Genomic DNA, 57671 nt, shown 5'->3' on the forward strand with positions numbered 1-57671 from the left:
GCTGCAAATTCATCATGGTCCTGCACCACCTTGTCAAAATAACCGCAATATGTATCATAGCCATTTCTCTTGGCAAGGTTCATAATACGGCGCTGCATCTGGGGTGCCTTGTATAAATCCAAGTCTATCTCAGTCTTTGCCTTCAACTTTCTTTTAAAATCGGTCCAATCCTGTTCTGCTGTCATATACTATCCCTCCAAACGATACCACGTATTCATTACTTATATATTCCACCTAAAAATCAAAAATCCTTTATTTTTTAAAATAAAGTTAATTAATCTTCCACATAGTGGCTAAAGCTGCCAATAACCAGCTGAGGGAATTCCTTTTTCAGCTCATTAAGGAACTTTCTTGTGCCCACAAATGGAGTTTTCTGCTCCGGCATTATGTCAAGGAAGGCATCCGGATCTATATTGAGATTCCGCACCTGTATCATCTGCACAGGCAGCTCACGGAAAAAGTCTTTCCATGCTGCCAGCTCATCCTCCCGATCATTGAAGCCTGGGAAGTACAACATATTTAGGGAAACGTAAATGCCATGGTCCAGGGCGTAGCGAATGGACTCCTTCACATTGTCCAGCTTGTAGTTGCTGCGGTAATAAGCATCATAGCTTTCAGGGACGGCACTTATGATGCTGACCCGCATGGTATCAAGGCCCGCATCTACAATCTGCTTTATGCCCTCAGTGTAGCCCGCGTTGGTGTTGATATTAATCTGGCCCTTGCGGGTCTTTTCACGAATCAGTTTAATGCCCGCGGAAATATTCACCGCCGCCAGTGAAGGCTCCCCCTCACAGCCCTGTCCAAAACTGATAATACCCTCAGGGGCATTTTCCAGATGATAAATACCAAGCTGGGCAATCTGTTCAGGGGTTGGCCGGAATTTTATGCGGCTTTGTGGTGACGGACAGCACTCCGCCGGCTGCAGGGAAATACAGCCGAAGCAGTTGGCGTTGCATACAGGAGATGTGGGAATACCGCACTCCCAACGGCGATAGAAAATATTCTCCGCAGTACAGCAATGCCACTCCAGAGAGCAATTGGCCAGATGGTCAATGAGAGGATTATCCGGCAAATCTTTTTTCACCTGTTTTACCAGCCGCTTCAAATTCTTGGTATTATAATGCTCCGGATCCCATTTATGATTCTCATCAGTATAAATAGCCGCCCCGTAAAGCTGGTCCTTATAGACACACACCGCCGTGTAGCCATAAAGAGGCAGCTGGCTGGCATTCTCCTCCAGTTGGAAGGCCGGCATCATGGTACGGGTGTAGCCAGCGGGCAAAATAGCAGATACAGCGTTGCCCGTCAGTGTCAAAACCTCCCCGTCCTGGCCCATGCCCACCGCCTGACGGTCCGGGAGAAACATTAAATCTGCACTTTCAGGCAGGGGAATCAGATCATCAGGAGTAAGAAGGCGCAGCTCATCTCCCTCACGGCCCATGGCCATAATTCCCGGAGCATCGAAGATTTCACCATTTTCGTCTGCATAGAGAGCAATAATGGGCTCCTTTTTATTCTTTGCCATCTTCTGCCGCCTCCCTCACTTCACCAGATACAGCTTCTGTACTTACTGCTTCTACACTTTCAGCTTCTTTATTGTCATTTTCCCCATCAGCCGTTTTTTCCTTCCAGTTCTTCTTTGGCTTCTTCTGCTTTTTGGGGTTATATTTGTTCATGGCATTATCAATTCCCTCTGTTACCATGCACTCTATGGCAGGAACAAGATATTTGATGGCCTCCTGAATTTTTGGCACATCCTCCTCCGGGAAATTTGCCAGCACATGATTCACCACAGTCCACCCTGGCAGAGGACGGCCCACGCCTATACGCACCCTGCCAAAATTTTCATCTCCCACAAGGGCAATGGTGGATTTAATGCCATTATGGCCCCCTGCACTGCCTTTTTTCCGAATGCGGATAGTGCCCGCTGGAATGTCCATATCGTCGTGGCAAACGATTAAGTCCTCCGGCTCAAGCTTATACCAGCGCATTAAGGGGCCGATGCACTCACCACTGTTGTTCATATATGTCTGGGGCTTTACCAAAAGCACCTTTTCGGTGCCGATTCTGGTCTCGGCCACAAGGCCCCTTTCCCTTTCCTTCCAAGGCTCTGCCCCCAAGGCCTCAGCCAGGGCATCCACCATCATCCACCCCACATTGTGGCGGTTTTTGGCATATTCAACACCTGGATTCCCTAATCCGGCGATTATCTTCATAATAAAATATTTCTCCTTATCAAATATTTAAATATCCATTTAAAATAAACACATGTAGATTATACATTATAACGCATATTTTGGCTATTTTCCTTGACGGATAGCGTATAATTATAGATGTGATTAAAATAGAACAATAAATGAAACATTCCAGATACTTTTATGGAGGTTTATATGCATCAATATTTATTTTATATAGGGGATTTTCCCGTAAGAGCCTATGGACTGGTACTTAGCCTTAGCATTATTCTGGCCACCGGCGTAGGTTATTTTTTGGCAAAACAGGACGGCCGCTACCACAATCATGTTGTGGACCTGGGCATTTATTGCGGTTTAAGTGGCCTTTTAGGGGCCCGGCTCTGGGACGTGTTCTTCTTTGACTGGGAATATTACAGCCAACACCTCTCAGAAATAATGAATGTTTGGCAGGGGGGCATGGCTATCCAGGGTGGCGTTATTCTGGGAGTAGCTGTGGGAATTCTGTACTGCCGCCGCCATAATATAGACATTTTGGCCATGATGGACATAAGTGCCCCCGCCATTATTTTCGGCCAGGGACTGGGCCGCTGTGCCAATCTCCTTAATGGCGATGCCTTTGGTGCCCCTACAGGAGGGAACTTCGGCATAATTTATCCCTCCACCACCCTTGCCCATCACACTTATGGCAATCAGCCACTGTGGCCTGCTGAAATCTGGGAGGGACAGCTGGATTTCGTTATTTTCGCCATTCTCCTCCTGTTTCGCGCCTATCCCCATATAAAGGGGCAGGCCTTTTCCCTTTATGTAATGCTCTACTGCATAGCAAGGTTTTTCCTGGAATATCTCCGTGGAGATTATGCCGATCCTGTACTGGGACTCTTTACATCTGCTCAGATGACCAGCATTGCCGGTTTTACTGTAGCCCTTATCTGCTTCATAGCCCTACAGCTCAAAGGAGACAAGGCCCCAAAAACTGACAGTACCACAAAAACTGGGTCAGAACTATAACGCTTATTTACATTTTCTTTACTATAAAAACCATTTATTGTATAATTATATAGGTAAAAATATGTTATGAAAGGGGTATCTTACTTGAGTATTATCGCCCGTCACCTTACAGTTGATATGTATAAGTGCAAAAATTCCTGCTTTGACGATGTGCAGGCTTTACAGGCTACATTAAAAACTCTGCTTATGGAAAGCAACCTTGATATTCTCTCTTCCACCGGCCAGATTATGTCAGATGACCATATTGCTATTATTTTGCTCTTTGACGAAGGCCATATTACCGTCCATGCCTTCCCAGAGCTTCAGTACGTTTCCGCAGATGCCTTCATCTGCGAGGAAAATGCCGCCCCGGAGGAGGTCTTCAGCTCCATCCGCAAGCTCTTTAAGCCGGAGAAAACCAAAACCACCATCCTGAAGCGTGGAGATTTTGGCACCAATACCGACATGAAACCAAAGACAAAAACCAAGGTGGCTCCCCTTCGCCGTATCCACAACACCGGCAGCAAGGTAATCAATATGCTGAAAAACAAGGACGACAACAAAAAAAGTTAATTATAATAATATATATTTCCACATAATCGGGCTGGTCCTGCCAGTCCGTTTTATTTTGCCTATTTTATGTATACATTAAAACATAAGACAAATTACTAAACAAAATTGTCTTTTAAAGGTATAATAGTTTCTGTTATGTACTTTTTCTCATTAGGAGGTTTTTATGGAGAAGCCACGTCTGGGACATATCCATTTTCTCAATGTACTGCCCATCACCTACAGCCTCACCCGGTGCGGTTACGGGGAAGGTATTGACATTAAGGGCGGTGTCCCCTCTGTTATGAATAATGATCTGATAAACAACCGTCTGGATGCCAGTGAGGTTTCCTCCATTGTTTATGCCAGAAATTTTGATAATCTGCTTATACTGCCTGATTTATGTGTGCGGGCCGACGGGCCTGTTCGGAGCATTATTTTGGTATCAAAAAAGCCCATTACGGAAATAAATCAGGACAGGATTGTGCTCACGGCCCAGTCTGCCACTTCCCATGTGCTGTTGAAGATTATCTTAAACAAAGCCTATGATGCCACCCCGGATTACTGTGTTCGCCACCTTACACCGGACAATCCTGTTCCCGATGACTGCACGGCAGCCCTTTTTATCGGCGATGATGCCCTTAATGTATATCACCACAAGGACAAGGAAAAGTTCTACTATTACGACATGGGGGTGGAGTGGAAGAAGCTCACCGGCCGCTGCATGGTTTACGCAGTGTGGGCTGTTCACAAGGACTTCGCCCTAAATAATCCGGAGGCCTGCAAGCTGCTCCACGAAAGGCTGTACAAGGGCCTGCGTCACGGCTATGCCCACAAGGCCGATGCCATAAATTCCATTTTGGACGATAAGCCATTTTCCTTCCAACAGCTTGACGAGTATCTGGAAGTTATCAAGTGGAACCTTACCGAGGAATATCTGGACAATCTCATGGTATTCTACAAATACGCCCATGAAATGGGCCTTATCCCCCGCATGCCAAAGCTGAAGCTGGCTCAGGTGGACCTGTAAAATGCTTATGAAGCGGACATGGAATTATTTATATTCATGCATAGAAATACCTAGTGAAAAGACATTTTTTCTTTACACTGGGTATTTTTTGTGTCTATACTTTTATAGTAGAAGTTTGATTTTATGGAGGGAAAAACATGCCCGATGAAAATAAAAAGCCTCAAAAAAACTATGTCCGCTTTGACCCCGGCCCCGTCACTTTGGACAGCGGTCTTAAGGGAGTGAAGCTGGATTTTAACTACGGTGCCAGAGTGGTTCTCCCCGATGATGGGGATTATCATATCCGCCTTACGGATCTGGACACCAGCTCCATTGTTTACGATGCCGATGCCAGAAATGCCCTTGTCACCAGCACCAAGAAATATTACATAAATTTCCGTGTGGAAATCTGGAAAAATGGCAAGCTGGCCCTTACACACGACCTGAATCTGAAGGGCAAAAATGTTCATATAAAATTTCCCGTAGGCACTTTGGGGGACATTTTGGCCTGGTTCCCATACGCCGAGGAATTCAGAAAGAAGCATAACTGCAATGTATACTGCTCCATGAGTGAGGAAATAGGCCAGCTCTTTGCCCCGGCCTATCCGAAAATTCACTTCATGAAGCCAGGGGACACACCTCCTAATTGCTATGCTACCTACTATATGGGGATTTTCTTTCCGGCAGATGACCGCTTTCATCAGCCTACGGATTTTCGTGTAATCGGTCTTGCCCTGAACATTCCCTATATACTGGGCCTTGATGTGGTGGAATGTCGTCCCCTGCTGACTCCTTCCAAGGAACGCCCTATAAAGGAGCCCTATGTGTGCATTGCCGCCCAGGCCACCAGTCATGCCAAATACTGGAACAATCCAAGTGGCTGGATAGAGACCATTGATTTTTTGAAATCCCTTGGCTATCGGGTGCTGTGCATCGACAAGGAAAAATGCCATGGTGGTGGCCGTCATTGGCACACCATCCCATACGGCTGTGAGGATTTCACCGGCAGTCTGCCGCTACAGCAACGGGTAGATTTACTGGGCCACGCCGATTTCTTTATCGGCCTTTCCAGCGGACTGGCCTGGCTGGCCTGGGGAAGCGGCACCCCTGTTATTATGGTTTCCGGCTTTACCCTGCCCTACAACGAATTTTACACCCCTTATCGGGTGATAAATTTCCACGTTTGCAACGGCTGCTGGACTGACAGCAGCGAGGAATTTAAGCACGCAGATTTCAGCTGGTGCCCCCGTCATGCAGGCACTGAGCGTGAATTTGAATGTACCCGTTTCATCAGCTCCGGCCAGGTGTGCCAAAACATAATGCGCTTAATGAAGGATTACAGTCTGGATCCAAAAAAGGGAATCACCAGAATCAAATAGGAGGCTATTTCATGGACAATAAAGCAAACACACAGGAACCATATATGGTATTTACTCCACCTGCTGTTCCCACCCAGAAAACGGATATGGATGGCCTCACCTATGATTTTAATCTTGGACTCAGAGTAAATGTTCCCAAGGGGAACTACAGGGTAGTATTCATCGACCGTGATACCCACCTCACCGTCTACAACGCCCCCATCTCCGGGGCCATGGCCACCAGCAGCAAGCGTTATTTTGTTAACTTCCGCCTGGAGGTCTGGGAAAATCCCACGGAAGAAGAAAAGAAGCAGCAAACCGGCAAAATTGAACCAAAACTTATCTTTGCCCATGATTATAATGCCAAGGGCAAAAAGGTGCTAATGAAATTCGCCGGCCGGGCCCTTGGTGATATGCTGGCCTGGTTTCCCTACGCTGAGGTCTTTCGCCAGAAGCACCAATGTGAGCTCTATGTGCAGGTGGATGAAAAATACACTGCCATTCTGAAGCCTGCCTACCCCGATATTCATTTCATCAAGGGGGACAAGCTGCCGGAGAATTTATACGCCTCATATCACATTGGTCTCTTTGCCCCATGGGATGACCGAAACCTTCAGCCAATGGACTGGCGGGTGGTAGGGTTACAGGCCCATGCCGCCTATATGTTGGGGCTTCCTCCAAAGGAAGAAAGGGTAAAGCTTCTGCCTTCCAAAAAAGCCAAAAAATTTCAGTCAAAAGAGCCATACGTGTGCATAGCCACCCAGGCCACTGCCCAGTCAAAATACTGGAACAATGCCAATGGCTGGATTTACATCATTGATTATCTGAAAAAGCAGGGCTACCGTGTGCTTTGTGTGGACAGGGACAAGATTACAGTAAATGGCATTTACGGCAATGCCATCCCCTACGGGGCCGAGGACTTCACTGGAAACCGTTCATTGCAGGAGCGCATTGATTTAATATCCGGGGCCAAATTCTTTATAGGACTCCCCAGCGGCCTATCCTGGCTGGCCTGGGGCTGCAATGTGCCCGTGGTAATGATTGTGGGCTTCACTGCCCCTGGCACTGAGTTTTATACTCCATATAGGGTTCAGCAGTTCCACACCTGCCACAGCTGTGGCAATGACCAACGTAATGAGCACAATTATGACGACTTCGGAGCATGCCCACACCATCGTGGCACAGAAAGGGAATATGAATGTACCCGCTGCATCTCCCCTGAATATGTGCAAAGCGTAATTGACCGATTAAGAAAGGATTTAAACATATAACGAGCTTTAAGATGTCCCCCACCTCTTTAGGTGGGGGAAAACAAACTACAACAGCTGGCGAGCATATCTCCCAGCTCGTTGCGACACGAACGAAGTGAGTTAGTCCTTTAGGGAAACGCTAATTGGAAGATTTTTCTTCTAAAGAAGAAAAATTTGAACAATGGCGTTATAATTTAATAAAAGACAAAACCACCGTCAATACATTGATAAGCTATCATGCAGTGACAGTGGTTTTATTTTATTGCCATTATTCTTTTAAAAAATTATCCTTTTGCTCTGGTGCCGTAGAAAACGTATTTATTGTTAAACAGCTTGAAATACTTTTTATAAGGCAGCTTCACTTCCAGGGTTCCCATGGCATAAGGACCAATGGCGTAGTTGCCAAAATAAACGATAAAATCGTCCTCAGTCATACCGTACTGGAGAGAACCATCCTTTATCATCTGCTTTATGTCCTTCAATGCCTCTGCTTTGTCAGGCATACTGGATTTTGGCTCAATCTGGCTTTCCGTCTCCTCCACGATGATTTCTGCCAGACCGTCAGTGGTCTTGAAAATATCATTGAGCTTCAGTTCCTTGCCGGTATTGGAATCAAATACATGGGCCTTATAGTAGAACACTGGATGGGCACCACCCAAGTATATAAATTCCCCGCCTACACAGCTGAATACGGCGGAATCTGCCCTCAGTCCGCTGTAGCTAAGCTCATAGCTGTAGAGAGGCCCGCTGTTTTCCTTGTACCAGTCATGGTTTTTACTCTGTTCATACTGTTCAACAAGGTCAGGCTCCCACTGGTACATCATGCGGCGCATATAGCTCCAGTTATCTGCCGACAGTTTTTCCAGAGACTCCTGCAGTTTAGGGAAATCATTGGCAAATGCCGGGTCAAGGTTAACCTCATAAGTAGAAGCCTCCATCAAAACCCTGCCATCATGGTTAATCTGGGACCGCTGGATACTGGAACCGTAAGCAAGAGGATGGCTGAACGGAATCCCCCCCGGTGTACTCAAATCCCCCGGCTCCTCACAAGCCATAGCCATACCAGTATAGCTGTAATCGCTGGTGATTGGTGCCACCAACCCCAGAGCCAGCACAGCAGTGCCTGCCGCCAGCACCTTTTTCCACATAAAAATCCCTCCATTTCGAAAAATTATAATGCCCGTTGACTACCCCATCAGATAGTCTTCTCTGCCACCATAATATACGAAGTAAAGGGATTTTGCTACTTAAAATTATATTAAAATATCCTTTAAATTATCTTAGTGGTCCAGCCCTCAATATTCCACACCGAATCCACCCAGTCCTCATAGAATTCCGGCTCATGGGAAACCAGCAAAATAGTTCCCTTGTACTCCTTAAGGGCCCTCTTCAGCTCTGCCTTGGCGTCCACATCCAGATGGTTGGTTGGCTCGTCCAGCACCAGCAGATTTACCGGCTTTTGCATAATCTTGCACAGGCGCACCTTGGCTGCCTCGCCGCCGGAGAGAACCATCATTTTGGAGGTAATATGCTCATTGGTGAGACCGCAGGCTGCCAGAGCCGCTCTCACCTCAAACTCCGTCATACCAGGATATTCCTGCCAGATTTCCTCAATGGCGGTATTGTCATTGCCCTTGGTGGATTCCTGCTCGAAATAACCCGGAGTAACGAATTCCCCCAGCTCAATATTGCCGGAAATTGGCTTAATCATGCCAAGAAGGGTCTTTAGCAGAGTAGTTTTTCCAAGGCCGTTTACACCCCGAAGGGCCACCTTCTTACCACGCTCCAGCTGCAAGTCCACAGGATTTGTAAGGGGAGTATCATAACCCAAAATCAGACGCTTGGCCTCAATTACAAAACGGCTTGGAGTTCTGTCCATCTGAAATTTAAAATGAGGCTTTGGCTTTTCCGTGCGCTTTTCCAATACCTCCATCTTGTCCAGCTTCTTCTGGCGGGAATTGGCCATACCACGGGTGGCAACTCTGGCCTTGTTTCTTTGAATAAAATCCTTTTCACGGGCGATTTCAGCCTGCTGCCGCTCGTAGGCCGCATCCTCCTGACGACGCTTGATGGCATACATCTCCTGGAATTTCTCATAACTGCCGGTGTAACGGGTAAGACTGGCATTTTCCACGTGATAAATAACATTGGTCACCGCGTTTAGGAAAGGCACATCATGTGAAACCAGAATAAAGGCATTTTCATAGCCCTGAAGATAGGTCTTCAGCCATTCAATATGCTCCACATCCAAATAGTTGGTAGGCTCGTCCAATATGAGAATATCCGGGCTCTGCAAGAGCAGCTTGGTAAGAAGTACCTTGGTGCGCTGACCGCCGGAAAGCTCATCCACCATACGGTCGAGACCAATGTCACGAAGACCCAGTCCCCCGGCCACTTCCTCAATCTTGCTGTCCAAGGTGTAGAAGCTGTGGGCATCAAGGATTTCCTGAATCTCTCCCGCATCACTTAACAGCTTTTCCATATCCTCCGGTGAAGCCTCACCCATTTTGTCATAGCAGGACTGCATTTCTGCCTCCAGCTTGTACATTTCATCAAAGGCGGTTTTCAGCACATCACGGATAGTCATCCCCGCCTTCAAAACAGCATGCTGATCAAGATAGCCGGAGGTAACACGCTTGGCCCATTCCACTTTTCCCTCATCAGGAGTCATCTGTCCTGTAATAATAGACAAAAAGGTGGACTTGCCCTCGCCGTTGGCCCCCACCAAAGCAACGTGCTCCCCCTTCAGCAGGCGGAAGCTCACATCCTCAAATATAGTTCTTGCCCCAAAGCCGTGGGACATTCTTTCCACATTAACAATACTCAAATTCTTGTCTCCTTAATAATCGCAACTTAACCAATCTGTCATTTTTCGAACTGTCTATTATAACGAGCTTTCAGATGTCCCCCACCTCTTTAGGTGGGGGAAAACAAACTACAACAGCTGGCGAGCATATCTCCCAGCTCGTTGAAACGCTAATTGGAAGATTTTTCTTCTAAAGAAGAAAAATTTGAACAATGGCGTTATAAAAAACTCAGGCTCTATCATACCAAAAAATCATTGATTTGGCCACCGAAAGATTAGCTGCTTTGTTCCTCTTTTCCACCCCATGGACTTCTTCTGCAAATCCCCTCAAACCACGTACTGGCAGGATGATTTTCAAAGAACATAAAGATTATCGGAATAATCAGCAGTGTGAAAATGGTGGAAGACAGCAGACCGCCAATAATAACCCATGCCATACTTACCCTGGTCTCCGCCCCTTCGGACATAGCAAGAGCCGTTGGCATCATGCCCACTACCATAGTAATGGTGGTCATCATTATTGGCTTAAGACGGACCTTTCCCGCCTCCACAATGGCCTCATAGGCGCTGTAGCCCCGGCTTTGTAAGGTCATGGTATAGTCCAGCAAAAGAGTACCATTCTTGGCAACCACACCGTCCATAACCAGTATACCGATCATGGAATAAAGATTAAGCGTATTGTTGGTAAACAGCAAAAAGAGTACGGCACCAATAATGCCCAGTGGCAGGGAAAACATTCTGATAAATGGCGTAATTAACGACTCGTAAAGCACTGCCAACAACATATAAATCAGCACCATGGCCATAATAAGGGCCATAAAAAGCTGCTGGAAGGAATCGTCCATTTTATCGGACTGACCGGTGAATCTATAGGTCACGCCCTCCCCCAAGTCCACGTTTTTCAAGGCCTTTCTTACATCCTGAAGCACTTCATTTAACGGTCTGTCCCCCGCATTGGCAAAAATGGTAATGGACCGCTGCTTGTCGACCCGTCGGATTCTAACTGGGCCTGTGGCGTATTTCATATTAGTAACATCACCAATAAACATGGTTTTTCCGTTCACGTCAATGGGAATGGAGGCCACATCCGAGGCCTTGAATCCATCGGCCCCCTTAAAACGCACGTTAATATCCGTGTCCTGATTATTGTTCAGTGGGTCATTGCTGATATTTCCCGCCTTTTTTCCTGAAATTGCTGAGGAAATGGCATCATCCACATCTCCCACGGAAACCCCCATGGCCCGAATTTTATCCCGGTCCATGGTAAGCCGTAGCTCCGGTGATCCCTCCACGTAGGAGGAGGCCACATCTGTAATGCCCTGAACCTTGGTGTTCAGCACATCCTTTACCTTGTTTGCAGCTGCCACCAGCTTTTCATTGTCCATACTGCGAAGCTCAATGCGCACCGCACCGCCGCCCCGCATTCCACCGCCGGACACACCGGCCACAGAGGTCTGGGTTTCTGCTACGCGAATAGTGGCATCATCAATCCCCATGCTGAAGGCCCGCATTTCGTCCGCCACTTCCCATACACTGCGGCTGCGATCCCCCCAGTCCTTCAGCTCTACTCTGATACGCCCCTCGTTGGAGCTGCTGCCTCCGGCGTTGGCCAGATAATGCTTCACCTCGGGGATAGTGTCCAGCTTTTTCTCTATCCTGGTAATAACCTTATGGGTTTCATCTGCAGTATAGCTAACCGGCATTTCCACAAACATCTGGAAGCTGCCCTCATCGGTGCGGGGCATAAATTCTGCCCCCACAGCCCCCAATGGTATCAGGGCCACGGAACCAATAAACAGGGCCAAAGCCCCCAAAAGCAGCTTTTTCTGATTGGCAAAGCTCTTTTTCAAAAGCTCCTCATACTTAGCAACGGCCCTTTCCTCCAGCCTGTCCATAAATTCCCACAGTTTTTTCCTGGAAGGGTGATAGCCCTTACGATAGAACTTTGAGGCCAGCATTGGTGTAAGGGTAAAGGATACAAAAAGGGAAAACATCCCTGCAAATACAATAGTAAGGCCGAACTGGCGGAAGAACTGCCCCGTCATGCCGGACATAAAAGCGATTGGCAAAAAGGTCACCGCATCGCACAGGGTAATGGCCACTGCCGCCATACCGATTTCCATTCGGCCATTTTCCGCCGCCTCATCAGGAGCCTCCCCCATTTTAAGATGGCGTATAATATTTTCCAAAACAACAACGGAATCATCCACCAATATACCAATACAAAGGGTCATACCCATCAGTGACATCATGTTAAAGGTAAATCCTGCAGAATACATCACGAAAAATGTAGCTATCAAGGAAGTTGGAATAGCCACCATAACCGCCGCCATGGAACGCCAGCCCCGCAAAAACAGGAACAGCACCAGGCCGGTGGTAATAAGTCCCTCAATGAGAGTGCCCAAGGTATTATTTAAGGAACTTCGCACATAATCCGCATCATTGCTGGTAACAGTAAACTGGTAATCGGGATTTTCCCGGCGGATTTTTTCCAGTTTTCTTTCGATATTGTCCGCAGTTTCCACCACATTGGCGTCACTATTTTTGAAGATAAGCATCATCACCGAGGATTTGCCGTTAAATTCCCCATAACGGTTCACCCGGGCATTCTGATGTCGCACAGAGGCCACTGAAGTAAGTGGAATCAATGCCTTGTTGGAATTCTGAACAAATATTTTTTCAATATCCGAGGCCTTTTCATACTGGGCCACCGCCCTTACATCGGACTTGTATTTATCCGTATATATGGTGCCCGATGGCAGCAGCTTGTTTTCCTTTTTGATGGCCGTCACAATATCATTGAGGTTCAGCTTGTAGGCCGCCATCTTGTCCTTGTCCACCTCAACGGCCACTTCCTTGTCCAGACCGCCGAAGACCTCTATTTCAGACACGCCCCCCGCCTGCTGCAGCTCGTCAGCAAATACTTTGTCCACCTTGGAATACATATCCGACATGGAATGCTCCGAGGTTACTGCCACTTCCACAATAGGCTCGTCATTATCGTCACGCTTTATAACCACCGGCTCATCCGCTTCATCTGGCAGATTGTACCTTATGGCCTCCACCTTCTTGGTGGCATCAATGGCGGCGCTATCCGCATCTGCATCAAACTCCAGCTCCACAGTAACTCTGGCCCGCTCATACTGGGCAGTGGATTGAATATTTTTAACATTGGAAAGGGAGGACAGGGCCTCCTCCACAGGCTTTACCACCTGCTGCTCCACAGACTCCGCACTGGCACCGGGATATTTCACCATTACCGTAATATAGGGGGTATTTACCGCCGGCAAAAGCTCCACCCCGATACGGATAAAGCTGAACAAACCCAGCACAACAAAGAGGCATACAATCATGGATATGCCCACTGGACGTTTAATGGAAAATCTTGTAATATTCATCAATTTCCATCACCTGCTTCATCCGGGGATTCCAATATTACCTTGCCGCCATTCTTCAGACGGTCAATGGAGGAAACAGCCACTATTTCCCCTTCGTTTATACCAGTTAGGATTTCCACCTCATCATCGTTAATAAGTCCAATGGTGATTTCCCGTTCCTCCACCGTCTCCGTATAAGGATTATAAATAAATACAGTGGTTTTACCATTTTTTGATAAAAGGGCATCCTTCGGGGCAAATATGGTATCCCGGCGCTGCAAAATATCCAAGGATGTTCTGGCAAATAATCCCGCCTTAATATCCCCCTTGGCCACATCAAGGGAAATGCGGACAGAATATGACTTGGAATCATCGCTCATGGCTGGGCTTACATATACCACCTTGCCATTATATGTGGCACCCATGGCATCAATGGTGACATCCACAGGCATCCCCGTGGCCAGAAGAGCTGCATCATTTTCCGACAAAGAGCAGTCCACGTATAGATGGCTGTTATCCACCAAGGTCAGGACCTTGGTGCCCGCAGTAAGATAGCTGCCCACCTCCACATTGCGATAACCAATAATACCGCCTCTGGGAGCCCTTATAAACATATCCTCCCGCTGTTTTCTCAGAGCATCCACGCTGTAGGCATTCTTTCTGGCATTATACAGCTTGGAGCGGACGCTGGCAGGAGAGCTGCCGTTATACTGGTCCATAAGGGCATCGTATTCCGCCTTGGAGGTAACATAGGTATTCTGGGCGGTTTCCAGCCGTTCCAGGGAAATAGCACCAATATTATAAAGATACTGCTGTCTTTCGTAACGACTTTTTTCAATCTCATAGGCAGCACCTGCCTTGGCCAGCTTGGCGTTATAGGATGCCTCCTCCGTTTCCGTATCGGCCAGGGCGGCCTCTGTAGCCGCCTCCCCCTGCATAATGGCAATATCCAGATCCCCCGTGTCCTGCTCGAGAAGAATATCACCCTCTGATACCTGGTCACCCAGCTGAACATTTACTGACTTCACATGGCCATTGTATTTAGGAGCCAGTACAATGGTGGCATCGGCCGTGGTATGGCCTGACAGCACAATATGACGCTTCATGTCAGCCCTTCGCACCTGATAGGTGGCAATCTTCGGCAGGGCCAGCTCCGGCTTTTTGTCATTATTCCTGCCCTTTACAAAGAGAAAATATCCCAATACTAAAACCAGCAGCAGGCATATTGCTCCTGCCACCCGAAACTTTTTATCCTTCTTTATATTTGACCAATCGTGGCGCATTGCTTACCTCCACACCCACAATATATTTAAATTTTTCTTTTTTTCAGGGAATTTTTAGTATATCTGCGATATAATATATTCATACATTATATTTTAGTCTACAAATGTTTTTTTGACTATTATTTTATTTTTGAAAGGTGGTTTTTATTAATGTTTTCAGTTGAATTTAAGCCCGGTATTTATTGGGTGGGCTCCATGGACTATTCCATGCGCAGTTTCCACGGCTACAGCACTGACCGTGGTTCTACCTACAACGCCTATCTTATTATTGACGACAAAATAACCCTTATCGATACTGTAAAGGCACCATTCTGTATGGAAATGTTTGGCCGCCTCAGAACTGTTATTGACCCGGCCAAGATTGATTATATCGTGTCCAATCACGTTGAACCTGACCATTCCGGTGGTATTCCTTTTATGATGCAGCATTGTCCTAATGCCAAAATCGTTACCAGCGACCCTAATGGTCTGAAGGGGCTCACTGGCCGCTATGGAGAGCGGGATTATATAGCCGTAAAGGCAGGCGATACCCTGTCTCTCGGCAAGCGCACCCTCACCTTCGTACCTACACCTATGCTTCACTGGCCAGACAGCATGGTAACCTACTGCCCTGAGGAGGAGCTGCTCTTCGCCAATGACGCCTTTGGCCAGCATCTGGCCACCACTGCCCGCTTCGAGGACGAAACTGACCTGCATGAGGTTATGCATCAGGCCAAAAAATATTATGCAAATATTCTCATGCCATTCGGTGCACAGGCCACCAAGGCCATTGAAGCCCTCAGCGGTCTCAAAATCAGCATGATTGCCACCGGCCACGGTGTTTCCTGGAGAAAGCATATACCTGAAATCATTGATGCCTATAAGGACTGGAGCTCCTTCAAGAAAACCGACAAAGCTGTTGTGGTTTTTGATACCATGTGGCACACCACTGAGATTATGGCCAAAAATGTGGCTGACGCCTTTAACAAGGCCGGCATTGAGCCAAAGCTCTTTGACCTTAGATGCGACCATATATCCGATGTTATGACAGAGCTTCTTGATGCCAAGTACATCGCCGTGGGCTCCCCTACCATCAACAACCAGATGATGCCATCCGTGGCCGCTTTCCTGTGCTACATGAAGGGTCTGGCTCCAAAGGGCCTTAAGGGCTTCGCCTTCGGCTCCTACGGCTGGGGCGGCCAGAGCATTCCACAGGTGGAAGAAGCACTGAAGGACTGCAAGGTAGAAATTGTCCTTGACCAGCAGAAGATACAAAACACCCCAACCCCACCACTTCTTAAGGCATTACAGCAGAGTGTTGTGGACTTAGTGAAAAAAGATAAGTAATTTAATAGCCTGCCCCGCCGGGACTGTTCAATTATACAATCCCGGCGGGGTATTTTTTGATTATTTGCAAATACAAAAAAAGAGCTGTGAGTCAACCCCCAAAGGGTTATTACTCACAGCTCCTTATTTTATTACTTTACAATACTTTATTCTGCTTACTCAGCAGCTGCTTCTGCCTCAGCTTCAGCCTCCGGCTCCACAGTCTGGGTAGGTTCATCTTCATAAACTACCTTGATGTTACGATAGCAGCCCATGCCGGTACCAGCCGGAATCAGCTTACCAATAATAACATTTTCCTTCAGGCCAAGGAGTGGATCAACCTTACCCTTGATGGCAGCATCAGTCAGGACACGAGTGGTCTCCTGGAAGGATGCGGCAGACAGGAAGGAATCAGTTGCCAATGCAGCCTTGGTGATACCAAGGAGAATTGGCTTGGCAACAGCCGGCTCCTTGCCCTCGGCAATAGCCTTGGTGTTTGCAGCCTCAAAGCTGTTGATGTCCACATATTCACCTGGCAGGAAGTCGGTGCCACCATAGGCCTCAATGCGAACCTTATGGAGCATCTGACGAACCATAACCTCAATATGCTTATCGTTGATACCAACACCCTGCTGCTTGTAAACCTTCTGTACCTCGTATACGAGATAGTTCTGGGTTTCCTTCAGGCCGCAGACACGAAGAATATCATGTGGGTTGATGGAACCCTCGGTGAGCTTGTCACCAGGCATGATATGGTCGCCATCCTTGGTAGCAAGGCGGGAGTTGAATGGCAGAACGTATTCCTTTGCCTTCTCCTTGCCTTCCTTAGGAGTGATGGTAACAGTGAAGATTTTATCCTTCTCGGAAACGGTAACGTCACCCTCGATTTCAGCGATGATGGCGTTGTGCTTAGGCTTACGTGCCTCGAACAATTCCTCTACACGTGGAAGACCCTGGGTAATATCGTCGCCGCCTGCGACACCACCGGAGTGGAATGTACGCATTGTCAGCTGGGTACCAGGCTCACCAATGGACTGGGCTGCGATGATACCAACAGCCTCACCCACGTTAACCTTGGTTGCATTGGCAAGGTCACGACCATAGCACTTGATGCAGACGCCGTACTGAGACTTACAGGTCAGTACACTGCGGATGGAAACCTTGTCGCGAACCTTAACGATTTCTTCAGCAAGCTTTTCATCAATATCATCATTAAGGGAAGCAATCTTCTCACCAGTCTCAGGATTTATAATATCCTCAGCCAGTACACGGCCTACGATACGATCCTTGAGAGGCTCGATAACGCCGCTGCCCTCGACAATAGCTTCAACCTCAATACCGCGGATGTTATTGTTACGAACCTTAACTTCCTTGGCATCGCTGGAAAGAACAGCCTCAATGTACTCCTCAGTGAGAGGCACACCGGCAGGAACGATTTCCACGCCCTGGCTGTCAACAACAGCTGCAGTAGTGTCCTTGCCCATCATCTCTGCTACCATTGCAGACTTGATGGACTTTCTGATGTTCTCATCAGGAGCACCAAGCTTAACGGTATCAGTAGCTGCGGCATTGGTAATAGCAGCATCGCTGTTGGAAGAAGAGCCACGGAGAGTAATCTCAGCCACACCGACCTCGCCGATGGTCTTGAGAATTTCCTCATCAAGGGTTACACCCTTTTCAAAGATAACCTCACCAGTCTCCGGACTGATAACATCGTTGGCCAGAATACGGCCAGAAAGAGTATCCTTTAACTGCTCCACTGCAGCTGCAGCAGATTCAGCCAGCTTGGCACGCTCGCGAATGAGGTTAATGCCTACAACGTCACAGTCTTCCTCACGAACGATAACGTCCTGTGCAACGTCAACCAGACGACGGGTAAGGTAACCGGAGTCAGCAGTTCTAAGTGCTGTATCTGCCAGACCCTTACGGGCACCATGGGAGGAAATGAAGTAATCGGATACGGACAGACCCTCACGGAAGTTTGCAGTAATTGGAATTTCGATGGTCTTACCAGATGGATCAGCCATGAGACCACGCATACCAGCAAGCTGACGCATCTGGGACTTGTTACCGCGGGCACCGGAGTCGGCCATCATGTAGATTGGGTTAAATGGCTCGTTGTCTGCGTAGTTGTCATACATTGCATCGGCAACCAGATTGGTGGCATCGTCCCAAACCTTGCAGACCTTCTTGTAACGCTCCTCATCACTGATGAGACCGCGCTCAAACTGGCGCTGGGTCTTCTTAACCTTAGCCTCTGCCTCATCCAGCAGGGCCTGCTTCTTCTCAGGAACCTTGATATCAGAGATAGCAACGGTCATACCTGCGATACAAGCATAGTGGTAACCCAAATTCTTAACATTATCGATAACAACGGCAGTCTCGCTGGCACCAAGAGTCTTGAAGCAAATGTCAACCAGCTTGCCCAGCTGTTTCTTGTTCATGAGCATACCGAGGGACCACTCGCCAGTCTTCTTGTCCTGGCTGAACTGACGTACAGCCTTTGGCAGGGTCTCATTGAAAATCATACGGCCCAGGGAAGTACGAACAAGACCGTAATCCTTTATTACATTGCCATCCTCATCAACATCCTTCATGCGGACCTTGATTTCAGCCTGTATATCAAGCTCCTGATGCTGATAAGCAAGGAGTGCCTCGTTGATACCAGTGAAGATTTTGCCCTCACCTACTATAGGTCTGCCCTGGCTGGAATTTCTTACAGCGGTCAGATAGTAGGAACCCAGAACCATATCCTGGGAAGGAACGATGATAGGACCGCCATCCTTAGGAGCAAGGATGTGGTTTGCTGCCAGCATCAATACACGGGCCTCAGCCTGTGCCTCAGCAGACAGTGGGAGATGGATAGCCATCTGGTCACCATCGAAGTCGGCGTTGTACGCAGTACATGCCAATGGATGGAGCTTCAATGCACGACCCTCAGTAAGAACTGGCTCGAAGGCCTGAATACCGAGACGATGCAATGTAGGTGCACGGTTCAGAAGAACTGGATGCTCCTTGATTACGCCTTCCAGTACATCCCAAACCTCGTCCTTGGCACGCTCTACCATGCGCTTTGCAGACTTGATGTTGTGGGCGATACCATCGGAAACCAGACGCTTCATTACGAATGGCTTAAAGAGCTCCAGCGCCATCTCCTTAGGGAGACCACACTGATGAAGCTTCAGCTCAGGACCTACTACGATAACGGAACGACCAGAATAGTCTACGCGCTTACCAAGGAGGTTCTGACGGAAACGGCCCTGCTTACCCTTGAGCATATCGGACAAGGACTTCAGCGGACGGTTGCCAGGACCGGTAACTGGGCGGCCACGACGACCATTATCAATAAGGGCGTCAACAGCCTCCTGAAGCATACGCTTCTCGTTACGGACAATAATATCAGGCGCATGAAGCTCCAAAAGGCGCTTCAAACGGTTATTTCTGTTAATTACACGACGATACAGGTCATTGAGGTCAGAGGTTGCAAAACGACCGCCATCCAGCTGTACCATTGGACGCAGCTCTGGTGGAATAACTGGGACTACATCCATAATCATCCAGGAAGGCTTGTTGCCGGACTTACGGAATGCCTCAACAACCTCCAGGCGACGAATTGCCTTGAGACGACGCTGCTGGCTGGTTACAGTCTTCAGCTCATTGGTCAGCTCCTGATGCAAAAGATCAAGACGGCTGATAATGCCCTCCTCCGGCTTCTGCTGATCCTCAGGGAGATCTTCTTCCATTTCAACAAGCAGTTCCTTGATGGCCTCAGCACCCATGCCTACCTTGAAAGCAGCGGAAGAATACTTGCTGCGATACTCGCTGTACTCCTTCTCGCTGAGGAGCTGCTTCTTGCTGAGCTCGGTAGTACCAGGGTCAATTACTATATAAGAAGCAAAATATAAAACTTTCTCCAGGGCTCTTGGAGCAATGTCCAGCACGAGACCCAGACGGCTTGGAATTCCCTTAAAGTACCAGATGTGAGATACAGGAGCAGCCAGCTCAATGTGCCCCATTCTCTCACGACGAACCTTGGCACGGGTAACCTCAACACCGCAGCGCTCGCAGATAGTACCCTTATGACGAATTCTCTTATATTTACCGCAATGGCATTCCCAATCGCGGGTTGGTCCAAAGATACGCTCGCAGAAAAGGCCTGCAGTTTCTGGCTTTAAAGTACGATAGTTAATAGTTTCCGGCTTGGTAACCTCACCATAAGACCACTCTCTGATCTTATCAGGAGAAGCCAGACCTATACGCATTGAATCAAAGTTATTTACATCCAACAAGGGCGTGTCACTCCCTTCCATTATTCATTGTCATCATTATCGGCATCAAACTCAACAATCAGGTCATTGTCAGAATAGTCATCTTCTGCCTCAGTATCATCTTCCATGTACTCATCAACAGCTGCAGGGGCATTTCCGGAGTCATCTACACCGTTTACGTCCACATCCAGCTCATTGGCGGCATCTCTGATATCTTCCTCATCGTCCTGAACCATAATCTCGTTGGCATTCTCATCCTGAACCTTAATATCCAGACCAATACTCTGGAGCTCCTTGATGAGAACCTTGAAGGACTCTGGTACACCTGGTTCTGGGATATTCTCACCCTTAACGATGGACTCATAGGTCTTAACACGGCCCACAACATCATCGGACTTAACAGTCAGAATCTCCTGCAGGGTGTAAGCAGCGCCATAAGCCTCCAGTGCCCAAACCTCCATCTCACCGAAACGCTGACCACCAAACTGTGCCTTACCACCCAGAGGCTGCTGGGTAACTAAGGAGTAAGGACCAACGGAACGGGCATGAATCTTATCATCAACCAGATGATGCAGTTTCAGCATATACACGCAGCCAACGGTAACCTTGTTCTTGAAAGGCTCACCAGTACGGCCATCGTAGAGAACAGTCTTGGCATCCTCATCCATGCCGGAAGCACGAATTGTATCGAATACATCCTTCTCACGGGCACCGTCAAATACTGGGGTTGCAATATGAACGCCAGCCTTGTCGGACTTAGGCATACCATACTTGTCAAAGTCATAACCAATAGCACGGAGACGCTTCTCAACAGTAGGGTCACCGTTCTTAATCTGAGTACCGATATTTCTGACAGCCATACCCAGATGAGTCTCCAGGATCTGACCAATGTTCATACGGGAAGGTACGCCCAAAGGGTTCAGAACTACATCTACTGGAGTACCGTCTGGGAGGAATGGCATATCCTCTTCGCGCATGATACGGGAAACAACACCCTTGTTACCATGACGACCGGACATCTTATCACCTACAGAAATCTTACGCTTCTGGGCAATGTAAACGCGAACCATGTTGTTTACGCCAGGATTCAGCTCGTCGTTGTTCTCACGGCTGTATACCTTGACATCAACAATCTTGCCTGCTTCACCATGAGGAACTCGCAGGGAAGTATCGCGAACCTCGCGGGCCTTCTCACCAAAGATGGCACGGAGGAGACGCTCCTCTGCGGACAGCTCGGTTTCACCCTTTGGAGTTACCTTACCAACCAGAATATCGCCGGTTCTTACCTCAGCACCGATACGGATAATACCATTTTCATCCAAATCCTTCAGATTTTCCTCGGAAACATTTGGAATATCCCGGGTAATTTCCTCTGGTCCCAGCTTGGTATCGCGGGCCTCGCAGTCATACTCCTCAATATGAATGGAGGTGTAAATATCTCTCTTAACAAGGTTTTCACTAAGAAGAATAGCATCCTCGTAGTTGTAACCTTCCCAAGGCATGTATGCAACGATAATGTTGTAGCCCAATGCCAGCTCGCCGTGGTCAGTGGCAGGACCGTCAGCGATAGGCTGCTTGGCCTCCACCACATCCCCCTTAAATACTATAGGGAGCTGGTTTATGCAGGTGCCCTGGTTGGAGCGCATAAACTTCTGGAGCTTGTACTCGTCAAGATCACCGTCTTCAGTACGAATAACGATCTTGTCGGCACTTACGGAATCAACAACACCTGCACGCTTAGCCAAAATCATAACGCCAGAGTCACATGCTGCCTTGTACTCCATACCAGTACCAACCAGTGGAGCCTGGGTACGAAGAAGCGGAACTGCCTGACGCTGCATGTTGGCACCCATCAGTGCGCGGTTGGCATCGTCGTTTTCCAGGAATGGAATCATGGCAGTTGCAATGGAAACCACCTGCTTAGGTGATACGTCCATGTAGTCAACCTTTTCACGACGAACCTCAGTGGTCTCCTCGTGAACACGGGCTACTACTCGCTCATTTACAAACCAGTCATTTTCATCCAATGGCTCGTTGGCCTGAGCGATAACCAAAGTATCCTCAGCGTCAGCAGTGATGTACTTAACATCATTGGTAACGCGCTTGTTTTCCTTATCGATACGGCGATATGGGGTCTCCATAAAGCCATACTTATTAATACGGGCATAGTTAGACAGAGAACCAATCAGACCGATGTTAGGACCTTCTGGGGTCTCAATAGGACACATACGACCATAATGGGAGTTGTGTACATCTCGAACCTCGAAGCCCGCACGCTCTCTGGACAAACCACCAGGACCAAGGGCAGACAGACGACGCTTATGAGTAAGCTCTGCCAGTGGATTGTGCTGATCCATGAACTGGGACAGCTGGGAGGAACCGAAGAATTCCTTTATTGCTGCCACTACAGGGCGAATGTTGATGAGGTTCTGTACTGCAGAAATGTCCTCCTGAGTGGACATGCGCTCACGAACTACGCGCTCCATACGGGTAAGACCAATACGGAACTGGTTCTGCAAAAGCTCACCTACGGAACGTACACGACGGTTGCCCAGATGGTCAATATCATCAGTGCGGCCTACGCCATGCATAAGGTTCAGCAGATAGCTGATGGAGGCAATAATATCGTTAACAGCGATGGTACGCTTCTTGTCAATAAGAGTTGGGGAGCAAATCATGTCCAGCATGTCCCCCTCATCATTCAGCTTCACCTGAACGATAATAGCCTTGCCCTCGCCGAAAATACCCTTCTCCTGGTCATCGGTGATTTCATCAACCAAATCCTGGGTAATCAGCTCATTGGCTGGTACAACTACCTCGCCGGTCTCCTGATTTACCAATGGCTCAGCCAGAACCTGGCCTACCAGGCGATGCTTCCAGCCCAGCTTCTTGGTAATCTTGTGACGTCCAACAGTAGCCAGATCATAACGCTTCTTGTCGAAGAAAAGGCTGCGGAGCATGGAACGGGCATTATCTACGTTAAAAGGCTCGCCCTGACGAAGTCTCTTGTAAATCTCATCCAAAGCAACTTCTTCAATGGTTCTGCCCTCTACGCCCTCAGTAGCATCACGCTCAAGGGTAGCAACGATTGCAGGATCATTGTTGAAGAGTGCCAGAATTTCATCCTTGGTACCGAAGGACAAATCAGAGGTCAGCACCTCGATGTGGTCCTCGTTACGGCCGGTTTCAGCGGCACTTGCAGTGCCATCGGCAATCTGCTGGTTTCTTGCAATTTCTGCCTTGTTGATGAAATCAAGAGCACGCAGGAAAACAGTTACAGGCAGCTTACGGGTTCTATCAATACGAACAGAAATAACATCGTTGGTATCAGTTTCAAGCTCAATCCAGGCACCACGGTTAGGAATAACAGTAGCGTTAAACAGGGACTTACCGGAAGAATCCACAGTAACACCGTAGTATGCACCTGGGGAACGTACCAACTGGCTTACGATAACGCGCTCTGCACCATTGATAACAAAGGTACCGGAGTCCGTCATAAGAGGGAAGTCGCCCATGAAGATTTCACTGTCATGGAACTCACCATTTTCCTTGTTAATACGACGAACTTTTACGCGAAGAGGTGCAGAATATGTGGCATCTCTCTCCTTGCTCTCCTCCAGGCTATACTTAGGCTCGCCCAGAGAGTAATCCAACAGTCTTAATTCAATCTTGTTCTGGAAATCAGTGATTGGGGAAATATCCTCAAAGATTTCCATAAGGCCAGCGCCCTTGGTACCCTTTTCTACATCGCCAATAAACCATTCATAGGATTTCCTCTGAATGTCAAGAAGATGTGGCATCTCCATAACTTCTTTGATCTTGGCATAGCTATACCTGGTTCGTTTGCCTACCGGCACAGGATGAAACATTAAGAACTTCACTCCTTAGCTAAAAAATAACAAAAATGACAAAAAATTCGCACACGAAAAATAAACAGATTCACAACACCTCTTCATGGGCTAAAACCACACGACGCATTGCCAAATGTCCGAAAACACCTGATGAATCCATTTAATACCCCTTGCACGAACTTATTCACTATTTTCATGATGGCACAGGCCACCACTACAGTTTTTAACCTGTAGCAATTTATTCTATCAATATATATTATTTATGTCAAGGAAAAACTATCATATAATAACAAAAAAGCTGTGAAAAATGATTGCTCATTTTCCACAGCTTTATGTTTTAGTTAGAAGCTAGATATAAAGCAGAAATTACTTCAGCTCTACAGTTGCGCCAGCAGCCTCGAGGGTACCCTTGAGAGCCTCAGCGTCAGCCTTGGACAGGCCTTCCTTAACAGCAGCAGGAGCGCCATCAACGAGAGCCTTTGCTTCCTTCAGGCCGAGACCAGTAGCCTCACGAACAGCCTTGATTACGTTGATCTTGCCAGCGCCAGCGTCCTTCAGGATTACATCGAACTCGGACTTCTCACCAGCAGCGCCACCCTCTGCAGGAGCAGCAGCAGCTACAGCTACAGGAGCAGCAGCGGATACGCCGAACTTCTCCTCAGCAGCCTTTACGAGTTCGGAAAGCTCAAGAACAGTCAAATTACCAATTGCCTCTAAAATCTCTTCGTTAGTCATTTTTATTTCCTCCAATTTTAAACAATAATTTCTTTTTTAATATAATTAAGCAGCGGTCAGATTAAGCGGATGCCTGCTCTTCCTTCTGCTTGCGAACTGCGTCAAGCACATTGACGATGCTGCGGAGCATAGCGCCCATAACACCAACAGTGTTGGATACTGGAGCCTGCATGCTGCCGAGCAGCTTGCCGATGAGGACCTCTCTGGAAGGCAGAGAAGCGATAGCCTTAACCTCGTCAGGGCTTACTACCTTACCCTCAACAATACCACCCTTGACTACGAGCTTTTCCTCTTCAGCCAGGTTGTTCTTCTTGATGAACTCGCTGATAACCTTTGCAGGAGCAACTGCATCCTCAGCAGAATATGCCAAAGCAGTAGTACCCTCGAGGAATGGAATCATATCATCGAGACCTGCCTCCTTGGCAGCAATACGAGTCATTGTGTTTTTGATTACATGGTAGGTAACACCAGCCTTACGGAGTTCTACACGAAGTGCAGTATCCTGAGCAACGGTCAGTCCCTTGTAAGAAGTGATGACAGCACCCTTGGAGCTAGTGAGAATTTCTTTTAAGTTAGCAACAATTGCCTTCTTCTGTTCTGTAACAGCCATGAATACACCTCCTTTTTATAAAATATATAAAGAGCAAAAACGGCCTCCGGCTGATTTACCGGAAGCCGCATATTCATGCGTAAGCATCCGGCCTCGGCAGGCGTCTCCTTTAAATGAAGCCTAAACTTCATACCTGCTGTCTACAGCCATAGACTATTTTATTATACAGCCCACAAAAAATCAAGCATGTACTACTGGAACACCAGGGCCCATAGTAGAGCTGATGGTGACAGAGCGGATATACTGACCCTTTGCAGCAGCCGGTTTTACTCTAATTAATGTATCCATCAAAGCATTGAGGTTCTCTACGAGCTTCTGAGCATCGAAGGAAGCCTTGCCGATAGGACAATGAACATTACCAGCCTTATCAGTGCGGTATTCAACCTTACCAGCCTTGATTTCGCTGATTGCCTTGCCAAGATCCATGGTTACAGTACCGAGTTTAGGGTTTGGCATCAAGCCTCTAGGACCGAGGATTTTACCAAGACGACCAACAGTACCCATCATATCTGGAGTAGCTACAGCGACATCAAAGTCAGTCCAGCCACCCTGGATCTTAGTAACGATTTCGTCGGAGCCAACAAAGTCTGCACCTGCAGCCTCTGCCTCTTCAACTTTTGCGCCCTTAGCAAATACTAATACGCGCTTGGACTTACCAGTACCATGTGGCAGCACCATTGCGCCACGAACCTGCTGATCTGCATACTTAGGATCAACGCCTAAGCGCACATGAAGCTCAATAGTCTCGTCGAACTTTGCAGTTGCAGTCTTCTTTACGAGCTCAACAGCTTCCTCAACAGTGTAAACTTTACCAGTCTCAAGAAGCTTTGCAGCATCCTGATACTTCTTACCTGCTTTTGCCATTTTAAAAATTTCTCCCTTCGTGGTAATAACGGATTTTCCTCCCACGAGCACGAAATCAGTTATTAGTCAACGATTTCGATACCCATGCTGCGAGCAGTACCCTCGATCATACGAGTAGCAGCTTCAATACTTGCAGCGTTCAAATCTGCCATCTTGGACTCAGCAATCTCCTGAGCCTTTGCGCGAGGCAGCTTTGCAACCTTGTTCTTGTTTGGTTCACCAGAAGCCTTTGCCAGACCTGCAGCCTTCTTCAGAAGTACAGCAGCTGGAGGAGTCTTGGTGATAAAGGTAAAGGATCTATCCTCAAATACAGTAATCTCTACTGGAATGATGAGACCAGCCTGCTTAGCAGTTCTCTCGTTAAATTCCTTAACGAACGCCATGATGTTAACACCAGCCTGACCAAGAGCAGGACCTACTGGAGGAGCTGGGGTAGCCTTAGCAGCCTCAACCTGCAACTTTACCATCTTTGCAACTTTCTTTGCCATTTTATATACACCTCCTTAAAAGGAAATCAGCTTTTTTCTACCTGATCAAAGTCAAGTTCAACAGGAGTTTCACGACCGAACATATCAATAAGAGCCTTAACCTTGCCCTTTTCGTTGTCCACGGAAACAACCTTTGCTGCGTAGTTTTCAAATGAACCGGATTTAATTTTAATGACTTCGCCAACTTCAACATCAATGTTGACAACAACCTTGGCTTCGCCCATTCCCATCTTGCTGAGAATGTTTTCCATCTCAGCCTCACCGATAGGTGTAGGATCTGTACCGGAACCGACAAATCCAGTAACGCCGTCAGTATTTCTTACGTCGAACCATGTCTTTTCGTTGACAATCATCTCGACGAATACATAACCAGGGAAAAGCTTTCTCTTAATTACTTTTTCGACGCCGTTCTTCTTTTCGATCTCATCCTTTACAGGAACAAGCACATTGAAGATTTTGTCTTCCAATCCCAGGGAACTGACTTTTCTCTCAAGATTGGACTTAACCTTATTTTCGTATCCAGAATAGGTATGCACAGCATACCAATGTCTTTCAAGCTTCTTTTCAGATTCCATACGCTTGGATGCCCAGCATCCCTACCCTCCAGTCTTAACGTAAAATTAGATTAAACAACCTTGTAAAGAACGTATCGCATATCCAAATCAGAGAGCATACAATGAATACTGTTATGGATACCACAACAGTATATCTGCCCAGCTCTTCTTTAGTGGACCAGGATACCTTTTTCATTTCAGCCGAAACTTCACGCAAAAACTGCATAGGGTTAAAACCTGAAGACTTCGTCTGAATTGCTGACGCTTTCTCGTTCGTCAATGCATTCACATCCTGTCTGATATTGCAACCCTTACACTCTACTGCTAATTACTTGGTTTCCTTGTGCAGTGTGTGCTTCTTGCAGAACTTGCAATACTTGTTGAATTCGATTCTATCTGGATCGTTCTTCTTGTTCTTGTTGGTCTGATAGTTGCGACTCTTGCACTCAGTGCAGGCCAACGTAACCGCATTGCGCATCGTATGCACTCCTTACTATTGAAAATTATGTACACTTAACAAAATGTCACTAACATAATTTATCATAATATATACTGAGTGTCAACAGACATCAGTATTAAAATGCAAATAAAGGACATCTCGTTTTATGGCATAAATAAAACCCCTTTATTAAGGGGCTAAATTTAGTAATTGGTGGCTGCGAAGAGACTTGAACTCCTGACACTCCGGGTATGAACCGAATGCTCTAGCCAGCTGAGCTACGCAGCCATATATATGGAGCTGATAACCAGATTTGAACTGGTGACCTCATCCTTACCAAGGATGCGCTCTACCGACTGAGCTATATCAGCATACCAAGCTTTTGGTTGCGGGAAGAGGACTTGAACCTCTGACCTTCGGGTTATGAGCCCGACGAGCTACCGACTGCTCCATCCCGCGATATTAAGAAGATATAAAATGGTGGGCAGGGATGGATTCGAACCATCGTAGCCTACGGCGACGGATTTACAGTCCGTTCCCTTTAACCACTCGGGCACCTACCCAGTATCTTCACTTGGCGGCGGTTTTCACTGTGATGCACTCATATCAGTGCGTCTTTTGTGTTTCCCGCTGACAGGTATATATACTACCATCTTATTTTGGGTTTGTAAAGCACTTTTTTTATTTTTTTCTTATTTTTTTCTTTTTGCTCTGTCACGAAGTCTGCGTGACCTGTCATTACGGCCTTTATGGGCACTTCCCTTTCTGTTGGCATACTTACTTTTAGCCATTTTTGCCTGCTTTTTTTCAGCCTGCTGTTTTTTCAGTGCCAGCTCCTTTTCCCGCTTTTCTCTTTTTATTCTTGAGGCCAGACTTCTTCCGGAAATATCCTTTGTAATATGATTTTTTATCCCGGCCTCGATTTTTCTCAGCATATTGTACTGGCGGGCATTTACAAAGGTAATGGCCACACCCTGCTGTCCTGCACGTCCAGTACGGCCGATGCGGTGAATATAGCTCTCAGTATCCTGAGGAATATCGTAGTTAAATACGTGGGTTACGCCCTCTATATCCAGACCACGGGCTGCAATATCCGTGGTAACCAGAATCTGGAGCTTGGCCTCACGGAACTTTTTCAGCACATTGGTACGCTGCAGCTGGCTCAGCTCACCGTGGAGTTCATCTGCCAGATACCCCCGCTTGGCAAGGTTCATGGCCACCTGGGACACCCGGGTACGGGTCGAACAGAATACCATGGCAAGATATGGCTGCTCCTCATTTATAAGCTCACAAAGCTTGTCCAGCTTGGAGGTTTCCATGGTATCCACCACACGCTGTTTAATGGTATCCAAAGTAATGTGCTCGGCCTTTATCTCAATGTGCTGAACCTGGAACATGTAGCGATGGGCAAGAGACTTTATGCGGTCAGGCATAGTGGCAGAAAAGAGCATAATCTGTCTGTCCTTGGCCATGGTGGAGAGTATAGTCTCCACATCCTCAATAAAACCTCGGCGAAGCATTTCATCTGCCTCATCAAGAACAATCTTGTTGGTGGTGGAAAAATTCAGGGTACGACGGCGTAGATGATCCAGTATTCTCCCCGGGGTACCAATAATAACATGGGGATCCCGACCCAGCTTATGCTTTTGGCGCTCAATATCCTGACCGCCATAAATTGCCAATGAACGTACCCCTGTGGCCTTATCCAGATGAGCCGCCACCTTGGAAATCTGAATGGTCAGCTCTCGGGTAGGGGTAATAATCAGGGTCTGAACATTATCCGCCTGGGTCTTTATCTTGTCATACAATGGCAGCAAAAAGGCCAGGGTCTTTCCCGTACCGGTCTGGGCCTGAACAATGGTGTCACGGCCGTTTCTAAGAGCCGGAATGGCTTGCTCCTGAACGGGAGTAGCCTCTCTTATACCAATTTTCTTCAAGGCATCACAGAGGGGCTGTGAAACACTTAATTCTTTAAATAACTTCATAATAATCCCTCATATACATATATACAGATAGCTCCCCCATTTGGGGGAGCCAATTTTATAAGACTTATTTATTCTCGTACTGTGCTGCCAATCGCTTCTGAAGCTCCTCATCAGCAAGGAAATCATCGTAAGTAGTAAACTTATCGAATACGCCACCCGGAGTAAGCTCAATAATGCGGTCAGCAATGGTCTGTACAAACTCATGGTCATGGGAGGTAAAGAGCAACGTTCCCTTGAAGGCAATAAGGCCATCATTGAGGGCAGTAATAGATTCCAGATCAAGATGGTTAGTAGGCTCATCCATCAAAAGTACATTGGCACCACTGAGCATCATCTTGGAAAGCATACAGCGAACCTTCTCACCACCGGAAATAACAGAAGCCTTCTTCAAGCTCTCCTCACCACTGAAGAGCATACGGCCCAGGAAGCCGCGAACGAAGGACTCATCAGGGTCCTTGGAATACTGACGGAGCCAGTCAGTAAGGCTCAGCTCACAGCCCTCGAAATACTGACTGTTATCATTCGGCAAATATGCCTGAGTGGTAGTAACACCCCACTTAAAGGTACCCTCATCAGGCTCCATTTCCCCCATGAGAATCTGGAACAATGCAGTTTTTCCGGCACTATTAGGACCAGTAAAGGCCACCTTGTCTCCCTTCTTCAGGGTAAAGCTTACATTATCAAGCACCTTCTCCCCCTCAATAGTCTTGGAAATACCCTCAACTATCAGCAGCTGATCTCCTGCCTCACGGTCTGGAGTAAAGGCTACATAAGGATAGCGACGGGAAGACGGCTTGATGTCATCAAGGGTAATCTTCTCCAGCAGCTTCTTACGGGAAGTAGCCTGCTTGGACTTGGAAGCGTTGGCGGCAAAGCGGGCAATAAATGTCTGCAATTCCTTAATCTTTTCTTCTTTCTTCTTGTTGGCGTCCTTGGCCATCTGCAATGCCAGCTGGCTGGAATGATACCAGAAATCATAGTTGCCCACATAAAGCTGGATTTTACCAAAGTCAACATCCGCAATGTGGGTACATACCTGGTTAAGGAAGTGACGGTCATGGGATACTACAATAACGGTGTTTTCGAAATCTGCCAGGAAATCCTCCAGCCACTTAATGGACTCCAAATCCAAATGGTTGGTAGGCTCGTCCAACAGAAGAATATCCGGATTGCCGAAAAGGGCCTGAGCCAACAGAACGCGCACCTTTAAGTCAGGATCCATCTCAGACATCATCTTGTTGTGATGCTCCTCGTGAATACCAAGACCATTTAACAGCTTGGCGGCATCAGCCTCTGCATCCCAGCCGTTAAGCTCAGCAAATTCTGCTTCCAGCTCACCAGCACGGATACCATCCTCATCGGAGAAATCAGGCTTGGCATAAATTGCATCCTTTTCCTCCATAATATCTACCAAATGCTGGTTACCCATAATAACTGTACGGATAACATCATACTGATCAAAGGCAAAATGGTCCTGCTTCAGTACGGACATGCGCTCACCAGGGGTAATATCAATGGAACCCTTGGTAGGCTCAATATCGCCGGAAAGCAGCTTCAGAAAGGTGGACTTGCCAGCGCCATTGGCACCGATAACGCCATAGCAGTTTCCCGGAGTAAACTTAATGGAAACGTCCTTAAAGAGCACGCGCTTACCGAACTGGAGTGTAACACCATTTGTTGAAATCATTGTAAAAAAATCCTCTCTATACTGTTTTAAAAATTACTATATATATTAATCATGAATTCAAAATTGCATGATAATAATCTAAAATACTTTGGCCATAGCCAACACCCGGCACAGCCCAGCGACCGTTAAGGTCCTGCCACTGGTTCAGGGTATTGCTGCCATATACCCCCCTTACCAGGGAATAACGTGGATCAACCACCGGAGTAACGGGCCTCTTGGTGGAAACGTAGGCCAGCAAATGCTGGATGTGGGCTCTTACGCCAACCCGTGGAGACTCGAAAAATGCTCCCTTTACAGTGGCACTGGTGGTTCCCAGTCCGCAATAATTGTTCTGGGCGGGGATAACTGTACCGCCATAGCTGAAAAAACCTGTTTCCTTCAATGCCTGGGCAAAGGCAATATCCGGACGGATGCCCTCCAGTGAGGCCTCCTCATAATAGTAGTTTACCAGTTCCTCGGGAGTGGTATTAAGAAGCGGATTTGGGTTATTCTTTAAAAGATACCTTACACACTGCTCCCGGGTAGCCACTGCGCTGCCCATAATATTCATCTCATTTGAAGACGAAGGCAATACTGCAACAGGCTTTTCCACAGGCACCGGGTGAAGTATTTCCTCAATTCGTTCTGCAAGACTCTTTTTCTTGTCAGCAACAGTTTTTTTATCGGTAATAACCTTGGTTTTACTGCCATTATTATATGTTCTTTCTGTGGAAACTCTGGCCTTTTCAACGGAACCAGCAGGATTATCGGCAACGTTTTTTGCCTCTGTTATACTGCCGCAGTTTATTACAGCCATTACACCCAGGGCACATAAAAAAACCATACAATTCTTCTTGAAAAACACCCCTAAGACCTCCCAAATACTTTTTAAATCTCGTATTCAAGCCTTCCTACGGCCCTCCAGTACCTTTAAAATACCGTATAACCCAAGGCCAAAGCCTATTCCCGCCGTAAGACTTCCCCACAGGGGAACCAGCATCAGAGTAAAAACTCCTGCCAAGACTGATATATTATCATTAATCGGTAAAAATTTCAAATCGGACAGCAAATAGCATCCTGCACCTATAACAGAGGCAGCAAAAATTACGGGATAATCCTTAAGTTCCATCATCATAGGACCGCAAAACAGCAGAAAAAACAAAAGAATTGCCGTAAAAATAGCAGGCTTGACAGGATTCTTGCTGTTATACCTTCCCGCAGCCGACACTTCAGCCACGCTCATGGCCCCTGCTGACAGCAGTCCACCAATAAGTGTCCCAAAGCCATTTATTGCCAGCAGCTTCCCCTCTTTTTCCTGCATAGCCCTGGCCACTGCCAATGCATCAAAGGCCAAAAAGAGAAATACCACTAAAACTGAAGCTGCCAACTCAAATATTTTACCAAAATCTACATGAAATACTGTATCAGTAAATCCTTCCGGCAGAGAAAAGAGATAGGCCGGAAGTTCCACATAGCCGTTAATCAGGGCCATAACCACAGCCACCAACAGGCCAGTGGCCAGTCCCTGTTCCTTCTTCCTGCCGAGGAGAAACATCACTGCCAGCAGGCTCACCAAAGTAATCATAACCAAAGGATCATTTAGGCTTCCCATGCCAGTTATCTGGAATGGTGCCCCTATAACCAGCCGCCCCATAACCAGCCCCCTATATATAAGAAGGATTCCCATGGAGGCAGGAATTACGGTACCCAAATATTCCGGCAAAATACTCAATGCTCTTTCATGCCAGCCTTTATAGAGCAATGCCAATATCAGCAGCCCTGCCAAAACTGGTACCGCCACAACCTCCTGCCAGGTATATCCCTGACAAATAACGAGATCGTAGCACAAGAAGCTGTTAAGCACTATGCCCGGAGCCACTGCCACCGTCATTTTATAACAGGCAGCCACCAAAGTGCCAAGAATTGAGGCAAGTACTACTGCCGTATAGGCCCCGTTAAAGGGCACACCAGCCTTCTGCCACATGATGGTAACCACCATAATATTCACCAAAATCAAAGTGAAATTGATAAGGCCTGCCAAAAATCCCTTATCCGTTAATTTCTCCATAATATATCACATCGCATAAAGAAATCAGTCTATAACATGACAGTGACATGGCATAGACTGATATACACTACTTATCCATAACATTAATGGAATTTGGCTCATCCTCGTCCAAATCCTTGTCCAAAACATGCTTGCCAAATACTGTGATGGTATAGTACAGACCCACGAAGAATGGCAGATATTCTGCAATAAAGCGCCAGGATACCGCCAGTATACCTACAGTACCCGATGGCACGCTCTCACTGAAGAGGTACACAAAGCCGCCCTCAGCAATGCCGGATCCTCCCGGAGTAGGAGAAAAATACAGCAGAATATTCAAAAACATCATGCGTCCCATTACTGTAAGCCAGTCCACAGTGACCCCAAGTCCCATCATAAGGAATGGAACAACCATATAAATAAAAATCAGGCTAAGTCCGGATTCAAAGAAAACCCGTATCATGGACTTGGGAGAGGAAGCCAGCAATACAATGGCAGACTTGCTGTCCCTGTACATGTCGATAAATTTTCTGCTCCACTTTTTGGACAGCTTTCTGGCTATTTTCACCGCAAGATAGTCAAAGGCATTTTTGCGGATACCATAGGCTGCCACCAGCATCAATATAGTTGCAGTACCAGCAACATAAACCATTACCGCATTGGAAACACCGGGCAATATTCCCTCATCGTGAAGGAATATAAAAGGAAGACAACATGCCAGAAAAAATATAGACACCACCGTACGGACCAAAGCCAGTACAGCAGCCTTCCCCCCCGGGACTCCGGCCCTGCGCAAAAACATCACCTGTGCTATGGCACCTGCAGCAGCGCCCGGCCCCAGCATAGCAAGAAAGTAATTGCCAAAGACCACCTGAACTGCCTGCTTCAATGTGATATTTTCCCCGGAAATTTTCACCATGTGCATTAATCTGGTTCCATCCAGTACAAGCCCAACAGCCATGGCCAATATTGCCAGACCCACGGACCAGGGCTGGAACATATATAAATTGGTAATTGTATTAATATCCACAGTAAAATAAATTACCGCAACAGATATTACCAACACCAATAAGAATAAGCTTAATATACGCCCATAAACCTTATTCATTCAGCAACTCCTTAAAAAGAAATCAGCATTATTATACCACAATATATCATTTGCTGTCTTTCGTGCCAAATTTCTCTACTTACTCCACAAACTCCTCATGGCTGGCATAAGCACTGTGGTTGTGAATGCTTTCAAAATTATCGCAGTCCAGAGCGAACCATCTGATACCTTCAAGCTGACGGAGGGCAATAACTCCATCTCTTAAAATATCCTCAACAAACTTCGGATTATCATATGCCTTTTCCGTAACGAACTTTTCATCCTCACGCTTCAGCAAAGGATAAACCTGACAGGATGCCTGCTGCTCCATAAGATCCACTAAATCCTCAATGAGAATACATTCATGCTCATCATCAAAGGAAACCCTGACATCCATGACACCCCGCTGATTGTGGGCGCCATAACGGGAAATTTCCTTGCTACATGGACAAAGGGAGGTATATGGAACCTTTACCCCCAAAGTAAACTGCAACGGATTTTCTCTCTCCATGAATCCATCAAAGAAGCAGTCCACATCCAAAACTGACTTCCGCTTGCTTACAGGGGCAAATCGGTCAACAAAATACTTAAAATCAATGCGGATAGCCGCTGTCTCGGCCTGCAGCTTATCCATGGCTTCCTTCAGAATATCAGCCATTTCCACCTCGGCTATTGGCAAACGGGTCCACTTGTTTAAAATCTCCTGGAACCGGCTCATGTGAGTGCCTTTATATTCCATTGGCAAAGACACAGTAAAGCTGATATTTGCCAGAACCTGCTGATAGTCCCCCTCCTTTGTTTTTATCAAAAGAGGAAGATGTGCATCCCTGATGCCCACCTTCTGAATAGCAATACCGCGGGTATCAGCACTATTTTGTACATCCTTCATATAATACACCTGTCACATATTTTCATACTCAACCGGGTCAACCACCCCGGCCTCTTCAAAGCCACGAAGTCTCAGCTTACAGCTGTCACAGACACCACAAGCCTTTTCCCCGCCCTTATAGCAGCTATGGGTAAATTGCAGTGGAGCCCCTAATTTGCTGCCCAGTTGAACTATTTCCTTCTTGGAAAGGTCCTGAAGAGGTGTTTCTATTTTAATGTTGCGCCCATCTGCAGTTCCTGCCTTGGTGGCCAGATTTGACGTTTTCTGAAAGCTGGCAATAAACTCCGGTCGACAATCCGGATAACCGGAATAATCCACCGCGTTGACACCGATAAATACATGGTCAGCCCCAATAACCTCGGCATAGGCCATGGCGTAGCTGAGAAAAATCATGTTGCGGGCCGGCACGTAGGTAACTGGGATATCCTCTGCACCATGTTCAAAATCTCCATCCGGAACCTCAATCTTGTCATCTGTAAGAGCAGAACCGCCAATATCTTCCATATTAGTTTCTATGATAAGGTGCTTTTTCACGCCATAGAACTTGGCGACCTTCTTGGCACCCTCCAATTCAATATTATGTCTCTGATGGTAGTTAAAGCTGATTGGGTAAACCTCCAAGCCCTTTGATTTTGCCACAGCCATGCAAACTGTGGAATCAAGACCACCAGAAAGTAAAACAACTGCTTTTTCCATTGTATATACGCCCTCCTTACCCGACGCAATGTAAAGCTTTTATGGCACCAGGAATATCCTGTGCTTTATAAACAGCAGAGCCTGCCACCAGCACATCGGCACCGGCTGCTGCCAAATCTCTGCAGTTTTCCACAGTAACGCCGCCGTCCACTTCAATCTCCGCGTGGCTGCCGGCCTTTTTCAGCATAGCCTTTAATCGAGAAATTTTGTTCAGAGAATTTGGAATAAATTTCTGACCCCCATAGCCAGGATTTACTGACATGATAACTATCATATCAAGATCCTCCAAAAGCTCCTCCACCATGGAAAGGGGAGTGGCTGGATTTAAGCAAATTCCGGCCTTGCAGCCTGCAGCCTTAATAGCCTGCAAAACTCTGTGGGGATGCTTTGCCGCTTCCACATGGAAGGTAATAATATCCGCCCCGGCCTTGGCAAATGAGTCAATCTGGGTATCCGGATGCTCCACCATGAGATGAACGTCAAATACTGCATCCGTCACTGGACGAATAGCCTTAACTATCAAAGCCCCCAAAGTAATCTCTGGCACAAAGGTACCATCCATAACATCTATATGTACGTAGTCAGCACCTGCTTTAACAACCTTTTCTACCTCCTGGGCCAGATTGGCAAAATCGGCAGATAAAATTGATGGCGCAACCTTAGTCATCAATATGCCTTCTTTCTTTCTAAAATACTTTGCAAAATATTCAAATACGCATCATAGCGCTCCTGGCTGATAATCCCCTCTGACAGGGCATTTTTTATGCCGCAGTCCGGCTCATGGCTATGGGTGCACGTATTATAATAGCACTTTTCAATATGAGGTCTGAACTCCGGAAAATACATGGCCAAAAGATTTTTGTCAAGATGCTCCAGCTCAGCCGCACTAAACCCGGGGGTGTCCACCACGATACCACCGCCGGTCACAGGCAACAGACAGGCTGCTCTGGTGGTGTGCTTACCCCGTTTTATCTTTTCAGAGATAACCCCTGTGGTAAGGGACAAATTGCTGTCAATGGCATTAAGCAGAGAGGATTTTCCCACGCCGGAAGGTCCTGCGAAGGCGGTAACCTTCCCCTTTAACAGATCTTTTATTTCCTCAATGCCCTTCTTTTCGTGGGCAGAGGCAAAGATAACTTTATAGCCCGCATCCACATAGGGCTTAACAAAATTCTCCGTAGCTTCAGTCATCAAATCTGTTTTATTGAAGCAGATTACGATTTCCGGAATATCCGACCACTCTGCCAGCACCAAAAACCGGTTTAAAAGCAGAGAATTTATATCCGGCTCCTTCACTGCAAAAGTAATTATAACTTGGTCTATATTGGCTACAGAAGGACGAAGAAGCAATGTCTTTCTTGGCAGACGTTTTTCAATAACACCAGTGCCATCGCCAAGAAGCTCGTACTCCACCTTATCCCCGGTAACCACAGAGCCCTTGATTCTTTTTATCCTGCCCCGAAGCCGGCAGGAAAGAAGCTCCGGATTTTGGGTAAGCTCCCTTCCATCCTCCAGCACATAATAAAATCCGTTATACGTTTTTATAACCTGACCTGTTGGCATGTATTTTTCCTTTATTAAAAATTCAATCTTACTCCGGCTTGACAACCTCTTCAGGGGAGGTCTTCTGAGTCTTCTTTCCCGTATCTGTCGGCTTGGCAGTAGTTGATGTGTTCTGACCGCTGGAAACAATAATATTCACAGCTCCGCCTTCCTTTACCTCAGAACCTGCTGCCGGCGACTGGCCAATAACAGTACCCCTTGGCTTGGCGTCGGATTGTTCGGTAACAGTACCCAAGTTAAGCTTATTGGCGGCCAGATTGGACTTAACACTGTCCACAGACATGCCTGTATAATCCGGAATGGTTACACCAATCTTCTTAGGTCCCTTGCTGACGGTGAAATCTACGGACTGGCCCTTGTTAACCTTAGAGCCACTGCTTGGGTCCTGTTTCAAAACAGTGCCTTGCGGTTCATTGGATTCTTCCTCATAAACCGCACCTATTTTTAGCCCCATTTTGTTAAGCTTGGTTTCAGCATTGGATCTGGACATACCCTTTAAATCCGGCATAGTAAGCTCCTCACCGCCCTTGCTGATGTATATGGTAACCTGGCGTTGCTCCTTCACCATAATTCCCGCCTCAGGATACTGGGATACAACCTGTCCCGCAGGCACATTCGCATCATAAGTCTCCGCGATCTTAACCCGCAGTTTCTTTTCTTCCAGCATTTCACGGGCTATTTCCACCTGGCGCCCTACCACATCAGGAACCTCCACCTCCACGGAGCTCCAGAAATTGCCATACGACAGGAAAGTGCCTGCAAAGAAGCCCATAATCAAAATCAATACCAGCCCCAAAACAAACTTCTTGGATTTGAGAATTTTGCCAAATGAGGAGTCATCCTCCCTGTCATCTTCATAACCATCATCATATTCATAATCATAGTCCTGGGAGCCGTACTGCTGTGGCTGATTCTGCTGCAGCATATCAGGAGTAAGCCTTGGTATTACTTGAGTGGCAAATGGATCATTTGGCGCTGCCGGTGTATTTATAGCAGCCCCTGTGGACTTTCCCTGAATCATGGCCAGGGCCTGATCAAGATCCATAAACATATCGGTACTGCTTGGGCGGAGCATAGGATCCTTGTTCATTGCCTTCTGTACAATGGCCTCCAGTACAGCCGGAACAGATGGCTTAATCTGACGTATTGGCACAGGATCCTCCTGTAAATGCTTCAGTGCAATGCTGACAGATGTTTCCCCATTATATGGCAGGGTACCCGTAAGCATCTCATAGAGCACCACACCCAGCGAATAAACATCCGACTTGGTGGTAATGGCGGTACCCTTTGCCTGCTCAGGCGAGAAGTAATGTACAGAGCCCATTACGTTGCCCCCATAGGTCATTGTGGAGGAAGAAACAGCTCTGGCAATACCAAAATCAGTAACCTTGATATGGCCATCCGCCATAATCAAAATATTATGAGGCTTTATATCACAATGAACCAAGTTGTTCTTGTGGGCAGCCTCCAGGGCACAGGCCAGTTCCTTGGCAATCCGGGTTGCCTCCTCCGGCTCCAGATATCCCTTTTCCTGAATATATTCCTTCAGAGTCTGGCCAGCCACATATTCCATAACAATAAAGTGACTTCCCTCGTCCTCACCAACATCATATATATTAACGATATTCTGATGGGTCAATTTGGCTGCACCCTTAGCCTCGCGATGGAATTTTTCTATAAATTCCGCGTCATTGGCAAACTGTGCATGAAGGATTTTTACAGCAACAGCACGGTCCAGCAGTTTGTCATGGGCTCTGTATACATCAGCCATGCCACCGCCACCGATATGTTCCTGAATTTCATAACGTCTTGCTAAAACGCGATCTATCATGCCATATCCTCCTACCTGTCTCTTAAAGCTGCAATTATCTGACGGGCGATAGGAGCCGCCACGGTTCCACCGCCACCACTGTTTTCAACAATAATACAAAATGCAATCTTTCCCTGTGGAAGCTCCGCTGCTCCAATAAACCAGCCATGATCAGCTCCTTGGGAATTCTCTGCAGTACCGGTCTTGCCAATAACCCTAACGCCGGACACTGCCGCCGCCCCGCCGGTACCGTTGGTTACAACATTTTCCATAAAGCCGCCAATTATATTGGCCCGCTTTTCCGAGGTAACCTCCCTCCACTTGGAAGGAGAAGCCTTTCTTATTACCAGTCCCACTGGGGAAATAACCTCTTCCACCAGATACGGAACCATAACTTTACCATGATTTACATAGGCACTGGCCAGCATTGCCATACGAAGAGGTGTTACCAAAGTCTCCCCTTGGCCTATGCCCACCTGGGCCGTATCCCCATCCCCCAGCTCATTAAACTTTGGCAGATGACATCTGCTTTCATTAAATTCACTGTTGATTGGGTCAGCAAAACCAAATCTGTCAAAAGCATTCTCCAGTCCCTTACCGTGCATACGCATAGCCAGAGTACCAAAGGTAACATTACATGACTCAGTCAGGGCATCCTTTAAGGTAAGGTTGTTGCCATGAACTGCCCCGTGGCTTTCACCAATATATTCATTACCAATCTGCAGTTTACCGCTACAGTTGAATTTTTCATTTAAATCAGTAACTTTTTCATCCAGGGCCGCATCGGCTATCAGCACCTTAATGGTGGAGCCAGGCGGATAAAGGCCCTGTGCCGCCCTGTTTAATAGGGGACTGTCCTCACGGGCCGTAAGGCTCTTCCAGTCATCCTCCACATTTGTTGGATTAAATGTAGGCTTGCTCACCATGGCTATAATAGCTCCGGTTTCTGCATTCATGACCACCACAGCCCCCCTATTACTGCCCAATGCATCATAGGCCAGCTGCTGAATATCTGCATCCACCGTCAGCTTTACATTGTTACCATGGGTGGACTGGATTGCCTGACAAATCGGCCCCAGCATCTGAAGCTGCTGAGATTGACCTGTAAGGTCGCTTCCCGCCACTGCTTCAATGCCATCACTGCCAATGGCCTCCCCAAGATACCCGGTAACCGGGGCCATAACCTCACCATAGGGATAGCTTCTTTCACCAGGCTGGGTGCTTTTGGCCAGCTCCCTACCATTTATGTCAAGGATAGTACCCCTGATTATATCCAGTGCAGCATCACCCCGACGATTCATAGGATTTGCCGCCAGAGCCGGTGCTGCAATAACCTGCAAATAAACAATATATCCAAACAGGCACAGGAAGCACACCAGCATAAATATACTGCAGTGCAGAATATATTTTTTTACATCTTTATGCCCCATGAACCTTTTCCTTCTTTGATAACGATAACAAGAGGCCAATCATAACAAAACCAGATACCATGGAACTGCCGCCATAGCTTATAAATGGCAGGGTAATACCTGTAAGGGGCAGAAATTTGGTAACTCCGGCTATAATGATAAAGGCCTGTGTAAACAGAGCTATGGAAAAACCCGCCGCCACCAAGGTATGAAGCTCTTTTTTGCAATTCATGGCAATCATAATACCACGATAGAAAAACAGAACATATACCATCATAATGACTGTACAGCCCAAAAGCCCCAGCTCCTCAGCCACAGCTGAGAAAATAAAATCTGTGTGAACCTCTGGAATAAGTCCTGGATGCCCATGGGTAAATCCTGTCCCCCAGACTCCCCCGGCCGCAAAAGCGAACAAGGACTGAACCACCTGATAGGCCTGACCTGCCGGATCTGCCCAAGGGTCAAGCCAAATATTAAAGCGCACCTGAACATGGGAAAAAAGCGCATAACTAATTACCGCTCCCACCCCAAAAAACAACAAGGCAATAAACACATAAGATTTACTGCCGGTTCCCATATATGTCATAAATACTGCCATACAGAAGAACAACAGAGCTGATCCCAGATCTCGCTGAACAACAAACATCAGAATAGCAATGCCCCAAATAACCAGCAAAGGGGCAATAAATCTTATCGGAGGCAAATCCAAAAACAAAATTCTTCGTTTTGCCTCATTCAGCATATCCCTATGGTCAGACAGAAAAGCTGCAAGGAAAAGTACCAGCAGAATCTTGCCAAACTCAGAGGGCTGAACGGAAAATGGCCCAAAAACCAACCAGTTCTTGCTGCCGCCAATTTCCACACCAAATATCAATGAAAGACACAACACCACCAAGGTACAGATACCTAATATGTATTGATATTGCATCATATCTTTAAGCTGGCGTGAGAAATACAGCACTCCCACCATTACTGCCATGCCAATCATCAGCCATCTGAGCTGAGGTACACAAAGAATTGGCTTCAGTCTGGCCAGCATTATTATACCCAAACTTGAAAAAAACAGCACCATGGGAAACACCCATATATCGCTGCTGAACCTGCCCTTAATAAGAAACAGCTGAATGGCAACCCCCATAACAGCCGCCCCCAATGCCCAGGGAACAGGTGAAAAATCTATTTCTGGATACTGGTTCAGCATAATAACCCCCAAACCAGCAAACATAATCAAAAAATCAACTGCCACCAGAAGCAGGCTCTTACTTTTCATTGTATTCCACCACTATTGCCGAGATATTATCAAGGCCACCGCCGGCCTTGGCCCGTTCCACCAATGCTTCAGCCTTATCCTGACAATCCTCTGCCTCAAGAGTCGCCTGAATATCAGGTAGAGTTACCATATTGGTAAGTCCATCGGAGCAAATAAGGAATACATCCCCATCATTTAGGGTAAGTTCCCCGGTGTCAACCTCCACCACAGGATCCACTCCCACAGCCCGTAAAAGCATATTTTTATTTGGATGGACCTTGGCCTCATCTGCAGAGATACTGCCATTTGCCAACAGCTCGGCCACGTAAGTGTGATCATTGGTTATCTGCTTCAAATTACCGTCTCTGAGACGATACAGTCTGCTGTCCCCCACATGGGCCCAAAAAGCGGAGTTATCTTCAATGTGAAGCAAAGTAGCTGTAGTCCCCATGCCACTTCGTTCCGGATTTTCCTTTGTGCACTCAAAAATGGCCTCATTGCCATCTACTACAAGATAACGAAGGCCATCCTGATCCAGATTGGTATTCTCAGATGACAGTTTGTTTTCCACAGTTGCCGTAAAAATATGACTGGCTATTTCGCCGGCCACATGGCCACCCATACCATCAGCCACAACGAATACATCCTTGGGACCAACTAAAATACTATCTTCATTTAACTCTCTTACCAAGCCAATATCAGTAGCCTGACTAACCTTCAACAAATCCATCACCTCCCGAACTCAAATGTGGCAGAGCCTATGGAAATCAAATCACCGGACTGAAGGTACTGTCGCCCGGTAACAGGTTCATTGTTCACATAGGTTTTATTGACGCTGCCCATATCCTCAATAACGTACAGATTGTTTAAAAGGGCTATTTCCGCATGATGATGGGAAGCAAAACTGTCATTTAACACGATATCGTTGTCATTGCCCCGACCGATGCTGACGTGATTGGAAAAGGCAAAACGTTGTCCAACCATACTTTGGTCAGAACATTCCAGCACCGTCAACACTGCTTCCACATTGGAAATTTCAGTAATTGCATATATGTCATCAACCACAGGCTGACTGTCCTTTTTCATGAATTTAATCAGCTTGAAGACAAAATAAAGCAATAATATTAGCAGCCCATATTGAAGAACTATCCCCAATGTCTTAATTACAATTGCAGTTCCCTGCATATCAAATCACCTCATACACCAGCACCGTCTCACCAATTCGTATTTCATCCCCGGTATGCAGGAGCTGTGGTGACACTACCCTTTGCCCATTGACAAAGGTACCATTCAGGCTCTCGGCATCATACAATACATGCCGATGTCTCTCATATGTTATATAAGCGTGGACTCTGGAAGCATTGGTGTCAGTCAAAATGAAATCATTATTAACCCGACGGCCAATATAAATCTGCTTTTCTCCAAACTCCAGATATGAATCTATATCAGGTCCCTCTATTGCTAGAAGACTTACTGTTTTATGCTCCACAGGCAAATTAAGAGGTGGCTTGAATTCGGATTTGTTCAGCACAATGGTATGGCACTCCGGTGCCTCCATGGGCTGCTCCATTTCCCCGTAGCTGTCATCCACAAATGTGCCCTTTACCTCGCAGGTCCCCTTTGGGAATTCCTCGTTGGCATTAAGGGTTATCTCCAGCTGGCCATCCATAAAGCTGTCATCGGAAATAATCATTTTTTCCACCATTACGTAAAGCTCGTCAAGAAAGCGGCGGGCACAAAGCCTCTGATAATCATCAGGGGCCATTTCCACGTAATAAAAATTAGGCACAATCGGACCACCCTGACTCTTGCGCCTCCTTCGGATTATTTCACGCTCCAGCTGTTTTACAACCTCAGTTGGTTCCAGGACAGAGCTCAGCTTGCGATTAAAAAATCCCTCTATCTTTTTTTCCAGAAAAGACTCCAGGTTGCCAATAGACATTACAGACCCTCCTAAGCCTTGCTAGTCTTAATTTTACATCTTAAAGCAATACAAGTAAATAAGATAATCCGCTTAAAAGCAGGTATCTCAGCCCTTATCCAGGTGTCTGTTCCTAAGCTGGCCACAGGCCGCCTGAATATCGTTGCCCATTTCACGTCTAACTGTCACCGTAATGTGGTGCTTGGCCAGATACTTCTCAAAAAAATCTATTCTCTCCGGGGACGGACGATTCCAATTCCGCTCCACCACAGGATTTATTGGTATCAAATTTACGGAGGCCAGCTGTCCCTTCAAAAGATTCACCAATTCCTTTGCCTGCTTGGCATTATCATTTACCTCGTCTATAAGAATATACTCATAGGTAACACGGCGATGAGTCTTTTCCCCATAATCCCCTCCAGCTTTTATCACATCAGCCATGGGATATTTGCGATTAATAGGCATCAGTTCTGAGCGAAGCTCATCCTCCGGAGCATGAAGGGAAATTGAGAGATTAACGGGAATTTCCTCGTCAGCCAAACGATAAATATTAGGAACAATCCCGGAGGTGGAAAGAGTAATGCTGCGATAGCTCATCCCAAGGCAATAATCCTCATGAAGAAGCCTTATATATTTAAGTACATTATCATAATTGGTAAGAGGCTCTCCGGAGCCCATGATAACAATTGTATCCACCTTTTCCCCGGACTTTGCAAGCATATCATTTATATAATATGTCTGGGCCAGCATCTCCCCGGCTGTAAGATTGCGAACCATACCGTGAAGAGTTGAGGCGCAAAAGGCACAGCCCATGTTGCATCCCGCCTGGGAGGAAACACATATACTGTTGCCATAGGGTTGGCGCATAAGAACAGTTTCCACTCCCACCCCATCGGAAAAATTCAGGAGGAATTTGGAAGTCCTGCCATCAGAGGAATCCATCTGGTCAACTCTGGCTGCCCGGTCTATAACACACTCCGACGCCAGCTTCTCCCGCATGTTCTTGGGAAGATTCTGCATATCATTAAAGTCTGTGACACTTTTCTTGTACATCCATTCCGCCAGCTGCTTGCCACGGAACTGGGGAAGTCCCCACTCCACCGTGAGCCCAGTGAGTTCCTCCAAGGTTTTGCCAAAAATATTTATCATTATGAATTACTTTCTCCTCATACACGAAATGAAGAATCCATCTGTGCCATCACGTTGCGGATACAGCTGAACCATTTCATCCTCTCTCGATTCAGGAAGTCTTTCTCCGGCGTGCTCCAGGGTAAACTCCTTGGCCTTTTCCAGAAACGCCTTCACCACATCCTGGTTTTCCTCATGGGCTATAGTACATGTACTGTACACCAGAAGGCCTCCCGGCTTAACTGCTGCCGCCGCACTTCTAAGGATTTCCAGCTGCAGCTTAGGCAACTCCTTCAATAGTTCCGGGGACTTGCGCCATCTGGAATCAGGTTTTCTCCTGAGAACCCCCAGTCCTGAGCATGGTGCATCTACCAATACCCTGTCCGCCTGTTGAGGAAATTCCTGCCAGATTTCCCTTGCATCAATAAGCATTGGATCAATAATGGTAATGCCAAGGCGCTCCGCATTATTTCTGACTCTTTCCAGCTTGTGATCATATATATCGCAGGCCACAATACGGCCACGGTTTTCCATCATAGCAGCCATGTGGGTAGTCTTACCCCCGGGAGCACTGCACACATCCAGCACCAGTTCCCCTGGCTGCGGATCCACCACATGGGCCACAAGCATAGAACTTTCATCCTGAACCTGACAGTAGCCATCCTGAAGTACCTGCAAATCATCAAGGGAGCCGTGAGATGTTATAATAACCCCCTCCGGTGCGAATAAGGACTGTTGGCAGTCCACCCCCACGGAAATAAGCTGAAGCATAAGCTCAGAGCGATTCGTTTTTATTGTATTTGCGCGAACTGAAAGAGGTGCCTGCTGATTATTAAATGCACACAGTTTTGCCGCCTCATCATAGCCAAATTCCTTAATCCAGCGGCGCACCAGCCACTCAGGGTGCTGCTCCGTAAGAGCCAGCTGTACAGTGGCGTTGCCCTTTCCCTCCGGGAAAGCCCCCTTTTCAGGTTCCCTCACCATAGTGCGCATTACACCATTGACAAATTTGGCAACTCCTGCATGACCAAAGCGCTTGGCAAGCTCCACAGACTCATTGCAGGCAGCGGAATCGGGCACCTTGTCCATATATTTAAGCTGATATACCCCCATGCGCAAAATATCGCGGACAATGGGGCTGACCTTGCTTAAGGGACGGTTAATATATTTTCTGATAATCCAGTCCAGGGTTTCCCCGGCCTTTACCGTGCCATAAACAAGTTCAGTAACAAAACGACGGTCCATATCACTAAGACCGCCTTTTCTCAGCTCCTTGGCCAGAGCCACATTGGCATAAGCCTCCTGTTCATGGACCGCATTTATAATTTTCAAAGCCGCTTCACGTGCTTTATCCATCTAATTCTCCTCTTCACAACTGACAGCATCAGATGCAGGCAAATCTATTATTTCCATAATGGCTCTTTTGAATTCATCAACATCCACCTTGGTATTGAAGCAAGGACCATTGGGACGAATATTCATCACTCCCACAGAGGGAATAGGATACACATCCTGAATACCGCTGGCCAGATCCCGTTCGCAGGCCACCGCCACCACCGCCTGTGGCCGTATGTCCATAACCTTTTGACGGGCCAAGGTACCACCTGTTACAACAAAGAAATGAAAGCCCATTTCCTCTGCCAGCGTTACCAGATCACCGATATTGCAGCCTCCGCATCGCCTGCAGTTGCCAGGATCAGTGGTGATTTTATGGGGACATGTACTAAGCTGCAGGCAATGGGGTGTTACCACCAAAAGTCTGTCCGCCGGCACCTTAAGGTGACGATTTCCCACAATGGCATTGCTCACCGCCACATAAGACGCCTCAATACGCCGACGGTCAATCCCCACAATCTTCCCTGCAGAAATTACAATATAGTAAAGAACATTTAACAGGGTATAGGTCTGTTTTTTAAATATGGAAGGCAAAGGCCACCCTTTAATTCCAAAGACCATTCCCAAAATGCCAAAACCAATGAGAAAAAGCAGTCCTATCATGGCCGCCGCAAAGGCCGGTGCCAGATGGGTATTTATGTTATTAAGACCAGGAAGGGTTATGAACCAGACTCCGGCACATATTATCAGCATAATAACATATGTTATACACAAGAGACTGATAAAAAGACGTTTCTTGGCCTTTTTAGCTGTATATTTCATAATGCATCCTCTGGGGAAACCAATATCAATTAAAGGTAAGACCAGCTTTTACACCATTTCCCCGAACAAAATCACCTGCTGCCATACGTTTCTTGCTGGGTGGCTGAATTTCAGTGATTTCCACAGCCCCCTTGCCGGCAGCAACAATAAAGCTCTTTTTGGTAAGCTCCAGTACCTCTCCCGGATTACCGGCCTTGTCTTCTCTCACCCTGGTGCTCCATACCTTGTAATTTTTTCCCTCCAGCATGGTCCAGGCCACAGGCCAGGAATTAAGGCCCCGCACCAGATTATGAATCTCCTGGGCAGACTTGGTCCAGTCAATATGACCAGTTTCCTTTGTAAGCATGGAAGCGTAGTTGGAAAGTCTGTCATCCTGCTTTTCAGGGGTGATAGTACCTGCCTCCAGGCCATCAACAGTATCTGCCAAAAGGTCCTTGCCCATAAACGCCAGCTTATCGTGAAGCTCCTCAGTGGTCATATCAGGAGTTATTTCTACTTTACTTTTAAGCAGCATATCACCTGTATCCAGCCCCGCATCCATCATCATGGTGGTTACGCCGGTTTCGGTTTCACCATTGATAATAGACCAATGAATAGGTGCTGCACCGCGATATCGCGGCAACAACGAGGCGTGAACATTTACACAGCCCAAACGGGGAATATCCAAAATCTCCTGGGACAGAATCTGACCGAAAGCCACCACCACAATAAGGTCCGGCTTCATCTCACGCAGTTTTTCCACGCACTCAGCTGTTTTAATCTTCTCTGGCTGCCAAATCGGCAAACCGTATTCCATCGCCTTAACCTTTACAGGTGAAGGGGTCAGCTTCTGCCCTCTCCCCTTGGGACGGTCAGGCTGGGTTATAACGGATACCACCTGGGTCTTTTCCTGCATTACCTCCAGACAGCCCACGGCGAAATCCGGAGTTCCCATAAAAACAGTTCTTAATTTACTCATTTGCTTTCTCCCTGCTTAATGGTCTTTGCCACATCGATAAACAATGTTCCCTCCAAGTGATCCAGCTCATGCTGAATACAGCGGGCCATAAGTCCCTTGGCTGTAAGATGTTTCTTTTTGCCCCAACGATTGAGATAATCAACGCTTACCTTCTCTGCTCTTTCCACATCACCAAATACGTTTGGCACGCTAAGGCAACCTTCCTGGCCAATTTCAGTACCTTCACGACGGGTAATCACCGGATTCACCATCTCCACCAGGCCGTTATCATCACCAACATCAATTACCACAAGGCGGATAGACTGCCCCACCTGAGGAGCGGCCAAACCGACTCCATCAGCCTTGTACATGGTCTCAGCCATATTATCCATCAGCTTTCTTAATTTGCTGTCAACCTTCTCTATGGGAGCGGCCACCTGCTTTAAAACAGGATCGCCAGCTTTGACTATATTTAACAGTGCCAATTACAACACCCTCCTATTGCTATATATCCGTATAATTTTATCATATTATGGAAAGAAAGTCCAAAATTGCACCATATCACCAGAAAAAAGAGCACTGAACAAATGGCATTGAACAGTGCTCCAAAATATATTTCTAGGGTTTTAGCAGTTTAGGAAAGTGTTAGTGTTAAATTATTCTTTACCAGCCAATTTCCTGTAGTTTGCAAGTCTGGTTTCAGCATCCTTCTGAGTCTTCTCGAAGAGAGCCTCAGCAGTCTCTGGGAATGCACGCTTCAAGCTGTTGTAGCGCACCTCACCCATAAGGTAATCCTGGAACTTGCCGAAATCCGGTTCCTTGGAGTCAAGGCTAAATGGATTCTTGTCAGTGCCAACCAGCTCTGGATTGTAGCGGTAATTAGCCCAATAACCGCACTCAACAGCACGGGCAGCTTCCATCTGGGATTTGCCCATACCAATCTTGATCCCGTGATTGATGCATGGAGCATAACCAATAATGAGGGATGGACCAGGATATGCCTCTGCCTCAGTAAGTGCCTTCAGTACCTGATTCTTGTCAGCACCCATGTTAACCTGTGCTACGTATACATAACCATAGGACATCGCCATCATGCCCAGATCCTTCTTCTTGGTTTTCTTACCCGTTGCAGCGAACTGTGCAATGGCAGCTGTAGGAGTAGCCTTGGAAGCCTGACCGCCAGTATTTGAATATACCTCAGTATCGAATACGAATACATTTACATCCTCACCGGAAGCCAATACATGGTCAAGACCGCCATAGCCAATATCATAAGCCCAGCCGTCGCCGCCGAAGATCCACTGGGAACGTTTAACCATAAAGTCGCGGTTCTCATAAATCTTGTTAAGAAGCTCATCGCTGCCCTTTTCCTTTTCCAACATCTCAGTCAGCTTGGAAGCACGGTCACGGGTGCCCTCACCAAGATTCATGTTATCCTTCCAATCTGTCATTGCTTCCTTAAGAGCTTCAGACACCTTACCAGATTCAATAGCAGCGACAACATCAGAAGCCAAAGCCTCACGAACAGCCTTAACACCCAGGAACATACCAAGACCATACTCAGCGTTGTCCTCAAAGAGGGAGTTAGCCCATGCCGGGCCATGGCCATACGCATCAGTGGTATATGGCATTGCCGGAGCAGATGCACCCCAGATGGATGAACAACCTGTTGCATTGGAAATCATCATGCGGTCGCCGAAAAGCTGGGTAATGAGCTTGGCATAAGGAGTCTCTCCGCATCCAGCACAGGCACCGGAGAATTCCAGGCAAGGAGTCTCGAACTGGGAACCCTTGACGGTAGTTTTCTTCATTGGATTAGTCTTAGGACTAACCTTTACACCATAATCAAATACGGCCTGCTTATCAAGCTGAGAAGCAATTGGCTTCATAGTCAAAGCCTTTTCCTTGGCAGGGCATACCAATGCACAGTTGCCGCAACCGGAGCAATCCAAAGTGGAAACAGCCATGGTGAAATGCAAGCCCTTGGCTCCGAGAGCTTCCTTGGAAGTAAAACCTTCCGGCGCAGCGGCCTTTTCTTCATCATTGGTGAGAACAGGACGGATAGCAGCGTGTGGACAAACAAAGGCGCACTGATTACACTGGATACACTTGGTAACATCCCATTCAGGAACGTTGATTGCAATGCCGCGCTTCTCATAAGCAGCAGTACCGGATGGGAAGGTACCATCCGCATGGTCAGCCATCTGCTTAACAGTAATCTTGTTGCCCTCCTGGCGGTTAACCGGCTCCAGTATTTCCTTAACATAAGCCGGAACATCAGCTTTGCATTCTTCTTTGGCATCCTTTGCTTCAGCCCAGTCAGCAGGAACATTTACAAGGTGCAACGCATCAATACCAGCATCAACGGCGCCATTGTTCATGTCAACAATATTCTGGCCCTTCTTGCCATAGGAAGTTACAATAGCATCCTTCAAATAGCCCACAGCCTTATCAAGAGGAATAATATCAGCCAGCTTAAAGAATGCGGACTGCATTACCATATTGAAACGACCACCGAGGCCCAGATTCTGAGCTATCTTAACAGCGTTTACGGTGTAGAACTTGATGTTGTTCTTGGCAATGTAACGCTTCATAGAAGCAGGCAGCTTCTCGGACAGCTCCTCATCAGACCACAGGGTATTCAGAAGGAAAGTACCACCTGGCTGCAACCCTGCCAAAAGGTCATACTTATTTACATAGGACTGCTGGGAGCAGGAAATAAAGTTTGCATTGTCAATAAGATATGGGGAAGCGATTGGAGATTTACCAAAACGCAGGTGGGACATGGTAATACCACCGGACTTCTTGGAATCATAAGCAAAGTATGCCTGGGCATACAAATCAGTCTTATCACCAATGATCTTAATGGCGGACTTGTTGGCACCTACTGTACCATCGGAACCCAGACCCCAGAACTTGCAGGCAGTAGTTCCCTCAGGAGTGAGGTTAACATGCTCTGGATATGGAGCCAGGGAAGTGTTGGAAAGGTCGTCCACAATACCAATAGTAAAACCATTCTTTGGAGCACCCTTCTTCAGTTCCTCAAATACACCCAAAACCTGGGCTGGGGTTACATCCTTACCGCCTAAGCCGTAACGGCCACCAACAATCAGCGGATGACGTTCACTGGCATAGAAGGCAGTACGTACATCCTGATACAGTGGCTCGCCAAGAGCACCAGGCTCCTTGGTACGGTCAAGAGTAGCAATCTTTTCCACAGTAGATGGAATAGCCTTCAGGAAGTGCTCCACAGAGAATGGACGGAAGAGATGAACTGCAACCGCACCAACCTTCTCACCCTTGGCATTAAGGAAATCAACACATTCCTGGAGGGTCTGGTTAATGGAACCAATAGCGATAACTACACGATCTGCATCCTTGGCTCCATAGTAATCAAAAATATGATGCTCACGGCCGGTAATCTTGGCCATCTGGCCCATAGCCTCTTCCACGAGCTCAGGCAATGCATCATAAGCCTTGTTTACAGCCTCACGGCCCTGGAAATAAATATCATCATTCTGAGCAGTACCACGAATAACCGGATGATCAGGATTCAAAGCATTGTGGCGGAAAGCATTTACTGCATCCCAGTCAAGAATCTTTGCCAAATCATTATAATCAACCAGCTCAATCTTCTGAATCTCATGGGAAGTGCGGAAACCATCAAAGAAGTTCAGGAAAGGAATCTTCCCCTTGATGGCAACCAAATGTGCCACAGCAGCCAAGTCCATAACTTCCTGTACAGAGGATTCTGCCAGCATAGCCACACCAGTCTGACGTGCAGCCATTACATCCTGATGATCACCAAAAATATTCAGTGAAGAAGTAGCCAGAGCGCGGGCAGATACATGGAATACACCCGGAAGCATCTCGCCGGAAATCTTGTACATATTCGGAATCATCAGCAGCATACCCTGAGATGCAGTGTATGTGGTAGTCAAAGCACCACCCTGCAGAGAACCGTGAACTGCACCTGCAGCACCAGCCTCGGATTGCAACTCAACAATGCGTACTTTCTGACCAAAAAGGTTCTTTTGCCCCTTTGCAGCCATCTCATCAACATGCTCTGCCATTGGTGAGGATGGGGTGATAGGATAGATAGCAGCCACATCGGTAAATGCGTAGGACACATAAGCCGCAGCCGTATTACCATCCATAGTCTTCATTTTCTTGCCCATACTTGATTAACTCTCCTCTCGTAACACAAAATTTACCCTTAAACAAATCAAGTGCCAATTACATCTATAACAAATCACGTATAAATGTTTTACAAATTCATTATACATCTAACCTATTATTTTGTAAAATAAATCGTTTTTTCTTTTTATTTTCGCACAAATGAAAAGAAAATAAATTATATATGAACAAAATTTCAGTTTTACAGATATAATCATCAGACAAATATGTCTTATGTATACTTCATGATAATTATTTAAATATAGAGTCTCCTTTTTTTAGGCAAAAAGAAAAAGCTGGATCCGAAAATCCAGCTTTAAATGCAATGGTCGGAGCAGCAGGATTCGAACCTGCGACCCCCTGGTCCCAAGCCAGGTGCTCTACCAAACTGAGCCATGCCCCGTTGTCGGCACTTGTTGTGTCAACATCGATAATAATACTACAATCTCCATTGCTTGTCAACATTTTTATTATTTATTTTTATTAATTACTTCTGCCAATAATCAAGGCTGTCAGTAATGCCAATGTCCTGGGCATAGAATACAGGATCCTTGCCTGCATCTCTCTGACTTTCGTAATCTCTCAGACAGGCCATTGCCTGGCTGCCAAGGATAACGATTACAGGCAGGTTGATGATGGCCATGCAGCCCATAAGAACATCTGCCAAATTCCAGAGAAGATCCATGCTAAGGCCGGCACCTACAAAGATAACCAATGCAGCAAATATGCGATAAATGGTCATAAACAGTTTGCCCGGCACCTTGCCATTTACATAAGCCAGACAGTTGTCTACATAATAAAGGTTACCAAGCAAAGTCGTAAATGCAAAGAGCAGCATGGAAACGGTGAGGAATACACCTGCACCGGAACCAAGGGTTGCATCCAGAGATGCCTGCACAAATGGTGCCCCTGCCAATTCCTTTGTAGGAACAACGCCGGAACTCATGCACAGGAAGGCTGTGGCAGTACAGAGAATCATGGTATCAATAAATACTGAGAACATCTGAACCAGCCCCTGCTTTACAGGATGGGAAACATCCGCAGCCGCTGCGGCATTTGGTGCAGAACCTACACCGGCCTCATTGGAGAACAAACCGCGCTTAATACCAAACATTACGCAGGAGCCAGTGAAGCCGCCAAAAATTGCCTGAAAATCAAAGGCCTGAGTGAAAATGGTATCAAAAACACTTGGCAGAAGGCCAATGTTCATAACTACAACGATTAATGCAACCAAAACATAAAGAAGTCCCATAAGAGGTACCAGTGCGGAGGTGGCCTTAATAATTCTGCGGCCGCCACCGAAGATGCACCATCCTACAAGAACTGCCAGAATGCCACCAATAACCCATGGTGTGCTGTCCGGGTTGTAGAATGTGAATCCGGAGAATGTGGACTGGAGATTATATGCGCACAGCATATTAAAGCCAATACCATAAGTACAAATCAGTGCCAGAGCAAAAACGATTGCAACGAATCTGTTTTGAAGGGCACTCTCAATATAATAGGCAGGGCCGCCATAGCTGGCGTGCTCACCGCGCTTTTTGTAAACCTGAGCCAGAGTGCTCTCCACGAATGCAGCACCGCCGCCCAAAAATGCAGCCAGCCACATCCAGAACATGGAACCAAAACCACCAAGGCAAAGTGCTGTGGAAACACCGATAATATTACCAGTACCAACACGGGAAGCTGTGGAAACCATCAAAGCCTGGAAGGAGGATACCTTCTGCCCTTCCTTCTTCTCCATGATTACCTTCAATGTCTCCCCAAAGAGACGAAGCTGCACAAATCTGGTCCTCAGTGTGTAATAAAGCCCCACACCCAAAATCATGACAATCAGCAGCTTGCCATACATGAAGTTAGAGATTTCTCCAATTAACGCATCCAACATTTTCTTATCTACCCCTTTTCCTTTTAATAAAATATAAACTCCCTTATTCAGGGAAAAAATCCGCTAAGGTTTCCTTATCCTCTGGCTTGCCCACATACGAACCTAACAGGAACAACATCAATGAAACGGTTATACCAATAGTAATCTGATGAAGGCCCATTACCTTAAAGCCCATGCCCTGGGCCAGACAATAGAGCACCGTGCCCCCCACCATTGAAAGCATGGCCCCGGTTTTATTTGCCTTAGGCCAGTACAGTCCAAGCAAAAGTGTCCAGAAAAAGGCCGTTTCCAAGCCGCCAAAGGCAAACATATTAATGAGCCAAATAAGGCTTGGCGGTGTCATTGCAATAAAAAATACAACAGCACCAATGATTGCCGTGGCCATCATGGACAAAAGACGCAGCTTGCCATCTCCGGGCTTATTGCCCTTTCTCTCCTGACGGTGAAGATATATATCCTTGATAATAGCCGATGATCCAACCAACAGCAAAGAGCTGATGGTAGAAATGCTGGCAGAAAGCGGGCCAATAATGGCAATACTTGCCAAAGTTGCGGGCATTGCCGTTACCACTATACGTGGAATAATGCTGTCTGTTCCGCCATAATCGGCAGGAGAACCGGTCATTACACCCTGTCCCAAAATACCAGTAAGATTTACACCGATATTCATAAAACCAACAACGAAGGTACCAATAAGCATGGCCCGAACCAGACTCTTATTGTTCTTGAAGGCCAATCCCCTTACCACTGACTGGGGAAGGGCAATAGTACAGATACCAACCAGTATCCACTGGGTAAGATATAACCCATAAGGCATCTTGCCATCGGAAAGAGGCTCCAGCATATCGGGACGATTTGTTTCCAAATGGGCCACTATACTGTCGTAGCCGCCACCGGCCTGAAGCACATAATATACCAGCATAACAATGCCAATCATCATCATAACGGCACAGCAGGTATCCGTAATAGCCACTGCCCTGAAACCACCGATGGTGGTATATACAACTACCATGGCACCAAAAAGAATCAAGCCTGTCACATAGCTGTAGCCTGTCACCGCTTCAAAGAGCTTGGCTCCCCCCACAAACTGAGCCACCATGGTAGCGCAAAAGAACAAAACAATAATAAAGGCAGAGATCTCCGCCAATAAATCCGACTTGTACCGATGGCGTATAATATCTACCACCGTTACTGCATTAAACTTGCTGGCCAGCAAAGCCACCCGCTTGCCGAATATACCCAGCACCAAAAATACTGCTGTCACCTGGACCACAGCCATATAAACCCAGCCAAAGCCCACATTCCAGGCCACGCCCGGGCCGCCCACAAAGGAGCTGACGGAGCTATAGGTGGCAACAGTGGTCATGGCAAGGACAAAACCTCCCAAATCCCGGTTGCCGATGAAGTAAGTCTTGACGAAATTATTCATCAACCCTGACTGCTGCTGATGACGTACGTAGAAGCTAATGCCAATCATAAAGACCATATATCCTAAAAGAGGCAGAAGCTGACTCAAATCACCATTCATGGCTGTCCCTCCCTTCGGGAAGGATTACCATCTGTTTCCAGATCAATATCTTTAAATACAAGGGAAGTAAGAAGTTTTACCAAAACCATGGCGAAAATCCACACGCCAAATGTTCCGGCAACAGCCCAGAGCGGCAGTCCAAAGACCTTAATGTCCACACCAGCCAAACCGAATCCGGCCAACACCCAAAAAACAATCAACACCATTAGTGTAATGCCGGTCCACATGGCTTCCCTGCGGATCTGGAAGTATTTTTCTTTTTCTGACATACAAAACACCTTTCTGTAGAACCCGGCCCCTAAATTAAACCAAAAATGTCCAACCGGTGTCCTCAACATTCTAAATTATACTATCTGTAGTGGACATTAGCAATATATCATCACTTTAAAGTATTAAGGTGCTATTCTTTGGCCTTGCCCTTCTTGAATTTCGCAAATATCTCATCTATTTCCGGCCCTGTAAGCTGATATTTCTCCACCAGCTTGTCTGCCAGTGCCTTTATGGCCCTTTTGCCCTTCTTCACAATTTTAAGGGTGTTTTCGTATTCCTGCTGAATAATTTCATCGGCCTCATCGTAAACCTTCACTGCCGCCGGACTTACGGACAATGTTTCCAGAGGAATATAGGCCCGCAGCTTCTTCCCCATGCCCAAGTTATTAACCATGAGTACGGCATGAACCGTAGCATTTTCCAAATCGCCGCTGATCCCTGCATTAATTCCTTCCTTTTCGCCAAAGAAAACTACCTCTGCGGCGCGGCCTGCCAGACTTACACGAATCTTGTCCACATACCACTGGCGATTGTAATTCTTGGAGATTTTCTCATTTACCTTTGGCTTGGTATAGCCTCCATATTCCTCACGTCCCACTATTGTCACAAAAGAAGACTGTTCCCCAGTGAGCCACAGAAGATAGGCATGGCCTGCTTCATGGACTGCCGTGGCAAAATAGTTAATTTCCTCCCAGTCGTGCTTTTGCCCAAAGGTCAGTTCATCCAGGGCATCGGAAAGAATATCGCTGTCCACCTCTTTTTGCTGCTTCAATGCCATACGGGTGGCCAGAGAAATAAAATCGTTTATATCTGCAATACTATGGCCAAATACCCGATCCGCAATGTTGTTGACAATAGTATCCGGAATAGTAGTTATCCCTTTATTTGCAAGTGCCTTTTTAATTCCCGCAATACGTTCATCCCTATCAGGAAGGCGAACATAAATCTTATGTTCCAAAAGGTGCAGAAGCTCCGGATCCAAATCGGAATTTTCATCAGAAACGGTGGAATGGGACCAGTTCATGGTACCCACAAAGAGCACTGGTGAACCGCAGGATTTAATTTCCTTGATACCATTAATAAATGTTCTTACGGCCCCCAGACCGCAGGCCTTTATCAGCAGATCAAACTTTTCTATAAGAATAACTGACGGGGCCTCCCTTATAGCCTTATCAAAAAGATCCTTAAACAGCTGGCATGCCCCTTCAGGAGTAAGATCCGCCAACCTTGATGGGGTTATCATCAAAAGACTGGCCTCCGCCTCCGTGGCCAACGCCCTGGTAAGGGAAACCTTTCCCGCATCAGCAGAACCAAAAAGAAGAACTCCCCCCGGA

47 protein-coding genes, 5 tRNA genes and 1 other annotated feature (2 of these 53 only partly in view) are annotated in these 57671 nt (G+C 46.9%); of the genes, 6 read left to right on the forward strand and 46 right to left on the reverse strand.

Features of this window, described 5'->3' with window-relative positions:
- The 3 genes from T525_RS0113255 to pth form a co-directional block, all read right to left on the reverse strand.
- Window positions 1-185: the start of a protein-glutamate O-methyltransferase CheR gene (locus T525_RS0113255; protein ID WP_027407574.1), read on the reverse strand. The gene continues 601 nt to the left of window position 1, outside the view; only the first 185 of its 786 coding nucleotides appear in the window; it begins with the start codon at window positions 183-185; the stop codon falls past the left edge of the window.
- Window positions 186-274: 89 nt separating this feature from the next.
- The gene (locus tag T525_RS0113260) at window positions 275-1528 is read right to left on the reverse strand and encodes a radical SAM protein (RefSeq protein WP_027407575.1); all 1254 of its coding nucleotides are present in this window, start codon (window positions 1526-1528) and stop codon (window positions 275-277) included.
- Window positions 1515-2219, reverse strand: a complete 705-nt coding sequence (pth, locus tag T525_RS15320; RefSeq protein WP_051533618.1) for an aminoacyl-tRNA hydrolase — start codon at window positions 2217-2219, stop codon at window positions 1515-1517. The genes T525_RS0113260 and pth overlap by 14 nt, the downstream gene beginning before the upstream one ends.
- Window positions 2220-2393: 174 nt before the next feature.
- On the opposite strand from pth, the gene lgt reads away from it, so the two are divergent.
- The 5 genes from lgt to T525_RS0113290 all read left to right on the forward strand — a co-directional run bounded on the left by lgt (window position 2394) and on the right by T525_RS0113290 (window position 7372).
- Entirely contained in the window at window positions 2394-3206 is an 813-nt protein-coding gene (gene lgt / locus T525_RS0113270; RefSeq protein WP_027407576.1) for a prolipoprotein diacylglyceryl transferase, read from the forward strand.
- 84 nt (window positions 3207-3290) lie between these two features.
- Window positions 3291-3758 carry an adenosylmethionine decarboxylase gene (speD, locus tag T525_RS0113275; protein WP_027407577.1) on the forward strand — a complete coding sequence of 156 codons (468 nt, stop codon included), beginning with the start codon at window positions 3291-3293 and terminating at the stop codon, window positions 3756-3758.
- A gap of 163 nt (window positions 3759-3921) precedes the next feature.
- Window positions 3922-4764, forward strand: coding sequence for a menaquinone biosynthetic enzyme MqnA/MqnD family protein (locus T525_RS0113280; protein WP_027407578.1), 843 nt, complete (start codon window positions 3922-3924; stop codon window positions 4762-4764).
- A 137-nt stretch (window positions 4765-4901) separates the two neighbouring features.
- Window positions 4902-6122 (forward strand): autotransporter strand-loop-strand O-heptosyltransferase, encoded by a 1221-nt coding sequence (locus T525_RS15325; protein ID WP_084277125.1) that lies wholly within the window; start codon window positions 4902-4904, stop codon window positions 6120-6122.
- A gap of 11 nt (window positions 6123-6133) precedes the next feature.
- Window positions 6134-7372 (forward strand): autotransporter strand-loop-strand O-heptosyltransferase, encoded by a 1239-nt coding sequence (locus T525_RS0113290; protein ID WP_198022703.1) that lies wholly within the window; start codon window positions 6134-6136, stop codon window positions 7370-7372.
- Between the two features lie 263 nt (window positions 7373-7635).
- Here the strand turns inward: T525_RS0113290 and T525_RS0113295 are convergent, their stop codons facing one another.
- The 4 genes from T525_RS0113295 to T525_RS0113310 all read right to left on the reverse strand — a co-directional run bounded on the left by T525_RS0113295 (window position 7636) and on the right by T525_RS0113310 (window position 14817).
- Window positions 7636-8499, reverse strand: a complete 864-nt coding sequence (locus T525_RS0113295; protein ID WP_027407580.1) for an RsiV family protein — start codon at window positions 8497-8499, stop codon at window positions 7636-7638.
- 122 nt (window positions 8500-8621) lie between these two features.
- Window positions 8622-10178 carry an ABC-F family ATP-binding cassette domain-containing protein gene (locus T525_RS0113300; RefSeq protein ID WP_027407581.1) on the reverse strand — a complete coding sequence of 519 codons (1557 nt, stop codon included), beginning with the start codon at window positions 10176-10178 and terminating at the stop codon, window positions 8622-8624.
- Between the two features lie 254 nt (window positions 10179-10432).
- Window positions 10433-13555, reverse strand: coding sequence for an efflux RND transporter permease subunit (locus tag T525_RS15330; RefSeq protein ID WP_051533619.1), 3123 nt, complete (start codon window positions 13553-13555; stop codon window positions 10433-10435).
- A complete protein-coding gene (locus T525_RS0113310) occupies window positions 13555-14817 on the reverse strand; it encodes an efflux RND transporter periplasmic adaptor subunit (protein WP_027407582.1) in 1263 nt (420 codons plus the stop codon). The genes T525_RS15330 and T525_RS0113310 overlap by 1 nt, the downstream gene beginning before the upstream one ends.
- 150 nt (window positions 14818-14967) lie before the next feature.
- On the opposite strand from T525_RS0113310, the gene T525_RS0113315 reads away from it, so the two are divergent.
- On the forward strand, window positions 14968-16143 hold the full coding sequence (locus T525_RS0113315; protein WP_027407583.1) for an FprA family A-type flavoprotein: 1176 nt from the start codon (window positions 14968-14970) through the stop codon (window positions 16141-16143).
- Window positions 16144-16298: 155 nt separating this feature from the next.
- Here the strand turns inward: T525_RS0113315 and rpoC are convergent, their stop codons facing one another.
- The 39 genes from rpoC to T525_RS0113505 form a co-directional block, all read right to left on the reverse strand.
- Window positions 16299-20411, reverse strand: a complete 4113-nt coding sequence (gene rpoC, locus T525_RS0113320) for a DNA-directed RNA polymerase subunit beta' (protein WP_027407584.1) — start codon at window positions 20409-20411, stop codon at window positions 16299-16301.
- A gap of 20 nt (window positions 20412-20431) precedes the next feature.
- On the reverse strand, window positions 20432-24259 hold the full coding sequence (locus tag T525_RS15335) for a DNA-directed RNA polymerase subunit beta (protein ID WP_037325728.1): 3828 nt from the start codon (window positions 24257-24259) through the stop codon (window positions 20432-20434).
- Window positions 24260-24607: 348 nt separating this feature from the next.
- The gene (gene rplL / locus T525_RS0113330; protein WP_027407585.1) at window positions 24608-24976 is read right to left on the reverse strand and encodes a 50S ribosomal protein L7/L12; all 369 of its coding nucleotides are present in this window, start codon (window positions 24974-24976) and stop codon (window positions 24608-24610) included.
- Between the two features lie 61 nt (window positions 24977-25037).
- Window positions 25038-25586 (reverse strand): 50S ribosomal protein L10, encoded by a 549-nt coding sequence (gene rplJ, locus T525_RS0113335; RefSeq protein ID WP_027407586.1) that lies wholly within the window; start codon window positions 25584-25586, stop codon window positions 25038-25040.
- A 25-nt stretch (window positions 25587-25611) separates the two neighbouring features.
- Window positions 25612-25750, reverse strand: a sequence feature (ribosomal protein L10 leader region).
- 16 nt (window positions 25751-25766) lie between these two features.
- Window positions 25767-26450 carry a 50S ribosomal protein L1 gene (gene rplA, locus T525_RS0113340; RefSeq protein ID WP_027407587.1) on the reverse strand — a complete coding sequence of 228 codons (684 nt, stop codon included), beginning with the start codon at window positions 26448-26450 and terminating at the stop codon, window positions 25767-25769.
- A gap of 62 nt (window positions 26451-26512) precedes the next feature.
- Window positions 26513-26938 carry a 50S ribosomal protein L11 gene (gene rplK, locus T525_RS0113345; RefSeq protein ID WP_027398041.1) on the reverse strand — a complete coding sequence of 142 codons (426 nt, stop codon included), beginning with the start codon at window positions 26936-26938 and terminating at the stop codon, window positions 26513-26515.
- Window positions 26939-26964: 26 nt separating this feature from the next.
- Window positions 26965-27513 (reverse strand): transcription termination/antitermination protein NusG, encoded by a 549-nt coding sequence (gene nusG / locus T525_RS0113350; RefSeq protein WP_027407588.1) that lies wholly within the window; start codon window positions 27511-27513, stop codon window positions 26965-26967.
- A 34-nt stretch (window positions 27514-27547) separates the two neighbouring features.
- Window positions 27548-27718, reverse strand: a complete 171-nt coding sequence (gene secE / locus T525_RS15990) for a preprotein translocase subunit SecE (protein WP_071997220.1) — start codon at window positions 27716-27718, stop codon at window positions 27548-27550.
- 102 nt (window positions 27719-27820) lie between these two features.
- On the reverse strand, window positions 27821-27970 hold the full coding sequence (gene rpmG / locus T525_RS0113355) for a 50S ribosomal protein L33 (protein ID WP_027398039.1): 150 nt from the start codon (window positions 27968-27970) through the stop codon (window positions 27821-27823).
- A 172-nt stretch (window positions 27971-28142) separates the two neighbouring features.
- Window positions 28143-28219, reverse strand: a tRNA-Met gene (locus T525_RS0113360).
- A 7-nt stretch (window positions 28220-28226) separates the two neighbouring features.
- Window positions 28227-28302 (reverse strand) — tRNA-Thr (locus T525_RS0113365).
- A gap of 12 nt (window positions 28303-28314) precedes the next feature.
- Window positions 28315-28390: transfer RNA gene (locus tag T525_RS0113370), tRNA-Met, on the reverse strand.
- Between the two features lie 19 nt (window positions 28391-28409).
- Window positions 28410-28494, reverse strand: a tRNA-Tyr gene (locus tag T525_RS0113375).
- A gap of 129 nt (window positions 28495-28623) precedes the next feature.
- Window positions 28624-29916, reverse strand: coding sequence for a DEAD/DEAH box helicase (locus T525_RS15340; protein ID WP_037325730.1), 1293 nt, complete (start codon window positions 29914-29916; stop codon window positions 28624-28626).
- 64 nt (window positions 29917-29980) lie between these two features.
- On the reverse strand, window positions 29981-31603 hold the full coding sequence (locus T525_RS0113385; RefSeq protein WP_027407589.1) for an ABC-F family ATP-binding cassette domain-containing protein: 1623 nt from the start codon (window positions 31601-31603) through the stop codon (window positions 29981-29983).
- 49 nt (window positions 31604-31652) lie between these two features.
- A complete protein-coding gene (locus T525_RS0113390) occupies window positions 31653-32447 on the reverse strand; it encodes a glucosaminidase domain-containing protein (RefSeq protein ID WP_027407590.1) in 795 nt (264 codons plus the stop codon).
- 36 nt (window positions 32448-32483) lie between these two features.
- Window positions 32484-33650, reverse strand: coding sequence for a hypothetical protein (locus T525_RS0113395; RefSeq protein WP_027407591.1), 1167 nt, complete (start codon window positions 33648-33650; stop codon window positions 32484-32486).
- A 67-nt stretch (window positions 33651-33717) separates the two neighbouring features.
- The gene (locus tag T525_RS15345) at window positions 33718-34737 is read right to left on the reverse strand and encodes a lysylphosphatidylglycerol synthase transmembrane domain-containing protein (RefSeq protein ID WP_051533620.1); all 1020 of its coding nucleotides are present in this window, start codon (window positions 34735-34737) and stop codon (window positions 33718-33720) included.
- Between the two features lie 79 nt (window positions 34738-34816).
- A complete protein-coding gene (gene folE2, locus T525_RS0113405) occupies window positions 34817-35605 on the reverse strand; it encodes a GTP cyclohydrolase FolE2 (protein ID WP_027407592.1) in 789 nt (262 codons plus the stop codon).
- Window positions 35606-35617: 12 nt separating this feature from the next.
- Entirely contained in the window at window positions 35618-36301 is a 684-nt protein-coding gene (gene queC, locus T525_RS0113410; protein WP_027407593.1) for a 7-cyano-7-deazaguanine synthase QueC, read from the reverse strand.
- Window positions 36302-36317: 16 nt separating this feature from the next.
- A complete protein-coding gene (gene rpe, locus T525_RS0113415) occupies window positions 36318-36968 on the reverse strand; it encodes a ribulose-phosphate 3-epimerase (protein WP_027407594.1) in 651 nt (216 codons plus the stop codon).
- Window positions 36968-37864 carry a ribosome small subunit-dependent GTPase A gene (rsgA, locus tag T525_RS0113420; RefSeq protein WP_027407595.1) on the reverse strand — a complete coding sequence of 299 codons (897 nt, stop codon included), beginning with the start codon at window positions 37862-37864 and terminating at the stop codon, window positions 36968-36970. The genes rpe and rsgA overlap by 1 nt, the downstream gene beginning before the upstream one ends.
- Before the next feature lie 28 nt (window positions 37865-37892).
- Window positions 37893-39695: a Stk1 family PASTA domain-containing Ser/Thr kinase gene (gene pknB / locus T525_RS15350; RefSeq protein WP_072031666.1), complete on the reverse strand. Its 1803-nt coding sequence runs from the start codon at window positions 39693-39695 to the stop codon at window positions 37893-37895.
- Between the two features lie 11 nt (window positions 39696-39706).
- Window positions 39707-41104 (reverse strand): penicillin-binding protein 2, encoded by a 1398-nt coding sequence (locus T525_RS0113430; RefSeq protein WP_027407596.1) that lies wholly within the window; start codon window positions 41102-41104, stop codon window positions 39707-39709.
- Entirely contained in the window at window positions 41094-42353 is a 1260-nt protein-coding gene (locus tag T525_RS0113435; RefSeq protein ID WP_027407597.1) for an FtsW/RodA/SpoVE family cell cycle protein, read from the reverse strand. The genes T525_RS0113430 and T525_RS0113435 overlap by 11 nt, the downstream gene beginning before the upstream one ends.
- On the reverse strand, window positions 42343-43062 hold the full coding sequence (locus T525_RS0113440; RefSeq protein ID WP_037325731.1) for a Stp1/IreP family PP2C-type Ser/Thr phosphatase: 720 nt from the start codon (window positions 43060-43062) through the stop codon (window positions 42343-42345). The genes T525_RS0113435 and T525_RS0113440 overlap by 11 nt, the downstream gene beginning before the upstream one ends.
- Window positions 43062-43517 (reverse strand): FHA domain-containing protein, encoded by a 456-nt coding sequence (locus T525_RS0113445; RefSeq protein WP_027407599.1) that lies wholly within the window; start codon window positions 43515-43517, stop codon window positions 43062-43064. Before T525_RS0113445 ends, T525_RS0113440 begins: the two co-directional genes overlap by 1 nt.
- A 1-nt stretch (window position 43518) precedes the next feature.
- The gene (locus T525_RS0113450; RefSeq protein WP_027407600.1) at window positions 43519-44274 is read right to left on the reverse strand and encodes an FhaA domain-containing protein; all 756 of its coding nucleotides are present in this window, start codon (window positions 44272-44274) and stop codon (window positions 43519-43521) included.
- A gap of 87 nt (window positions 44275-44361) precedes the next feature.
- Complete coding sequence (gene rlmN, locus T525_RS0113455; RefSeq protein ID WP_027407601.1) at window positions 44362-45402, reverse strand: 23S rRNA (adenine(2503)-C(2))-methyltransferase RlmN; 1041 nt, start codon at window positions 45400-45402, stop codon at window positions 44362-44364.
- A gap of 6 nt (window positions 45403-45408) precedes the next feature.
- Window positions 45409-46737, reverse strand: coding sequence for a 16S rRNA (cytosine(967)-C(5))-methyltransferase RsmB (rsmB, locus tag T525_RS0113460; RefSeq protein WP_027407602.1), 1329 nt, complete (start codon window positions 46735-46737; stop codon window positions 45409-45411).
- A complete protein-coding gene (locus tag T525_RS0113465; protein ID WP_027407603.1) occupies window positions 46738-47538 on the reverse strand; it encodes a DUF116 domain-containing protein in 801 nt (266 codons plus the stop codon).
- Window positions 47539-47563: 25 nt separating this feature from the next.
- Entirely contained in the window at window positions 47564-48496 is a 933-nt protein-coding gene (gene fmt, locus T525_RS0113470; protein WP_027407604.1) for a methionyl-tRNA formyltransferase, read from the reverse strand.
- The gene (gene def / locus T525_RS0113475) at window positions 48493-48960 is read right to left on the reverse strand and encodes a peptide deformylase (protein WP_027407605.1); all 468 of its coding nucleotides are present in this window, start codon (window positions 48958-48960) and stop codon (window positions 48493-48495) included. The genes fmt and def overlap by 4 nt, the downstream gene beginning before the upstream one ends.
- Before the next feature lie 171 nt (window positions 48961-49131).
- Window positions 49132-52653 (reverse strand): pyruvate:ferredoxin (flavodoxin) oxidoreductase, encoded by a 3522-nt coding sequence (gene nifJ, locus T525_RS0113480; RefSeq protein ID WP_027407606.1) that lies wholly within the window; start codon window positions 52651-52653, stop codon window positions 49132-49134.
- A 324-nt stretch (window positions 52654-52977) separates the two neighbouring features.
- Window positions 52978-53054 (reverse strand) — tRNA-Pro (locus T525_RS0113485).
- 84 nt (window positions 53055-53138) lie between these two features.
- A complete protein-coding gene (locus T525_RS0113490; RefSeq protein WP_027407607.1) occupies window positions 53139-54539 on the reverse strand; it encodes a sodium:alanine symporter family protein in 1401 nt (466 codons plus the stop codon).
- Window positions 54540-54582: 43 nt separating this feature from the next.
- Complete coding sequence (panF, locus tag T525_RS0113495) at window positions 54583-56067, reverse strand: sodium/pantothenate symporter (protein WP_027407608.1); 1485 nt, start codon at window positions 56065-56067, stop codon at window positions 54583-54585.
- The gene (locus T525_RS0113500; RefSeq protein WP_027407609.1) at window positions 56064-56336 is read right to left on the reverse strand and encodes a YhdT family protein; all 273 of its coding nucleotides are present in this window, start codon (window positions 56334-56336) and stop codon (window positions 56064-56066) included. The genes panF and T525_RS0113500 overlap by 4 nt, the downstream gene beginning before the upstream one ends.
- Before the next feature lie 131 nt (window positions 56337-56467).
- Window positions 56468-57671: the 3' portion of an AAA family ATPase gene (locus tag T525_RS0113505; RefSeq protein WP_027407610.1), read on the reverse strand. 1658 nt of this gene lie beyond the right edge of the window; only the last 1204 of its 2862 coding nucleotides appear in the window; the start codon falls outside the window, past its right edge; it ends in the stop codon at window positions 56468-56470.

Source organism: Anaerovibrio sp. RM50 (assembly GCF_000622005.1).
GTDB lineage: Bacteria > Bacillota > Negativicutes > Selenomonadales > Selenomonadaceae > Anaerovibrio.

Bases quoted from the DNA above. Each gene is read 5' to 3' on its own strand.
- T525_RS0113290 (WP_198022703.1), top strand. From the start codon at position 6,134: ATGGACAATAAAGCAAACACACAGGAACCATATATGGTATTTACTCCA.
- T525_RS0113295 (WP_027407580.1), bottom strand. From the start codon at position 8,499: ATGTGGAAAAAGGTGCTGGCGGCAGGCACTGCTGTGCTGGCTCTGGGG.
- nusG (WP_027407588.1), bottom strand. From the start codon at position 27,513: ATGGAATCTGAAAAGAAGCTTGAAAGACATTGGTATGCTGTGCATACC.
- T525_RS15335 (WP_037325728.1), bottom strand. From the start codon at position 24,259: ATGTTTCATCCTGTGCCGGTAGGCAAACGAACCAGGTATAGCTATGCC.
- pth (WP_051533618.1), bottom strand. From the start codon at position 2,219: ATGAAGATAATCGCCGGATTAGGGAATCCAGGTGTTGAATATGCCAAA.
- lgt (WP_027407576.1), top strand. From the start codon at position 2,394: ATGCATCAATATTTATTTTATATAGGGGATTTTCCCGTAAGAGCCTAT.
- T525_RS0113435 (WP_027407597.1), bottom strand. From the start codon at position 42,353: ATGAAAAGTAAGAGCCTGCTTCTGGTGGCAGTTGATTTTTTGATTATG.
- T525_RS15325 (WP_084277125.1), top strand. From the start codon at position 4,902: ATGCCCGATGAAAATAAAAAGCCTCAAAAAAACTATGTCCGCTTTGAC.
- folE2 (WP_027407592.1), bottom strand. From the start codon at position 35,605: ATGAAGGATGTACAAAATAGTGCTGATACCCGCGGTATTGCTATTCAG.
- pknB (WP_072031666.1), bottom strand. From the start codon at position 39,695: ATGATAGATCGCGTTTTAGCAAGACGTTATGAAATTCAGGAACATATC.
- rpe (WP_027407594.1), bottom strand. From the start codon at position 36,968: ATGACTAAGGTTGCGCCATCAATTTTATCTGCCGATTTTGCCAATCTG.
- T525_RS0113445 (WP_027407599.1), bottom strand. From the start codon at position 43,517: ATGCAGGGAACTGCAATTGTAATTAAGACATTGGGGATAGTTCTTCAA.
- rplA (WP_027407587.1), bottom strand. From the start codon at position 26,450: ATGGCAAAAGCAGGTAAGAAGTATCAGGATGCTGCAAAGCTTCTTGAG.
- rplJ (WP_027407586.1), bottom strand. From the start codon at position 25,586: ATGGCTGTTACAGAACAGAAGAAGGCAATTGTTGCTAACTTAAAAGAA.
- T525_RS0113310 (WP_027407582.1), bottom strand. From the start codon at position 14,817: ATGCGCCACGATTGGTCAAATATAAAGAAGGATAAAAAGTTTCGGGTG.
- T525_RS0113260 (WP_027407575.1), bottom strand. From the start codon at position 1,528: ATGGCAAAGAATAAAAAGGAGCCCATTATTGCTCTCTATGCAGACGAA.
- rpmG (WP_027398039.1), bottom strand. From the start codon at position 27,970: ATGCGCAATGCGGTTACGTTGGCCTGCACTGAGTGCAAGAGTCGCAAC.
- queC (WP_027407593.1), bottom strand. From the start codon at position 36,301: ATGGAAAAAGCAGTTGTTTTACTTTCTGGTGGTCTTGATTCCACAGTT.
- rlmN (WP_027407601.1), bottom strand. From the start codon at position 45,402: ATGATAAATATTTTTGGCAAAACCTTGGAGGAACTCACTGGGCTCACG.
- T525_RS15340 (WP_037325730.1), bottom strand. From the start codon at position 29,916: ATGAAGTTATTTAAAGAATTAAGTGTTTCACAGCCCCTCTGTGATGCC.
- T525_RS0113440 (WP_037325731.1), bottom strand. From the start codon at position 43,062: ATGGATTTGTTGAAGGTTAGTCAGGCTACTGATATTGGCTTGGTAAGA.
- panF (WP_027407608.1), bottom strand. From the start codon at position 56,067: ATGAATGGTGATTTGAGTCAGCTTCTGCCTCTTTTAGGATATATGGTC.
- secE (WP_071997220.1), bottom strand. From the start codon at position 27,718: ATGCAGTTTTTGCGTGAAGTTTCGGCTGAAATGAAAAAGGTATCCTGG.
- fmt (WP_027407604.1), bottom strand. From the start codon at position 48,496: ATGAGTAAATTAAGAACTGTTTTTATGGGAACTCCGGATTTCGCCGTG.
- T525_RS0113315 (WP_027407583.1), top strand. From the start codon at position 14,968: ATGTTTTCAGTTGAATTTAAGCCCGGTATTTATTGGGTGGGCTCCATG.
- T525_RS15330 (WP_051533619.1), bottom strand. From the start codon at position 13,555: ATGAATATTACAAGATTTTCCATTAAACGTCCAGTGGGCATATCCATG.
- T525_RS0113385 (WP_027407589.1), bottom strand. From the start codon at position 31,603: ATGATTTCAACAAATGGTGTTACACTCCAGTTCGGTAAGCGCGTGCTC.
- T525_RS0113395 (WP_027407591.1), bottom strand. From the start codon at position 33,650: ATGGAGAAATTAACGGATAAGGGATTTTTGGCAGGCCTTATCAATTTC.
- nifJ (WP_027407606.1), bottom strand. From the start codon at position 52,653: ATGGGCAAGAAAATGAAGACTATGGATGGTAATACGGCTGCGGCTTAT.
- T525_RS0113500 (WP_027407609.1), bottom strand. From the start codon at position 56,336: ATGTCAGAAAAAGAAAAATACTTCCAGATCCGCAGGGAAGCCATGTGG.
- rsgA (WP_027407595.1), bottom strand. From the start codon at position 37,864: ATGCCAACAGGTCAGGTTATAAAAACGTATAACGGATTTTATTATGTG.
- rplK (WP_027398041.1), bottom strand. From the start codon at position 26,938: ATGGCAAAGAAAGTTGCAAAGATGGTAAAGTTGCAGGTTGAGGCTGCT.
- T525_RS0113280 (WP_027407578.1), top strand. From the start codon at position 3,922: ATGGAGAAGCCACGTCTGGGACATATCCATTTTCTCAATGTACTGCCC.
- rsmB (WP_027407602.1), bottom strand. From the start codon at position 46,737: ATGGATAAAGCACGTGAAGCGGCTTTGAAAATTATAAATGCGGTCCAT.
- T525_RS0113450 (WP_027407600.1), bottom strand. From the start codon at position 44,274: ATGTCTATTGGCAACCTGGAGTCTTTTCTGGAAAAAAAGATAGAGGGA.
- T525_RS15345 (WP_051533620.1), bottom strand. From the start codon at position 34,737: ATGAATAAGGTTTATGGGCGTATATTAAGCTTATTCTTATTGGTGTTG.
- T525_RS0113430 (WP_027407596.1), bottom strand. From the start codon at position 41,104: ATGGGGCATAAAGATGTAAAAAAATATATTCTGCACTGCAGTATATTT.
- rplL (WP_027407585.1), bottom strand. From the start codon at position 24,976: ATGACTAACGAAGAGATTTTAGAGGCAATTGGTAATTTGACTGTTCTT.
- T525_RS0113465 (WP_027407603.1), bottom strand. From the start codon at position 47,538: ATGAAATATACAGCTAAAAAGGCCAAGAAACGTCTTTTTATCAGTCTC.
- T525_RS0113490 (WP_027407607.1), bottom strand. From the start codon at position 54,539: ATGTTGGATGCGTTAATTGGAGAAATCTCTAACTTCATGTATGGCAAG.